This is a genomic window from Micromonospora sp. LOL_021, assembly GCF_048060215.1.
Classification (GTDB): domain Bacteria; phylum Actinomycetota; class Actinomycetes; order Mycobacteriales; family Micromonosporaceae; genus Micromonospora_E.
On record NZ_JBHMIN010000010.1, the window covers coordinates 56635 to 112980 of the forward strand.

56 protein-coding genes, 1 pseudogene and 1 riboswitch (2 of these 58 cut by a window edge) are annotated in these 56346 nt (G+C 72.0%); of the genes and pseudogenes, 30 read left to right on the forward strand and 27 right to left on the reverse strand.

Annotation, left to right across the window (positions count from 1 at the left end):
• Nucleotides 1-512: the start of an N-acetylglutaminylglutamine amidotransferase gene (locus ACFHWT_RS09455; RefSeq protein WP_416594226.1), read on the reverse strand. Its footprint begins 1273 nt before the window's first position; 512 of the gene's 1785 nt are visible here — the first part of the coding sequence; it begins with the start codon at nt 510-512; its stop codon lies off the left edge, out of view.
• A 245-nt stretch (nt 513-757) separates the two neighbouring features.
• Between ACFHWT_RS09455 and ACFHWT_RS09460 the strand changes: the two genes are divergently transcribed.
• Nucleotides 758-1384 (forward strand): hypothetical protein, encoded by a 627-nt coding sequence (locus tag ACFHWT_RS09460; protein WP_416594227.1) that lies wholly within the window; start codon nt 758-760, stop codon nt 1382-1384.
• An 8-nt stretch (nt 1385-1392) separates the two neighbouring features.
• Here the strand turns inward: ACFHWT_RS09460 and ACFHWT_RS09465 are convergent, their stop codons facing one another.
• Both ACFHWT_RS09465 and ACFHWT_RS09470 read right to left on the reverse strand, forming a co-directional pair.
• Nucleotides 1393-1743, reverse strand: a complete 351-nt coding sequence (locus ACFHWT_RS09465; protein WP_416594228.1) for an STAS domain-containing protein — start codon at nt 1741-1743, stop codon at nt 1393-1395.
• A 248-nt stretch (nt 1744-1991) separates the two neighbouring features.
• On the reverse strand, nt 1992-2654 hold the full coding sequence (locus tag ACFHWT_RS09470) for a DUF4142 domain-containing protein (RefSeq protein WP_416594229.1): 663 nt from the start codon (nt 2652-2654) through the stop codon (nt 1992-1994).
• Nucleotides 2655-2856: 202 nt separating this feature from the next.
• Here ACFHWT_RS09470 and ACFHWT_RS09475 point away from each other — a divergent pair, with 202 nt between their 5' ends.
• Genes ACFHWT_RS09475 through ACFHWT_RS09485 form a run of 3 tightly spaced genes read left to right on the forward strand, consistent with a single transcriptional unit; the run spans nt 2857 to nt 4509 of the window.
• Nucleotides 2857-3060, forward strand: a complete 204-nt coding sequence (locus ACFHWT_RS09475) for a hypothetical protein (protein WP_416594230.1) — start codon at nt 2857-2859, stop codon at nt 3058-3060.
• A gap of 24 nt (nt 3061-3084) precedes the next feature.
• Nucleotides 3085-3597, forward strand: coding sequence for an MSMEG_6728 family protein (locus ACFHWT_RS09480; RefSeq protein WP_416594231.1), 513 nt, complete (start codon nt 3085-3087; stop codon nt 3595-3597).
• A gap of 54 nt (nt 3598-3651) precedes the next feature.
• Nucleotides 3652-4509, forward strand: a complete 858-nt coding sequence (locus tag ACFHWT_RS09485; RefSeq protein WP_416594232.1) for a DUF1775 domain-containing protein — start codon at nt 3652-3654, stop codon at nt 4507-4509.
• 45 nt (nt 4510-4554) lie between these two features.
• On the opposite strand, the gene ACFHWT_RS09490 is transcribed toward ACFHWT_RS09485, so the two are convergent.
• The 4 genes from ACFHWT_RS09490 to ACFHWT_RS09505 form a co-directional block, all read right to left on the reverse strand.
• On the reverse strand, nt 4555-6144 hold the full coding sequence (locus ACFHWT_RS09490; RefSeq protein ID WP_416594303.1) for a copper resistance CopC/CopD family protein: 1590 nt from the start codon (nt 6142-6144) through the stop codon (nt 4555-4557).
• Nucleotides 6145-6457: 313 nt separating this feature from the next.
• Complete coding sequence (locus ACFHWT_RS09495) at nt 6458-6685, reverse strand: ferredoxin (RefSeq protein WP_416594233.1); 228 nt, start codon at nt 6683-6685, stop codon at nt 6458-6460.
• A 119-nt stretch (nt 6686-6804) separates the two neighbouring features.
• On the reverse strand, nt 6805-8016 hold the full coding sequence (locus ACFHWT_RS09500) for a cytochrome P450 (RefSeq protein WP_416594234.1): 1212 nt from the start codon (nt 8014-8016) through the stop codon (nt 6805-6807).
• Between the two features lie 227 nt (nt 8017-8243).
• A complete protein-coding gene (locus ACFHWT_RS09505) occupies nt 8244-8801 on the reverse strand; it encodes a hypothetical protein (protein WP_416594235.1) in 558 nt (185 codons plus the stop codon).
• A 115-nt stretch (nt 8802-8916) separates the two neighbouring features.
• On the opposite strand from ACFHWT_RS09505, the gene ACFHWT_RS09510 reads away from it, so the two are divergent.
• The 11 genes from ACFHWT_RS09510 (at nt 8917) to gcvP (ending at nt 18501) form a co-directional block, all read left to right on the forward strand.
• A complete protein-coding gene (locus ACFHWT_RS09510) occupies nt 8917-9315 on the forward strand; it encodes a hypothetical protein (protein ID WP_416594236.1) in 399 nt (132 codons plus the stop codon).
• Nucleotides 9316-9433: 118 nt separating this feature from the next.
• Nucleotides 9434-10066 (forward strand): CDP-alcohol phosphatidyltransferase family protein, encoded by a 633-nt coding sequence (locus ACFHWT_RS09515; protein WP_416594304.1) that lies wholly within the window; start codon nt 9434-9436, stop codon nt 10064-10066.
• The gene (locus tag ACFHWT_RS09520; protein WP_416594237.1) at nt 10063-10983 is read left to right on the forward strand and encodes a DUF881 domain-containing protein; all 921 of its coding nucleotides are present in this window, start codon (nt 10063-10065) and stop codon (nt 10981-10983) included. Before ACFHWT_RS09515 ends, ACFHWT_RS09520 begins: the two co-directional genes overlap by 4 nt.
• The gene (locus ACFHWT_RS09525) at nt 10980-11312 is read left to right on the forward strand and encodes a small basic family protein (RefSeq protein ID WP_123601612.1); all 333 of its coding nucleotides are present in this window, start codon (nt 10980-10982) and stop codon (nt 11310-11312) included. The genes ACFHWT_RS09520 and ACFHWT_RS09525 overlap by 4 nt, the downstream gene beginning before the upstream one ends.
• 10 nt (nt 11313-11322) lie before the next feature.
• Nucleotides 11323-12186, forward strand: coding sequence for a DUF881 domain-containing protein (locus ACFHWT_RS09530; RefSeq protein ID WP_416594238.1), 864 nt, complete (start codon nt 11323-11325; stop codon nt 12184-12186).
• Between the two features lie 69 nt (nt 12187-12255).
• The gene (gene gcvH / locus ACFHWT_RS09535; protein WP_278174508.1) at nt 12256-12636 is read left to right on the forward strand and encodes a glycine cleavage system protein GcvH; all 381 of its coding nucleotides are present in this window, start codon (nt 12256-12258) and stop codon (nt 12634-12636) included.
• Between the two features lie 218 nt (nt 12637-12854).
• Nucleotides 12855-13307 carry an FHA domain-containing protein gene (locus tag ACFHWT_RS09540; protein WP_123601610.1) on the forward strand — a complete coding sequence of 151 codons (453 nt, stop codon included), beginning with the start codon at nt 12855-12857 and terminating at the stop codon, nt 13305-13307.
• A 123-nt stretch (nt 13308-13430) separates the two neighbouring features.
• Nucleotides 13431-14126, forward strand: coding sequence for a MerR family transcriptional regulator (locus ACFHWT_RS09545; RefSeq protein ID WP_416594305.1), 696 nt, complete (start codon nt 13431-13433; stop codon nt 14124-14126).
• A gap of 92 nt (nt 14127-14218) precedes the next feature.
• On the forward strand, nt 14219-14683 hold the full coding sequence (locus tag ACFHWT_RS09550) for a bifunctional nuclease family protein (protein ID WP_416594239.1): 465 nt from the start codon (nt 14219-14221) through the stop codon (nt 14681-14683).
• 158 nt (nt 14684-14841) lie between these two features.
• Nucleotides 14842-15411 (forward strand): MerR family transcriptional regulator, encoded by a 570-nt coding sequence (locus ACFHWT_RS09555; RefSeq protein WP_416594240.1) that lies wholly within the window; start codon nt 14842-14844, stop codon nt 15409-15411.
• A 95-nt stretch (nt 15412-15506) separates the two neighbouring features.
• Nucleotides 15507-15604, forward strand: a riboswitch (glycine riboswitch).
• A 68-nt stretch (nt 15605-15672) separates the two neighbouring features.
• Nucleotides 15673-18501, forward strand: coding sequence for an aminomethyl-transferring glycine dehydrogenase (gene gcvP, locus ACFHWT_RS09560; protein ID WP_416594241.1), 2829 nt, complete (start codon nt 15673-15675; stop codon nt 18499-18501).
• A gap of 50 nt (nt 18502-18551) precedes the next feature.
• Here the strand turns inward: gcvP and ACFHWT_RS09565 are convergent, their stop codons facing one another.
• Nucleotides 18552-18752 carry a DUF5999 family protein gene (locus ACFHWT_RS09565; protein WP_416594242.1) on the reverse strand — a complete coding sequence of 67 codons (201 nt, stop codon included), beginning with the start codon at nt 18750-18752 and terminating at the stop codon, nt 18552-18554.
• A 229-nt stretch (nt 18753-18981) separates the two neighbouring features.
• Here ACFHWT_RS09565 and def point away from each other — a divergent pair, with 229 nt between their 5' ends.
• On the forward strand, nt 18982-19497 hold the full coding sequence (gene def / locus ACFHWT_RS09570; protein ID WP_416594243.1) for a peptide deformylase: 516 nt from the start codon (nt 18982-18984) through the stop codon (nt 19495-19497).
• 37 nt (nt 19498-19534) lie between these two features.
• On the opposite strand, the gene ACFHWT_RS09575 is transcribed toward def, so the two are convergent.
• Genes ACFHWT_RS09575 through ACFHWT_RS09590 form a run of 4 tightly spaced genes read right to left on the reverse strand, consistent with a single transcriptional unit; the run spans nt 19535 to nt 24281 of the window.
• Nucleotides 19535-20716: an alanine racemase gene (locus ACFHWT_RS09575; RefSeq protein ID WP_416594244.1), complete on the reverse strand. Its 1182-nt coding sequence runs from the start codon at nt 20714-20716 to the stop codon at nt 19535-19537.
• Nucleotides 20713-22458 (reverse strand): IucA/IucC family protein, encoded by a 1746-nt coding sequence (locus tag ACFHWT_RS09580; protein WP_416594245.1) that lies wholly within the window; start codon nt 22456-22458, stop codon nt 20713-20715. Before ACFHWT_RS09580 ends, ACFHWT_RS09575 begins: the two co-directional genes overlap by 4 nt.
• Nucleotides 22455-24074 (reverse strand): IucA/IucC family protein, encoded by a 1620-nt coding sequence (locus ACFHWT_RS09585; RefSeq protein ID WP_416594246.1) that lies wholly within the window; start codon nt 24072-24074, stop codon nt 22455-22457. Before ACFHWT_RS09585 ends, ACFHWT_RS09580 begins: the two co-directional genes overlap by 4 nt.
• A gap of 60 nt (nt 24075-24134) precedes the next feature.
• Nucleotides 24135-24281 carry a hypothetical protein gene (locus ACFHWT_RS09590; protein WP_416594306.1) on the reverse strand — a complete coding sequence of 49 codons (147 nt, stop codon included), beginning with the start codon at nt 24279-24281 and terminating at the stop codon, nt 24135-24137.
• On the opposite strand from ACFHWT_RS09590, the gene ACFHWT_RS09595 reads away from it, so the two are divergent.
• Entirely contained in the window at nt 24268-25062 is a 795-nt protein-coding gene (locus tag ACFHWT_RS09595) for an endonuclease/exonuclease/phosphatase family protein (protein ID WP_416594247.1), read from the forward strand. The genes ACFHWT_RS09590 and ACFHWT_RS09595 overlap by 14 nt on opposite strands.
• Nucleotides 25063-25122: 60 nt before the next feature.
• On the opposite strand, the gene ACFHWT_RS09600 is transcribed toward ACFHWT_RS09595, so the two are convergent.
• Both ACFHWT_RS09600 and ACFHWT_RS09605 read right to left on the reverse strand, forming a co-directional pair.
• Nucleotides 25123-26121 carry a tyrosine-type recombinase/integrase gene (locus ACFHWT_RS09600; protein ID WP_416594248.1) on the reverse strand — a complete coding sequence of 333 codons (999 nt, stop codon included), beginning with the start codon at nt 26119-26121 and terminating at the stop codon, nt 25123-25125.
• A gap of 398 nt (nt 26122-26519) precedes the next feature.
• Nucleotides 26520-27248 (reverse strand): SDR family NAD(P)-dependent oxidoreductase, encoded by a 729-nt coding sequence (locus tag ACFHWT_RS09605; protein WP_416594249.1) that lies wholly within the window; start codon nt 27246-27248, stop codon nt 26520-26522.
• A 42-nt stretch (nt 27249-27290) separates the two neighbouring features.
• Here ACFHWT_RS09605 and ACFHWT_RS09610 point away from each other — a divergent pair, with 42 nt between their 5' ends.
• Complete coding sequence (locus tag ACFHWT_RS09610) at nt 27291-28175, forward strand: patatin-like phospholipase family protein (RefSeq protein ID WP_416594250.1); 885 nt, start codon at nt 27291-27293, stop codon at nt 28173-28175.
• A gap of 85 nt (nt 28176-28260) precedes the next feature.
• Entirely contained in the window at nt 28261-28959 is a 699-nt protein-coding gene (locus ACFHWT_RS09615; RefSeq protein WP_282230784.1) for a hypothetical protein, read from the forward strand.
• A gap of 102 nt (nt 28960-29061) precedes the next feature.
• On the opposite strand, the gene cydB is transcribed toward ACFHWT_RS09615, so the two are convergent.
• Together cydB and ACFHWT_RS09625 are read right to left on the reverse strand one after the other, a co-directional pair.
• Complete coding sequence (gene cydB / locus ACFHWT_RS09620) at nt 29062-30060, reverse strand: cytochrome d ubiquinol oxidase subunit II (protein WP_416594251.1); 999 nt, start codon at nt 30058-30060, stop codon at nt 29062-29064.
• Between the two features lie 20 nt (nt 30061-30080).
• Nucleotides 30081-31496 (reverse strand): cytochrome ubiquinol oxidase subunit I, encoded by a 1416-nt coding sequence (locus tag ACFHWT_RS09625; protein WP_416594252.1) that lies wholly within the window; start codon nt 31494-31496, stop codon nt 30081-30083.
• Between the two features lie 169 nt (nt 31497-31665).
• Between ACFHWT_RS09625 and ACFHWT_RS09630 the strand changes: the two are divergent.
• Nucleotides 31666-32439 (forward strand): annotated as a pseudogene (locus ACFHWT_RS09630) (lysophospholipid acyltransferase family protein); the annotation flags it as partial.
• A 127-nt stretch (nt 32440-32566) separates the two neighbouring features.
• Here the strand turns inward: ACFHWT_RS09630 and ACFHWT_RS09635 are convergent.
• Nucleotides 32567-33097: a LuxR family transcriptional regulator gene (locus ACFHWT_RS09635; protein ID WP_416594253.1), complete on the reverse strand. Its 531-nt coding sequence runs from the start codon at nt 33095-33097 to the stop codon at nt 32567-32569.
• Nucleotides 33094-35715: a LuxR C-terminal-related transcriptional regulator gene (locus tag ACFHWT_RS09640; protein ID WP_416594254.1), complete on the reverse strand. Its 2622-nt coding sequence runs from the start codon at nt 35713-35715 to the stop codon at nt 33094-33096. The genes ACFHWT_RS09635 and ACFHWT_RS09640 overlap by 4 nt, the downstream gene beginning before the upstream one ends.
• A 210-nt stretch (nt 35716-35925) precedes the next feature.
• Between ACFHWT_RS09640 and ACFHWT_RS09645 the strand changes: the two genes are divergently transcribed.
• The 3 genes from ACFHWT_RS09645 to ACFHWT_RS09655 are packed head-to-tail and all read left to right on the forward strand — an operon-like array spanning nt 35926 to nt 39946.
• Nucleotides 35926-37479: a dynamin family protein gene (locus ACFHWT_RS09645; RefSeq protein WP_416594255.1), complete on the forward strand. Its 1554-nt coding sequence runs from the start codon at nt 35926-35928 to the stop codon at nt 37477-37479.
• Nucleotides 37476-39329, forward strand: coding sequence for a dynamin family protein (locus ACFHWT_RS09650; RefSeq protein ID WP_416594256.1), 1854 nt, complete (start codon nt 37476-37478; stop codon nt 39327-39329). The genes ACFHWT_RS09645 and ACFHWT_RS09650 overlap by 4 nt, the downstream gene beginning before the upstream one ends.
• On the forward strand, nt 39326-39946 hold the full coding sequence (locus tag ACFHWT_RS09655; protein ID WP_416594257.1) for a hypothetical protein: 621 nt from the start codon (nt 39326-39328) through the stop codon (nt 39944-39946). The genes ACFHWT_RS09650 and ACFHWT_RS09655 overlap by 4 nt, the downstream gene beginning before the upstream one ends.
• A gap of 55 nt (nt 39947-40001) precedes the next feature.
• Here the strand turns inward: ACFHWT_RS09655 and ACFHWT_RS09660 are convergent, their stop codons facing one another.
• On the reverse strand, nt 40002-40400 hold the full coding sequence (locus ACFHWT_RS09660) for a thiol-disulfide oxidoreductase DCC family protein (protein WP_416594258.1): 399 nt from the start codon (nt 40398-40400) through the stop codon (nt 40002-40004).
• Between the two features lie 1015 nt (nt 40401-41415).
• Between ACFHWT_RS09660 and ACFHWT_RS09665 the strand changes: the two genes are divergently transcribed.
• Both ACFHWT_RS09665 and ACFHWT_RS09670 read left to right on the forward strand, forming a co-directional pair.
• Nucleotides 41416-42021, forward strand: coding sequence for a hypothetical protein (locus ACFHWT_RS09665; RefSeq protein WP_416594259.1), 606 nt, complete (start codon nt 41416-41418; stop codon nt 42019-42021).
• 598 nt (nt 42022-42619) lie between these two features.
• Nucleotides 42620-43843, forward strand: a complete 1224-nt coding sequence (locus tag ACFHWT_RS09670; RefSeq protein ID WP_416594260.1) for a glycosyltransferase 87 family protein — start codon at nt 42620-42622, stop codon at nt 43841-43843.
• A 28-nt stretch (nt 43844-43871) separates the two neighbouring features.
• Here the strand turns inward: ACFHWT_RS09670 and ACFHWT_RS09675 are convergent, their stop codons facing one another.
• The gene (locus ACFHWT_RS09675) at nt 43872-45149 is read right to left on the reverse strand and encodes an Hsp70 family protein (RefSeq protein WP_416594261.1); all 1278 of its coding nucleotides are present in this window, start codon (nt 45147-45149) and stop codon (nt 43872-43874) included.
• Nucleotides 45150-45256: 107 nt separating this feature from the next.
• On the opposite strand from ACFHWT_RS09675, the gene ACFHWT_RS09680 reads away from it, so the two are divergent.
• A complete protein-coding gene (locus tag ACFHWT_RS09680) occupies nt 45257-46057 on the forward strand; it encodes a glycerophosphodiester phosphodiesterase family protein (RefSeq protein ID WP_416594262.1) in 801 nt (266 codons plus the stop codon).
• 18 nt (nt 46058-46075) lie between these two features.
• Nucleotides 46076-47506, forward strand: a complete 1431-nt coding sequence (locus ACFHWT_RS09685; RefSeq protein ID WP_416594263.1) for an MFS transporter — start codon at nt 46076-46078, stop codon at nt 47504-47506.
• A 31-nt stretch (nt 47507-47537) separates the two neighbouring features.
• Here ACFHWT_RS09685 and ACFHWT_RS09690 read toward each other — a convergent pair whose 3' ends face one another.
• Together ACFHWT_RS09690 and ACFHWT_RS09695 are read right to left on the reverse strand one after the other, a co-directional pair.
• Nucleotides 47538-48362, reverse strand: a complete 825-nt coding sequence (locus ACFHWT_RS09690) for a poly-gamma-glutamate hydrolase family protein (protein WP_416594264.1) — start codon at nt 48360-48362, stop codon at nt 47538-47540.
• 278 nt (nt 48363-48640) lie between these two features.
• Nucleotides 48641-49030 (reverse strand): DUF1304 domain-containing protein, encoded by a 390-nt coding sequence (locus ACFHWT_RS09695; protein ID WP_416594265.1) that lies wholly within the window; start codon nt 49028-49030, stop codon nt 48641-48643.
• A 75-nt stretch (nt 49031-49105) separates the two neighbouring features.
• On the opposite strand from ACFHWT_RS09695, the gene ACFHWT_RS09700 reads away from it, so the two are divergent.
• Nucleotides 49106-50320 (forward strand): PP2C family protein-serine/threonine phosphatase, encoded by a 1215-nt coding sequence (locus ACFHWT_RS09700; protein WP_416594266.1) that lies wholly within the window; start codon nt 49106-49108, stop codon nt 50318-50320.
• A gap of 12 nt (nt 50321-50332) precedes the next feature.
• On the opposite strand, the gene ACFHWT_RS09705 is transcribed toward ACFHWT_RS09700, so the two are convergent.
• From ACFHWT_RS09705 to ACFHWT_RS09725, 5 genes are all read right to left on the reverse strand, one after another.
• The gene (locus ACFHWT_RS09705; RefSeq protein ID WP_416594267.1) at nt 50333-51208 is read right to left on the reverse strand and encodes a JmjC domain-containing protein; all 876 of its coding nucleotides are present in this window, start codon (nt 51206-51208) and stop codon (nt 50333-50335) included.
• Entirely contained in the window at nt 51198-51635 is a 438-nt protein-coding gene (locus tag ACFHWT_RS09710) for a DUF6187 family protein (RefSeq protein WP_416594268.1), read from the reverse strand. Before ACFHWT_RS09710 ends, ACFHWT_RS09705 begins: the two co-directional genes overlap by 11 nt.
• Nucleotides 51628-52968: an FAD/NAD(P)-binding protein gene (locus tag ACFHWT_RS09715; RefSeq protein ID WP_416594269.1), complete on the reverse strand. Its 1341-nt coding sequence runs from the start codon at nt 52966-52968 to the stop codon at nt 51628-51630. The genes ACFHWT_RS09710 and ACFHWT_RS09715 overlap by 8 nt, the downstream gene beginning before the upstream one ends.
• Nucleotides 52965-54215, reverse strand: coding sequence for an MFS transporter (locus tag ACFHWT_RS09720; RefSeq protein WP_416594270.1), 1251 nt, complete (start codon nt 54213-54215; stop codon nt 52965-52967). The genes ACFHWT_RS09715 and ACFHWT_RS09720 overlap by 4 nt, the downstream gene beginning before the upstream one ends.
• 69 nt (nt 54216-54284) lie before the next feature.
• Nucleotides 54285-54830 carry a DUF6423 family protein gene (locus ACFHWT_RS09725; RefSeq protein ID WP_416594271.1) on the reverse strand — a complete coding sequence of 182 codons (546 nt, stop codon included), beginning with the start codon at nt 54828-54830 and terminating at the stop codon, nt 54285-54287.
• 137 nt (nt 54831-54967) lie between these two features.
• Here ACFHWT_RS09725 and ACFHWT_RS09730 point away from each other — a divergent pair, with 137 nt between their 5' ends.
• Nucleotides 54968-56221: a M16 family metallopeptidase gene (locus tag ACFHWT_RS09730; protein WP_416594272.1), complete on the forward strand. Its 1254-nt coding sequence runs from the start codon at nt 54968-54970 to the stop codon at nt 56219-56221.
• Nucleotides 56218-56346 carry the beginning of an insulinase family protein gene (locus ACFHWT_RS09735; RefSeq protein ID WP_416594273.1) on the forward strand. 1110 nt of this gene lie beyond the right edge of the window, so the window shows 129 of its 1239 coding nt (coding positions 1-129); its start codon is at nt 56218-56220; its stop codon lies off the right edge, out of view. Before ACFHWT_RS09730 ends, ACFHWT_RS09735 begins: the two co-directional genes overlap by 4 nt.

A 56346-nucleotide genomic window follows, 5' to 3' on the forward strand; every position in this document is an offset into this window, starting at 1 on the left:
ACCCCGCCGCCGGCCAGTAGGGCCGGCAGGGTGCTGGCGAACCGGACCACGCCGGGGCGTTCGTCGACGTACAGCGGCTTGATGCCCAGCCGGTCGCGAGCCAGGACCAGCCGGCCGCTGTCGCGCTCGGTGATCGCGACGGCGAACATGCCGACCAGATGGTCGACGAAGTCGACGCCCCACTCGGCGTAGGCCTTGACGACGACCTCGCTGTCGCCCGAGGAGAAGAACGTGTGACCCCGTGCCTGCAGTTGCTCGCGCAGCTCACGGTAGTTGTAGATGCAGCCGTTGAAGACGCCGGTGAGGCCGGCGGCGGAGTCCACGATCGGTTGGTTGCTGGCCGCCGACAGGTCGATGATCTTCAGGCGCCGGTGTCCGAAGGCCACACTTCCGTGTGACCAGGAACCCCCGTCGTCGGGCCCCCGGTCACTCATTGTCGCCGCCATCCGCTCCACCGCGCCGATATCGGCGCGGGAACCGTCGCGGCGCAGCTCACCCGCAAGTCCGCACATGCGTACCCATCCTGCCAGACCGTTGCGGCATCGCCCAGTTGACGGCCGGATCCGGTGTCCCGACCAGTGCTGCGCAGCGCGGACGGTCCCGCTCGGTGCCCTGTGCCGGGTCTCGCTACGCTGACCCGGCGACAGGGCGGTTGCGTGACTAATCAATCAAATAGTTGGTGGGTGCCGTGGTGGCCCCGGAGTTCGTCCCCACGGACGGTTCACGGTAACGTTCGGTCGGGTTTGATGGCTGGACGGTGGATAGCTCCATCATCCGGCTGGCGTGGGTGCTCCGTCCCGGTTCGGGACGGATGCCGACCGGGGAGGGCTATTTGCTGACCACGCTTGAGGGACACCACCTGCGGGCCTGCGTCCTCGGCCAGTCCTGGCTCATCCGCCAGTTGGAGCGCCGGGGCGCCGGCCTGGATCCGATCGCCCTGTTCGGGGTGGTCGAGGGGACCTTCGTGACGGTCGTCGACCAGTTGAGTCGTAGTGGGTTCCCACTGACCGAGCTGCGCTGCTTCGCCGACACCGCGGTACGGCTGACCGCCGCCGGCCGCGAACCGGTCTCCGCCGACGAGGTGATCCGCATCGTCGGCTACCAGTTCGGGGAGCACGTCGACGTCGCCGACATCGAGGCCCGCCGTGCCGTGCCGGTGCGCCGGGCGGTGATCGGTACGGCGGTACGGCGGTTGCGGCTCACCCTGCACGATGTGGACAACCTCCTCCGTCGGGGGGAGAGCCTGGCCTCCCAGTGGGGATTCGCCGCCACCACCTACCACCCGGGTCCGTTGACCGCCTGCTACCTGCGGGTCGCGGAGGCCCGGTGGAAGAGCCGGCAGTCGCGGCGCAGCCGGCACACCCAACTGGGCCGGGTGCTGTGACCGTACGGTCAGCGCCCCACCGGCAGGTCGGTCGGCGTCGCGTCGTCGGCGGGGAAGCCGAACAGCCCGAGTAGCCCGGTCGCCCACAGCTGCCGTCGGGTGAAGCTGCTGATGTTCTCCAGCTCGAGCCGGCTGCCGCTGACCCCGGCGGCCTGGTGACAGGCGACCAGGCTGCCGATCCCGGTCGAGTCGATGAAGCTGACGCACGTGAGGTCCAGCACGATCCGCTCGGGTGCGGACCGGGCGAGCAGCGCGGTGACCGCGTCGCGGACCTCGCCGGCTGTGGCGAGGTCGAGTTCACCGTGCAAGGCGAGTCGTACCGTGGTGCCCTGGTAGCTCCTGGTGATGACGAAATCCACGTCGTACCTCCGGTCGGGTGGCGACGGGTGCCGGGGAGGGAGGATTCTGAGGCATTCGCATGAGCCGATATCCGCTGATGCGCGCGGTGTGTGAGCCGTCACGTTACGGTATGTGCGGCCGATGTGCCAGCCCCGTTTCGGACTGTGCACCAACCCGGCCGACCACTGTGAGCGATCATCTCGTCCGGGACCCGCCGGTGCGGTCGGACCGGTCCGACCGCACCGGCGTAGGGGCCACGGTCCGTAGGTCAGCTCTGCGCCGGCAGCGGCGTCTGTGGGCTGACCGTCGGCGACGGCAGGGTCGGGCTCACCGTCGGCTCGGGCGTCGCGGTGCCCGGCGTGGTCGGGTCAACCGTGGGGCTCACCCCGGGACTCGGCGAGGTCGGCAGCCCGAGCTGCGCGGCGAGGCCCTGCAAGGCCGCGTACAGGTCCTCGAGTACCGGTCCGGCCTCCTGTGCCAGGTTCACCACCCGTTCGTCGGAGCCCTGCGCGATCTCGGCGTTGTTCACCTCGATCGCCTGGGCGTAGCCCGCCAACTGGCTCTCCACGAACGCCGTGTCGAACTCGGCACCGGACAACCCGTCCAGCCGGTTGGCCACGTCCTGCTGTTCCTGGGTGGGCGAGTCCGGCAAGGCGACGTCGACCTCACCCGCCACCCGGGTGACCTCCTCGTCCAGCCGGGTGTGGTCGGCCACCATGTCACCACCCAGGTCCTTCACCGCCTGGTCGGCATCCTGCTTGTCCTGCGCCAACTGGCCGATCTGCACAGCGGCCAGATTGACCTGGTGGATCGTACGCAGGTACTCGCTGTCCTGCTCGGACGGTGCCGTCGCGTGTGCGGCCGCCGGGATCAACGCGACGGCGGTCAGCCCCGCCAACAGCCCCAGCCGGGTCACTACGGTCCTTCTCATCGTGGTTCCTCCTCGCTCAGCGCTCGTCGGGGCACCGAGATACCCGGCCCCCCGGCCGCCATGCCCGCCGGCCGGGATGAGCGCCGCCGGCCGGCCGCGGATGACCCGCCACCCTCGGTCGGGCTAGCCCGACCCGCCGCCGGCATGCCGCCGGCCGTACCGGGTAACCGGACGACGACCGACCAGATCACCGGGAGGCATCGTGACCAACGTCCAGCAACCGGAAATGCGTCGCAGCGGGGACAACCCGCTGGTCCAGGAGAGCAAGGGTCCCGACGGAGCCGACCGCCGGCCCGGGCGCCGCGGCGGCGGCAACCGGCCCGTCCCGGCCGGCCAGGTTTCGCCGTACGGTCCCCACCCGCCGGTCGCCGACGACGACAGCGAACCCGACGACCGGCCGGACTGACCACCCCGGCCGGCCCACGGCACCATGCAGACGTTCCTGCCGTACCCGGACTTCGCGGCCAGCGCCGCGGTGCTTGACGCCCGACGACTCGGCAAACAGCGCGTCGAAGCGTTGCAGGTGCTGCGCGGCCTGACCGTGCCCGGGTACGGCTGGCGTCACCACCCGGCGGTCCGGATGTGGCGCGGCCACCTGGAGGCGCTGGTCCGGTACGGACTGACGGTCTGCGCCGAATGGACCCGGCCCGGCCGGGCCGACACCGTCGCCGACACCCTGCGCCGCGAATTCACCGCCGCGACCGGCCGCACCCTGGTCCGCGACCAGGCCGAACTCGGCGCCGCCACCGCACTGCCGGCCTGGCTCGGCCGAGCCGACCTGCACCTGTCGCACCGCGCCGCACTGGTACACAAGGACCCGGACCACTACCGTCCCCGGTTCGGCGACCTCGCCCCCGTACCGTACGTGTGGCCGTGCCCACCGGCGGTACCGCCGCCGATCGCCCCCGCCCCGTCCGGCGAAAAAGGTCCGTGGTCGGATTGAACCGTTCGGCCTCGTCCGCCGAACCCCTTACCGGTGGATCAGGATCCGGCGGCAGTGGCCGCCCACGTACGGGAGGCGAGGCTCATGGTCAACTGTCTGCGCGCGAACGCCGTCCGGATCGGCGCGGTGCTGTCCGGTCCGGTGCTGGCGGTCGCGCTGTCCGGGCCGGCGGTGGCCGCGGCCGACATCGGCCTGGAACCGACGCAGGCGCCTCGTGGGGCCGGCATCCAGCTCACCTTCGAACTTCCGCAGGAACGGCCGGACGCACACACCGCCGAGGTGCGCCTCGACCTGCCGGCGGACCTGCCCATCGCCGAGGTCTACCCGATGTCGGTCGACGACTGGGCCCCCAGGATCACCAACCGGACCCTGCCGGAGCCGCTGCCCGGCCTGCACGGTGGCCTGATGACCGAGGCCACCGAGAGCATCACCTGGCAGTTGGTCGCCCCACCCGCCGACGAACCGGCGCCGGTGCTGCTGACCGTGTCGGTCGGCCCGCTGCCGGACGCGGACCGGATCGACTTTGCGGTGACCCAGACCTACTCCGACGGCACCGTGGTCCGCTGGGGCGGCCCCGACGCGCAGCGACCCGGCCCGGTGCTGACCCTCGGGCCGGCCGACCCGGCGGCGGCCGGTCACGGAGCCCACCACGGCGACCCCGCGGCGGCCGCCGCCCAAGACCCGCCGGCGCCGGCCGCCGCGGGCTCCGACGACGCCGCCGGCACCGAGATGGGACTACTGCTGGCCGGCCTGGCCGGTGGAGCGGCGATCGGCGGGGCCGTCGTCTGGTGGCGCAGCCGCCGCCACCGCGGCAGCGTACCGGCGGACCCGACCAGGGCCGGGCCCGCCGCCGACGAGGGCGAGCTGGTCGGCGCCGGCGGCACGACCCCCTGGCGGCTCACCGAACAGTGACCGCCGCGTCCCGGCCCTGGCGACGGTCGGCGCGACCACGGCCGCTTACCGCACCGGCACTGTCGTGCGGACCGTCGCCTGGTCGATGTCGGACAACCGGATGGTGAAACGCAGCTCCCATTCACCCGGCACCGGAAACGCGACCGCGCCGACCGCGTGGTTGTCGTCCACCCCCAGCAGCAGCGTGGTCACCGGCTCGACGTCCTGCGCCGGCAACGAGGTGGTCATCGTCCACTCCTCCACCCGTACCGGCGCGCCCTCCGGCGTGTACACGTAGGCGTGCACCGTGTTGTGCTCACCGAGCTGCACCGGGTAGATGTCGAACTGGAGGGTGTACAGCGAGCTGGTCAGCGTCTGGGCGAAGGTGTCCTGCCCGAGGGCCTGGGCCTCGACGACGGCGGTACGGGCCGGTGTCGTCTGCACCAGTACCGCGCTGGCCCCGAGCGCGACCACGGCCACCGCGACCTCGACACCGACCAGGCCGGTGAGTCGCCGCACGTGCGGCGCCCGCCACCGCGCGACCAGCCGTCGCGCGTACCCGGCGGTTAGCAGCAGCACCGCCACCAGCGCGACCTTCACCAGCACCAACCGCCCGTACGCGGTGGTGGCCAGCGCGGTCGTGCCGCCGGTCTCCATCAGCGCCTGGACGGCACCGGCCAGCAGCAGCCAGCAGACCGCCACCGTCGCCCACCGGGACCAGACCGGCAGGATCCGGCCCAGGACGCGGGGGTGGGTGCGGCGCAGCAGGACCGCGCCGAGGGTCACCAGCCCGCCGATCCACACCCCGACCGCGGCGATGTGCACGGTGTCGGCGGCGATACTGACCGGCGGCATCGGCGCCGCCACCGCGTGACCGGTCAGCGGCCAGGTGACCAGCCCGGCCAAGCCCAGCCCGACGAGGGCCAGCCCGCGACGGGCGCCGCCGACTCCGGCGAGGACCGGTGACACCAGCGCCGCCACCGCGGCCAGCACCACCAGCCGGCCGAGCAGCGCCAGCCCGTACCCGCTGTCCACGACGGCGGCCAGGTCCCCGGCGGAAACCTCCAGCAGGGCACTGCCGGTCGAATACGGCGCCTGCAGGTACAGTCCGGCCACTGTGGCCAGGCCGATCAGCCCCAGCCCGGAGCCGACCATGAGCTTGCCGGGCCGGCGGCTCAGCCGGGGCGGCCACAGCAGCGCCAGCAGCAGCGCGGGCCCGACGGCGAGCACCACCCCGGCGTAGCCGACGTACTTCGCGGTGGTCACGGCGACCGCGACCGGCCGCCGCTGCCCGCCGTCCTGTGGCTCGGGCACCGTCGCGGACGGCGCTCCCACGGAGTACGTGTAGCCGCTGCCCACCGGGTGGCTGTCCGCTGAGATCACCCGGTAGCTGACCAGGTAGGTGCCGAGCGGGCGGTCGGCGACCCGGACCGGGATGGTGACGGTGGTCCCGTCAGTTCGTGGCGTTCCGTCGTCGATCCGTTTACCGTCCGGCGCCAGCACCTGCAGGCGCCCGGTGACCGGGCGCACCGGTTCGCTGAACGTCAGCACCACTTCCCGTGGTGAGTTGCCCAGCACCGATCCGGGGGCGGGCTCCGCCGTGACCAGCACCGCGTGCGCGGCCGCCGGGCCGGCGGGGGCGACCAATACCAGCATGCCGCCGAGTAGCAGTGCGGCGACACCGGCTGCGGCGTGCCGGGCCCACTGGGCGGCTCGTCGTTGTCTCACCCATGGTAGTTCGGTACGGGCGGGGCAACGGTTCATCGCGATCGACTCCGGGCGGGTCGTGGGCGTACCGACCGCGCGGGGTGACGTCGGTCGTTTCGTGGGCCGAGCGCCAGGAACGGACGCGTGCGTGCCGGGAGGAATCGTGGTCGACCGGCCCGGACGGATGCAAGCCGGCCACCGGTGGCCGTCCGGTCCGCCCCGGCCAGGTCCGGATGGTCGTCGATCGGGCCCGATCCGCCTGTCAGGGCAGCGGTGCCAGCGGGGTACCGTCCGCGGCGCGGACCAGAATCGCCTCGACCGGGCATGATTCAGCGGCGTCGATGACGGTGTCGGCCGGGTCGATGTCGGACGCGGTCGCCCGGGACACCCCGTCGACCAGGCTGAAGTGTCCGGGGGCGGTACCGGCGCAGATGCCGGATCCGACGCACCGTTGCTCGTCGACCCTGATCTGCCAGGACCGCTGGTTCATCGCCACCTCCGGGGGATACCCAACGGCACCGGCCGCGGGGGACTGGGACGGCTCACGTCCGATGGACGGCACGGTCCGGTCCGCACGTCCGGTCCGCACCTCGGCCCGGCGAAGGAGGATCACCCCCAGGTCACCGGCATCGCGCTCAGCCCGCGGACCAGCAGGCCGGTCTTCCACACCAGCTGATCCTCGGGTACGGCCAGCCGCAGCTGCGGCAGCCGCTGCACCACCGCCTCCACCGCCACCTGCAGTTCCATCCTGGCCAGTTGGGCGCCGAGACAGTGGTGTACGCCGTGACCGAAGCCGACATGCGGGTTGACGGTCCGGGTCAGGTCCAGCCGGTCCGGGTCGGTGAAGACCTCGGGGTCGCGGTTGGCCGCCGACAACGACCCGATGACCGGTTCGCCGGCACGGACGAGTACTCCGCCGACCTCGACGTCCACGGTGGCGTACCGGGCGAACGAGGAGGCGGCGCCGAGCGGTACGTACCGGGTCAGCTCCTCGACGGCGCCCGGTACCAGGGTCGGGTCGGCGTGTAGGGCGGCGAACTGGTCCGGCTGGGTGAGCAGGACGTAGACGAAATTGGGGATCTGGGTCACGGTGGTCTCGTGGCCGGCGGCCAGCAGCCCGGCGGCGAGCTGTACGAGTTCGGCCTCGGTGAGCCGGCTCGCGTCGGTGTCCCGGGCGTGGACCATGGCGCCGAGCAGGTCGTCGGTCGGGTGCCGGCGGCGCTGCTCCACGAGTCCGGCGATGTAGCCGTGCAGGTTTTCGAGATAGCCCCGTACCTGGTCAGGGGGGAGCGAGGTGGTGGAGACGATCGCTTCGCTCCAGGTGTGGAAGTGTTCCCGGTCGGCGTAGGGAACGCCGAGTAGTTCGCAGATGACCCGGACCGGCAGCGGGGTGGCGAACCGTTCGACGAGGTCGGCTGGCGGCCCGTCGGCGATCATGCCGGTCAGCAGTTCGTCGGCGAACTGCCGGGTCTGTGGTCGGAGCTGTTCGACCCGCCGGGCGGTGAACGCCTTGGCGACCAGGCGCCGGAGCCGGGTGTGTTCCGGCGGGTCCATCGACAGGATTCCGCCCTCGATCTGTCGGGGGGTGATCCGTGGTTCGTCACGGCCGACGCTGGCGGCGCGGGAGAACCGGGCGTCGCCGAGGACGAACCGGACATCGGCGTGCCGGGTGGCCAGCCAGGCCGGTTCCCCGAACGGCAGCTGGACCCGTACCAGCATCCCGTCCTGTTGCAGCTGCCGGTAGGTGTCGTCGAGGTTGAGACGGTCTGGCGCGGTGAAGGGGTAGCTGCGGGGTTCGGCGGCGGTCCGGAGCTCGGACATGGTTCACCTCCTGGCAGGGGACGGACGCGCACCGGAGGCGACGAGCAGCGACGTGACCGGCACATGACGCTCCGATACTAAAGAAGTCTCTCGATTGATCGCAGCCCGGTGACCCCGGTTCCACTAAACCTAGCGTCCTAGGCTGCACGGGGAATGTGCCGACCCCGTCCACAAACAACAGGGCCCCAGCGGATCGCAGCAGCCGGGTAGTACCTGAAGGACCTGAGTCAGCTCCGCCCGGTGGCATCGTCGGGCTGAGCATGGGAGAACAGCACCGGGGTCACCGGCCGGGTCCGGGAAGGCTCGGGTGCCGGCGGCGGAGGGTTGCCCGCCCCGGACTCCGCCGGCTGGTGCTCGCCGGTGAGCACCAGCAGCTCGTAGGCCCGTTCGGCGGGCAGTCGGCCGGTGACGATCGCGATCCGTAGCGGCACCGGTGGGGTTCCGGCGACGACGGCGACGGGCAGATCGAGCACCCTCGGGTCGACCTGCCGGCCAGCGAAATGCCCGGCGGCCGCCGGGGGCAGGTCCCGCCAGGGGCGGACGGTCTGCTCGGTGAATCCGTGGCTGGCCCATTGGTCAGCCTCCGCGTTGACCCGGTCGGCGACGTGCTGTGGGACCACGTCGCGACCGCCGAGGTCGTCGCTGAGCAGTGCTCGGGCGAGCGGGCTGAGCTGGTCGACCGGGTACCACCGGGTCCGCTGCGTACGACGGCGGGAGATGTCGCCGGGTGAGGCGTCGGCCGTGGACCGGTCACGCCGGGCGTCTGGTTCAAGGTGAGCCGGCATGCCCACCATCCAAGCATGATCGACTGCCGTCCCATGGCAAGGGGTCGCAGGTAGCGGGGATGTCGGACCGGGTGGGCCGGGGTTTGCCGACGACCCGTGCGGGTAGCCGGGCCGGGTGGCCGAGGAGCGGCAGGCGGTGGCACCGACGGCGGGCGTCGGGTCGCCGCTCGACGAACGGTGGGAGTACGGATACCTGTACTTCGTGCAGACGGTGGCACCTGCCGAAGGGGGTAAACAGCCGGCCGCCGGGCCGACGGTCACCGTGGTCGCTGACGGCGCGGGGCACCGGTGTCGGGTGTTGACCGGTCGACGGCTGGAGGTGCTCAACGAACTGGGTGGACAGGGTTGGATCGTCAGCGACGGCCTGTGGAGTCCGGAGCAGGCCCGGTGGCTGGCTGAACTGGTGGCGGGGGTGGACGGGGTGGAGCGGATGGTCGGCTATTGGCAGTCGTTCATGCGCCGCCGGGTGACCGTCGGCGGCGACGGCCACGGTGAGTCGGCAGGTGGTGGGTGAGGGGCGCGTTATAGTGGCGCTCGCCAGGTGACAGTGCCCCTTGGGGGACCGTCGGGCTCGTTCGCCGCCGCTCGTTTCCGGTCCGGTGGGACAGGCCGGTCGGAGCGGGGGAGAGGAAGTGTCGGTGTCGCGTCCGTCCGCGCAGTCCGCGTCGACGCGGACCGATGTGGCGAGTCAGGTCTTCACCATTCCTAATCTGATCAGTTTTGTCCGTTTGCTGGGTGTACCTCTGTTTTTGTATCTGTTCCTGGTGCACCGTGCTGACGTCGCAGCGCTGCTGGTGCTGGCCGTCGGCGGGACCAGTGACTGGGTGGACGGGTTCGTCGCGCGCCGGATCCGTCAGGTGTCCCGGCTCGGCGAACTGCTGGATCCACTCGCCGACCGGCTGTACATCCTGGCCACCTTGCTGGCGTTCACGGCCCGCGAGGTGATGCCGTGGGAGTTCACGGTGGCGTTGCTCAGTCGTGAAGTGCTGCTGGCCGGCTGCCTTGTCGTGTTACGCCGATTTGGCTATGGACCACCGCAGGTGCACTATGTAGGAAAGACTGCGACTTTCGTACTTTTGGCGGCGTTTCCCATTCTGTTGCTGTCCGCAGTGCTGGGATCCACCACGGCGGCGACGGTGGCGGCCGCGGTCGGATGGGGTCTGGCCTGGTGGGGTCTGGTGCTCTACTGGATCGCCGGCCTGTTGTACGTACGGCAGACCGCAGCGTTGGTCCGGGCCGCCGGAGCAGAAACGGAGCGGGCATGAGCGAGGCGGACCGCAGCGGTTCCGGCCCGCACCGTGGATACGCGCCGGACTTTCTGACCGAGCTGTTCCGGGCACCGCTGGACCCCGGCTACACGGACGCGGCGGCCCGCCGGTCGGTGACCGGACCACCGCAGGGTTGGCGTCGGGTGACGGCACGGGCCGCGATGGCCTTGTCGATGGCCGCGGTCGGCTTCCTGGTGGTGCTCGCCTACCAGAAGACGGTGGCGGAGGAACCGAGCCGGTCGCAGGCACGGGCCGGCCTGGTGGAGCAGGTGACCCAGCGCCAGACGGAGACCGACGAGTTGCAGAACCGGGTGGACGCGTTGCGGGACGAGGTGGCCCGGGAGCGCGACACGGTGCTGGACGGGGCCCGGGCGGCGGACCTGCGCGACCTGGAAGCCGCCGCAGGGCTGGCCCGGGTCACCGGCGACGGGGTGGTCGTCGAGTTGGCGGACGCGCCGGAAGTGGTGGATCCGGTGACCGGTGAGGGCTCGGTCAGCGAGTTGGGTCGGGTGTTGGACCGGGATCTGCAGGACGTGGCCAACGCCTTGTGGAGCGTCGGTGCCGAGGCGGTCGCGGTCAACGGCAGACGGCTGACCGCGACCTCGACGATCCGGGCGGCGGGCAGCGCCATCCTGGTCGATTTCCGGCCGGTGACCGGCCCGTACGAGGTGTCGGCGATCGGCCCGCCGTCGATGGTCGACGCGTTCGGGACGAGCCAGGCGGCTGCGGTGCTGCGGGCGGTCTCGGCTGATCACGGGTTGTCGTTCGGGGTCCGTTCGACTGATGATCTGATGTTGCCGGCGGCGAGTGAACCGCAGCTGCGGTACGCCCGCGCGCCGTCGGCGTCGTCCAGCCCGTCCGGGACGGGGGGCACCGACCCGTCCGTGACCGCCTCGGGAGGAGGCCCTCGATGATCGCCGTGTTGGCGCTGCTCGCCGGAATGCTGCTGGGGATCTACTTCGACCCGGTGGTGCCGGCGGTGCTGCAGCCGTACCTTCCGATCGCGGTGGTGGCGGCGTTGGACGCGGTGTTCGGCGGGGTCCGGGCCAAGTTGGACGGGATCTTCGACGACAAGCAGTTCGTGATCTCGTTCATCTCGAACGTTCTGGTGGCGGGTCTGATCGTGTATCTGGGCGATCAGTTGGGGGTCGGCGGGCAGTTGTCCACCGGTGTGGTGGTGGTGCTCGGGGTGCGGATCTTCGGCAACGTGGCGGCGATTCGACGGCATCTTTTCCGGGCGTGAGGCGTGGCTGATGGTGGAACGTAGGAATACCGGTACGGGCTGGCCGGACGCGGTGCCGGCGCGGTCGCCGGGTGCGGGTGCGCGGGTTCCGGCAGGGACCACGGAGCCGGTGGACGGTCCCGGCGCTGCGGTCGGCGGCGGCGCGGACGGGCCGTCGGGTGCCGGCTCGGGTCGGGGTTCCCGGCGGGTGTCCACGGCCGGGCTGATGATCGTGGGTTTGCTGGTGTTGCTCGGGTTCACCCTTGCCGTTCAGGTTCGCAGCACGTCGACGGACCCGACGTTGGCGGCGGCCCGCCAGGAGGATCTGGTGCGGATCCTGTCGGATCTGGAGGCCCGGGAGGAGCGACTGCGGCAGGACATCGCGGAGTTGGAGGCGAGTCAGCGGCAGTTGACCTCGGGTGCCGAGGGCCGGGCGGCGGCGTTGGAGGAGGCGTCGCGTCGGGCGGACGAGCTCGGGGTGCTGGGTGGCAGTCTGCCGGCGCAGGGGCCGGGCCTGCGGGTGCGGTTCGTCGCAGGTCGGGAGCCGATCCGGGCGTCGGAGCTGCTGGACGCGGTGCAGGAGCTGCGGGGTGCGGGTGCCGAGGTGATGCAGATCAGTGGCGGGGACGGTCGGTCGGTGCGGATCGTGGCGAGCAGCTACCTGCTGGACGTCGACGGCGGTGTGGAGGTGGACGGTGTGCGGTTGACCGGCCCGTACGAGGTGCTGGTGATCGGGGAGCCGTCGACGATGCGGACGGCGTTGAACATTCCGGGTGGGGTGGTGGCTTCGGTGTCCGGTGACGGCGGTACGGTGATCGTCGAGGAGCGCGAGGTGGTCGAGGTGTCGGCCTTGAGCGATCCGAGCCAGCTGCGGTACGCCCGCCCGGTCTCCTGATCGGACGGGGTGTCGTCGGTGGGCGGGTTGTCAGTGGTGGTGAGTGGTGCACAGACCGAAGGACCGGCCGTGATTCCAGAGGATCTGCGGTATACCGCGGAGCATGAGTGGGTGGCGGGTGACGCCGCCGGTCCTGTGCGGGTGGGGGTGACCCATTTCGCGCAGGAGGCGTTGGGCGACATCGTGTTCGTCGAGCTGCCTGCGGTCGGCGCCGAGGTGACGGCGGGCGAGCCGTGCGGTGAGATCGAGTCGACGAAGAGCGTGTCGGAGATCTACGCGCCGTTGACCGGCACGGTGGTGGCCCGTAACGAGGCGCTGGTGGACGCACCGGAGACGGTCAACGCCGACCCGTACGGTGCCGGTTGGTTGGTGCAGTTGTCGCCGGTTGATCCGCAGGCGGTGAGCGGGTTGCTCGACGCTGCGGCGTACCGGGAGCTCACCGAGCGCTGACCCGGCGGGGGCGGCGAGGTATCGTGTGCCCGCGAGTCTTGTTGACCCTTGTTTTCGGCGCTGGCTAGGCTCGCCCAGTCGACCGAGAAGCCAACAACAGTTGAGCGTTGCGGAAATTGCCGTCCTGGCACGGGGGAGCTTGCGCCTTGCGATCGTTCAAGGTCTGGTGGCCGACCCGACACACCCGACGCCGACCGAACAGATCCGTGAGGTGGTCCATGACGCGCCCAGACGACGAGTTCCCCCCGCTCGACGTCACGTCGACGTTGAACCTCGGTTCGCTCGACGAAGTGCTGGAGGGGCCGGACGCCGACGTGGTGCCGAGCCGGATGTCGGGTTCGTTGCCGCCGGGGATGGCGTTGCTGGTGGTGCGGCGGGGCCCGAACGCGGGGGCCCGGTTCCTGCTGGACCATGATGTGACGACGAGCGGCCGGCATCCGGACAGTGACATTTTCCTGGACGACGTGACGGTGTCGCGGCGGCACGCGGAGTTCCACCGTGACGGCGGTACCTTCACGGTGCGCGATGTGGGTAGCCTGAACGGCACCTATGTCAATCGTGAGCGGGTGGAGGCGGCGACCCTGAGCAACGGTGACGAGGTCCAGATCGGTAAGTTCCGGCTGGTCTTCATCGCCGGTCCGCGGCCGGACGAGGAGGCCGGCCGCGGTTGAGGTCCGGGGCGCGGACGGAGGTGGCTTCGTGCGCGGTGTGTGGCTGACGCCGGTCGGTGAGCCGGGGGTGTCGTGGTGAGTGAGCAGGCGGCGGCCCGGGAGGACGTGGCCGGTTCGTCGTTGATGAGCATCGGCGAGGTGCTGGCCCAGCTTCGCCCGGAGTTTCCGGACACGACGATTTCGAAGTTGCGGTTCCTGGAGGCTGAGGGCCTGGTGGAGCCGCAGCGGACGCCGTCGGGTTACCGCAAGTACAGCTGGGACGATCTGGACCGGTTGCGTTTCGTCCTGACGGCGCAGCGGGACCAGTACCTTCCGCTGCGGGTGATCCGTGAGCAGTTGGCGGCGCGGGACGCCGAGTCGGCGGCGGGCCGGTCGCGTCCGACGTTGGTGGCGGTCGGTCCGTCCGGTGAGGTGCCGGGCCGGTCGCCGGCGCAGGGGCAGCCGGCGCAGTCCCGGCTGAGTCGTACGGATCTGCTGTCTCGCAGTGGTCTCGAGTCGGCGACGTTGACCGAGGTGGAGCGGCTGGGTCTGGTGGTCGCGGTGGCACCGGGCTGGTACGACGCGGATGCGTTGGTGATCGCCACGGCGGTGGCGGGGCTGCTGCGGCACGGTCTGGAGGTGCGTCATCTGCGGGCGGTGCGGGCGGCTGCGGACCGCGAGTCGGGTTTGTTCGCCCAGTTGGTGGCGCCGTTGGCGCGGCAGAGTGATCCGGCGGCCCGGGCTCGGGCGGCGGAGACGGCGCGGGAGCTGATCGGGTTGTCGCAGCAGCTGCACGCGGCGCTGGTGCGGGCGGGTCTGCGGGGGGCGCTCGGCCGGTGAGGTGACTGGCGGGACCGGACGGTGGCGCTGTGGTCCGTGTACCGTGCAGGGAGGGCCGGAGCGGGTTAGGTGACGACGACACGGAGGCGGCGGTGCGTGAGCTGAGCGTGGTCGGGGTGCGGGTGGAGTTGCCCACCAACCAGCCGATCGTGCTGCTGCGTGAGGTGGACGGGGACCGTTACCTGCCGATCTGGATCGGTGCGGTGGAGGCCACGGCGATCGCGTACGAGCAGCAGGGCGTGAAGCCGGCGCGGCCGTTGACGCATGATCTGTTGCGGGACGTGTTGGCCGCGGTGCGGGCGCCGCTGCAGGCGGTGGAGATCACCGAGTTGAAGGACAACGTCTTCTACGCGGACCTGATCATCGGTGACAGTGTGCGGGTGTCGGCGCGGCCGAGTGATTCGATCGCGTTGGCGTTGCGGGTCGGTGCTCCGATTCGTTGTGCTGAGCAGGTGCTGTCCGAGGCGGGCATCCTGATTCCGGATGAGCAGGAGGACGAGGTCGAGAAGTTCCGGGAGTTCCTGGACCAGGTGCGTCCGGAGGATTTCGCGGGCTGACCGCTGCCGGCGGGTGTCATGCCCGTGGCGTGGTCGCCCGCACGCGGCGTGTCGCGGCCCGGGTTGCCTGGTACGGCCCGCTGCCGGCGTTAGGCTGGTCCTGTCGATCGGCTCATGTTCCGTCCTGGTGTGGGCCGCCCTGACGGGGAGGTTTCCGTATGCCCGCACAGCGAGAGCCGGAGCCGGGGTCGTCTGATGATGTTGACGGTGCCGGTTCGGACGCCGACGCCGTCGGCTATCGCGGAGTGACCGCCTGCCACGCGGTGGGGATCAGCTACCGGCAGTTGGACTACTGGGCGCGGACGGCGCTGGTGGTGCCGAGTGTGCGTGACGCGACAGGTTCGGGTTCGCAGCGGCTGTACTCGTTCCGCGACCTGGTGGTGCTGAAGGTGGTCAAGCGGCTGCTGGACGCGGGTGTGTCGCTGCAGAACATCCGTAGGGCGATCGAGACGTTGCGGTCCCGCGGTGTCGGGGACCTGGCGGGGATCACCCTGATTTCGGACGGGACGACGGTGTACGAGTGCCGTTCCCCTGAGGAGGTCGTTGACCTGTTGCAGGGCGGCCAGGGCGTGTTCGGGATCGCGATCGGCGGGGCGTTCAAGGAGATCCAGGGGTCGTTGTCGCAGCTTCCGGCGGAGCCGGCGGTGACTTCCGAGCCGGAGGTGGTGGCGCCGGTGGCCGGGGGCGACGAGTTGGCGGCTCGGCGGGCCCGCCGCCGCGCCGGCTGAACGGCGGCACCCGGATCGACCCGGCCGGGGCAGGCTTCGTGATCGACGTCACCGCCCCGCAGGGCGGGTGCTGCCGGTAGCGTGGAGGCCGCCGTAGATCCCGTGTGGGAGAGACCGTCCGCTACCCGGTGGGCGGCGCCGAAGGGGCAAATCCTCCCCGGAACCTCTCAGGCAGAAGGACCACACGGGTTGGCGACTCTGGAGGCGGCGGCGCCGACAGAGGGGGAGGTTGCCTGCCGACCTCGTCCCGGGAGCCGCCTGGTGAGTGCCTCGTCCCTGTTCGTCGACCGTCACGTCGGCGTTGATCCGGTCGCCCAGCAGCGGATGCTGGATGTCGTCGGCTACGAAAGCGTCGCTGAGCTGATGGACGCCGCCATTCCCGAGGTGATCCGCTGGCGGGGCCGGCTGGATCTGCCGGAGCCGGTCAGCGAGCCGGAGGTGACGGCCGCGTTGCGGCGGCTGGCCGACGCGAACACGGCGGCGGTGTCGATGATCGGGGCCGGCTACCACGGCACCCACACGCCGGCGGTGATCCGCCGCAACGTGCTGGAAAATCCCGCCTGGTACACCGCTTACACCCCGTACCAGCCGGAGATCAGCCAGGGCCGGTTGGAGGCGCTGCTGACGTTCCAGACGATGGTGTCGGATCTGACCGGGCTGGCCACGGCGAACGCGTCGATGCTGGACGAGGCGACCGCTGCGGCGGAGGCGATGACGTTGGCGCGGCGGGCGTCGAAGTCACACAGCGACGTGTACGTGGTGGACGCCGACACGTTGCCGCAGACGGTGGCGGTGTTGCGGACCCGGGCGGAGCCGCTGGGTGTGCGGGTCCGGGTGTGTGATGTGCGGGACGGCCTGCCGGACGAGTTCTTCGGGCTGCATCTGCAGTTCCCGGGCGTGTCGGGGCGGCTGCGTGACGACGCCCCGGTGGTGGCGGCGGCGCACGCGGTCGGGGCGCTGGTGACGGTGGCGGCGGACCTGTTGGCGTTGACGTTGCTGCGCCCGCCGGGGGCGTACGGTGCGGACGTGGCGGTCGGCACCACGCAACGGTTCGGGGTGCCGATGGGGTTCGGCGGTCCGCACGCCGGCTATCTGGCGGTGCGTTCCGGCCTGGAACGGATGCTGCCGGGCCGGCTGGTCGGGGTGTCCCGGGACGCGGCCGGTGACCGGGCGTACCGGCTGGCGTTGCAGACCCGGGAGCAGCACATCCGCCGGGAGCGGGCGACCAGCAACATCTGCACGGCGCAGGTGCTGCTGGCGGTGATGGCCGCCATGTACGCGGTGTACCACGGTCCGCAGGGGTTGACGGCGATCGCGCAGCGTACCCATGCGATGGCTGCCCGGTTGCGGGCCGGTCTGGCCGCCGGCGGGGTCGCGGTGGCGGACGGGCCGCTGTTCGACACGGTGACCGCGACGGTGCCGGGTGGGGCCGCCGCGGTGGTGGCGCGGGCGGCGGAGCGGGGGGTGAACCTGCGGCTGGTGAACGCTGACACGGTGTCGGTGGCGTGCGACGAGACCACCACCGAGGAGCATCTGGCGGTGGTGTGGGCGGCGTTCGGGGCGGCCGCGTACGTAGGGGAGACGCCGCTGGTGATCCCGGCCGGGTGGCGGCGCACCGGTGGGTTCCTCACCCACGAGGTGTTCCACGCGTACCGCAGCGAGACGGCGATGCTGCGGTATCTGCGGCGGCTCGCCGACGCCGACTACGCCCTGGACCGGGGGATGATCCCGTTGGGGTCGTGCACGATGAAATTGAACGCGGCGGTGCAGATTGAGCCGGTCAGCTGGCCGGGGTTCGCCGACGTGCACCCGCTGGCGCCGGCCGGGCAGACGGCCGGGTACCGGCAGCTGATCGGCGAGTTGGAGGGTTGGCTGGCGGAGGTGACCGGCTACGACGCGGTCAGTGTGCAGCCCAACGCCGGGTCGCAGGGGGAGCTGGCCGGGCTGTTGGCGATCCGCGGCTTCCACCGGTCGCGGGGGCAGGCGCGGCGGGACGTGTGTCTGATTCCGTCGTCGGCGCACGGCACGAACGCGGCGAGCGCGGTGATGGCGGGCATGCGGGTGGTGGTGGTCGGCTGCGACGCCGACGGCAACGTCGACGTCGACGACGCGGCGCGGCTGATCGCCGTCCACGGTGACGACCTGGCGGCGATGATGGTGACGTATCCGTCGACGCACGGCGTGTACGAGGACGGTATCGCCGAGTTGTGTGCCCGGGTGCACGACGCCGGCGGGCAGGTGTACGTCGACGGGGCGAACCTGAACGCGTTGCTGGGGTTCGCCCGGCCGGGCCGGTTCGGGGCGGACGTGTCGCACCTGAACCTGCACAAGACGTTCTGCATTCCGCACGGCGGTGGCGGGCCGGGGGTGGGGCCGGTCGCGGTGCGGGCGCATCTGGCGGCGTTCCTGCCGGGTGATCCGGTCGGCGTCGACGACGCCGACCGGCCGGTGGTGTCGGGAGCCCGGTACGGTTCGGCCGGGATTCTGCCGATCCCGTGGGCGTATCTGCGGCTGATGGGGGCCGACGGGCTGGTGCGGGCGACCGGGGCGGCGGTGCTGGCGGCCAACTATGTGGCGGCGCGGCTGCGGCCGCGTTTTCCGGTGCTGTACGCCGGCAACAAGGGTCTGGTGGCGCACGAGTGTGTGCTGGATCTGCGGGCGTTGACCCGGGCGACCGGGGTGACCGTCGAGGATGTGGCGAAACGGTTGATCGACTACGGGTTCCACGCGCCGACGATGTCGTTCCCGGTGGCCGGCACGCTGATGGTGGAGCCGACCGAGAGTGAGGACCTGGCGGAACTGGACCGGTTCTGCGACGCGATGATCGCGATCAGGTCGGAGATCGACGACGTCGCGGCCGGCCGGTGGCCGGTGGCGGACAGCCCGCTGCGGCAGGCACCACACCCGGCGGCGCTGGTCACCGCCGACGAGTGGGCGCTGCCGTACCCGCGGTCGGTGGCGGCGTACCCGGCGGGGCCGGGGCAGCGGGCCGGGAAGTACTGGCCGCCGGTGCGGCGGGTCGACAGCGCCTACGGTGACCGGAATCTTGTGTGCGCGTGTCCTCCCCCGGAGGCGTTCGCCGCCGGCTGAGGACGGGTTCGGGTCGGCTCGACGGTGAGCCTGCGATGGGTCGCGGCCGGTCAGGCGGCGAGGGCGTGCCGGGCGGGGCCGCGGTGCGGGGCGATGCTGCTGCCGTCGGGAAGCAGCTCACCGGTGTCCTCGAAAACGATGACACCGTTGCAGAGCAGGCTCCAGCCCTGTTCGTGGAAGCAGGCGACGACGCGGGCCGCTTCCCGGTCGACGGCGTCAGCCGAGGGACAGATCGGTTGGTGCTGGCACATCGGGATCTCCGGGAGCTGTGGGGGGTGCTGTGTCATGGTTCACATGACCAGTGATGAACGTTACCAAGCCGAACGACACCATTCCGGGCAGGTGACGGCCTGCGGGACCAAGAATCCCCCCTTCGGCCGATGCATGTCGGACCGGTCGGCGTGGAAACGCTCCCACACATCCTAGGCCCCGGCCGCCACCCGCACCGGCCACCGGCCCGCCCCGGGTAACCTGACCGCCATGACCATGCGCCCGATCCGGATCATCGGCGACGCCGTACTGCGCACCCCCGCCGAACCGGTCACCGACTTCGACCGCACCCTGCGCGCACTGGTCACCGACCTGATGGACACCCTGCTCGGCGCCCCCGGCCGCGCCGGCGTCGCCGCCCCGCAGATCGGCGTCAGCGCCCGCGTGTTCGTCTACGACGCCGACGGCCACCGCGGCCACGTCGTCAACCCCCGACTGGAACCACCCGCCGGCAACCTGTCACCCGACGACACCGACACCGACGACGAAGGCTGCCTGTCCATCCCCGGCCTGTACTTCCCGACCACCCGCGCCCGCCGCGCCACCGTCCACGGCGTCGACCAGCACGGCCGACCCGTCACCGTCACCGGCAGCGGATTCCTCGCCCGCGCCCTGCAACACGAGACCGACCACCTCGACGGCCGCCTCTACGTCGACACCCTGCGCGGCGACACCCGCCGCCGGGCGCTGCGCGAAATCCGCGCCGCCCGCTGGGCCCGCAACTGACCCTCGCCCCGACCCCGACGCGACCGGCCGGGCCTTCTCACACCACCACCATCCGCGGGTACGGATGCCGCAGAAAATCATGATGCGAGATGTCCCACCCGTACGCGCCGGCCCGGCCGAACACCACCACATCACCCACCCGTAGCCGCCCCACCACCTGCCCCCGGCACAGCACGTCGCGCGGCGTACACAACTCACCCGCCACATCCACCTCCGCTGCCGCCACCTGCGGCCGGGCGAACGGATACGGCCACCGGTCCACCGGCACCACCCCGAACGGATGGTCGTACCCCCACGCCGCCGGCAACCGAAAATGGTGCGTACCACCCCGCACCACCGCGAACCACCGGCCCTGCGTCCGCTTCAGATCCACCACCTGCGTCACATACCAGCCGGCGTCCGCCACCAGCAGCCGGCCCGGCTCGAACACCAGCCGCACCCCCGAGGGCACCGCCAACCCCGCCAACCCGGCCCGCAACGCCACCAGATCGAACCGCCGCCCACCCCGGTAGTCCACCCCGAAGCCACCGCCCACGTTCACGTACTCCAACCCCACCCCCCACCGCCGCGCCGCCGCCACCGCCCAGCCCACCGCATCCACCACGAACCCCGCATGCGCCACCGCGTCCACGTTGTTCGACACCGCGTGCAGGCTGAACCCCACCAGCCGCACGCCCGGCAACCCCGCCGCCACCTGCACCACCGCACCCAGATCGGCCTCGTCCACCCCGAACTGCGTCGCCGCCCCCGCCATCCGGTGACTACCCGCCAACCCGCCACCCGGCCGGTTCACCCGCAGCGCCGCCACCGCCGGCACCCCCGCCGCCCGCGCCACCAGATCCAGCCGGCGCAACTCGAACCCACTCTCCACGTTCACCACCGCACCCGCCGCCACCGCCGCCGCCAACTGCCCGTCCGTCTTCGCCGGCCCACCGAACACCACCTGCCCGGCACCCGCCGCCACCGCCGCCGCCAACTCACCACCCGACGCCACCTCCACCCCGTCCACCGCCGCCGCCAACTCCGCCACCACCGCCGGATGCCCGTTCGCCTTCATCGCGTACAGCAACACCGCACCCGCCGGCAACGCCGCCCGCACCCGCGCCGCCACCGACCGCAACACCGCCCGGTCGTACACGTACGCACACACCGGCTCGTCACCGGCGGCCAACTCCGCCACCACCGCCGCCACCCGCGGCGGCACCACCACACCCGTCACCGCGCCCCCTCCGGCGGACCACCATCGAACCCGGCCGCACCCAACGGATTACGCACCGGCACATACACGTCCCCGGCACCGGTCAACCGCATCCGCACCAACGCCTTGTGCGCCACCATCGGCGCCGTCCACGCCCGATGATCATCAGCCGCCCACCCAGCGGCGACCCCACCCGCCGACCGCAACCCGTCATACACCTCGTCCACCACCTCCCGCACCACCCGCCACGCCGCCGCCTCGTCGACCCCCCACCCGGACACCAACCCCAGCACCACCTCACCCAGATGCGCCTGCAACGCCGTGTACCCCAACTTCGCCCGCATCACCGCCGCGTCGTCGGTACCCACCACCGAACCCGCCGCCAACCCCACCTCGACCCCCGCCGCCGCCAACCGCGGCAACAACAACCGCAGACCCGCGAAATCCCGCACCACCAACCGGAACGGCACCCCGCCCCGGAACGTCGGCAGACAGTTCTGCAGATGCGCCTCCAACGCCACCCCGAACCGACTAGCCAACCGCAGCAACGGCGGCAACACCACCCGCGCGTACGCCCCCAGGAACCCCAACCCGGCCGCCGCCCCCACCAGCCCCCGCACCCCACCGAAATCCGCCACCCGCCGCCCCAACTGCGCCGCCGTCACCAACGCCACCCCCGGCACCGCCACCTCACCCGGCGCCAACCGCCCCGCCAACCCGTCCCGCACGATCACCGACATGTCCCGCCCCGACCCCACCCGCACCGCCGACCCCGCCACCTCCGGCAGCAACACCAGCCGCCGCGCCGCCACCTCGTCGGCCGCCACCAACGACGCCAACACCGTCGACAACGCCGGACCGTTACGCACACTCGCCACCGAGATCGTCCGCCGCGTCGACGTCACCTGAATATCCACCGACACCTTCAGATACCGCCGCGAACCGTCCCGCCCCGCCGGCAGCAGCACCGTACGCACCGCCGCCGTCGGCACCGCCGGCACCACCCCCGGCAACAACCGCACCACCCCCCGATCCAGCAGATCCGCGTACCGCGACGACACCACCGACCGTTGCCACACATGCACCGGCTGCACCACCCAGCCCGGCGGCGCCACCGGCACCTGCGGATACCAACGCGCCAACTCCGCCGCCACATCCGCACCCACATGCAGATCCCGGCGCACCGCCACGAACCCGACCCCCGTCGCCGGCGACTCCACATCGTGCGCCACCACATCCGCCACCGACCACCCCAACCGGGTCCGCCCACACGGATGCAGGTTGTGCCCCGCCACCGCCAGCCGCTCAGCCCACACCCCCCACCCGTCCGGATCATCCGGACCCCACGCCGGATGAGGCCGCGCCGCCGCCACGGCCAGATTCACCACCGCGTCGGTCAACTCCACCGCCAACGCCCACCCCCGCCGCCGCGCCAACACCGACACCGGCAACACCGCCAACGGATCCGGCACCGACCCCGCGTCGGCCACGAACCGGTCGAACCCGTGCCACCGACCCGCACCCCGCCACGACCGGCGCACCCCACCCACATCCTCCCGGCACAACGCGTCCACCAACCGCCCACCGACCACCCCCGCCGCCCACGGCACCGCCTCCCGGAACCCCGCCACCAGCTCCGGCGCCACCCGCCCCAACCCGGCCACGGCCGACGCCACCGCCGCGTCCACCCCGACCACACCCAACCCGCAACCACACGACCGGCCCCCGGACAGCACCCCCACCGCCGACCCGGCCCCGCTCACCACGCACCCGCCAACGGACTCGTCACCCACGCCCACCGCGGCGTCAACGGATCCGACGCCAACCGCATCGACAACGTCGCCTTCACCGGCCACCGCCCACCCAGCACCGCCGCCGCCACCGACCCCCGCACCGCCGACGGCAACCCCGCCACCACATCCCGCGCCACCACCGCCACCGCCCGCCACAACACCTGCGGCTCCACCCCGAACTCCCGGGCCAGCACCGCCACCGGCTCACCCAACGCAGTCCCCACCGCCGCCACCGCCGTCACCGCCACCTCCGCCGGATCCTCGGCCACCACATCGCCGTACACCACCGGCACCGGCACACCCGCCCCAGCCAGCCGCCGCACATCCAACCGCACCCCACCCACGTCCCGGTACCACACCCGCACCAGCCTCCCACCGCGCCACACCAGCAGGACGTTCTGCCCGTGCGCCTCCAGCCCTACCCCCCGACCCAGCAACTCCACCACCGGCCCCAGCACCACCCGCGCCAACCGCGACACGAACGCCACCGGATCACCGCCGTACCCCGCCCGCACCAGACCCGCCACCACCGACGGACCACCCGGCACCCCCACCGGCGCAGCCAACGCCGCCACCGGCATCACCTGCACCCCCGGTCCCACCCGCGGCACCCGCCGCCGCACCACCGCCAACGACCGACACAACCCCCCGTCGACCACCACCGCCCCCGCAGCCACCTCCGGCAACACCCACAACCCCGGCACCCGCCGCGCCAACCGCGCCACCAACGCCGTCACCACCGGACCGTTACGCACCGCCGCCTCCGACACCGTCCGCACCGCACTGGTCATCTGCACATCCACCGCCGTCTTCCACTGCCAACCCCCGCCCGACGCCACCGTCCGCAACGACAACAACGGCCGCACCCGCACCACCCGGCCGGTACGCCGCAACCACCCGTACCCGCCCAGCACATGATCCCGCTGCCACGGATGCACCGGCAGCAGCGGCGGCAACCCCGCACCCGAACTCACCCACCGGTCACCCGGCACCGCCACCAACTCCAACTCCACCACCGGCCGATGCTCCGGCGCGTACGCCAGCACCTCCTCCGTCGACATCCCCACCCGGGTCCGGCAGCCCGGATGCACCGGATGCCCGTCCACCACCACCTGCTCCCACCCGAGCGCCGACCGGACCAGACCCCCGCCACCACCCGCCACCGCCCGCGCACCCCGCGCCAACGCCAGATTCGCCACGCTGTTCGCCAGCTCACCGGCGACCGCCCCGCAACCGGGCAACCCCAGCACCGACAACAACTCCGCCGGGTCCGCCACCGCCCGGTCACCCGCCGGGTCCGCCACCGACACCCGCAGCCCCGGGCCCGCCGCCGCGAACAACTCCGCCGCCGACGCCGGCCCCACCACCCGCCGCCCGTCGACCAACCCCAGCACCAGGCGGCCGTCGACCACCCGACGGTCCGTCACCTGCGGCACCGGTTCACGCCCCAACGCACCCCACAACCGCGCCAGCACCGCCGCCCGCGCCCCCGGCACCGCCGCTGCCACCGCGTCCACCAGCTCCGGCCGGCACCGCCGCACCGCCGTCACCGTCGCTGCCACGTCCGGACACTCCACCGACGACACCGCACCTCCCACGGACCTCGGCCTCCGCCCACCAGCCAACCGACCCACCACCGGCAGGCCTCATCGGCCCCGACGCCGCCGCAGCCACACCCCGCACCAGCCCACCGCCAGGAACACCAGAGCGCTACAGCACAACGCCTTCACCACCATCCCGCCACCCTGCCACACCACCCACACCCCGTAAGGTGCCCATGTGCGGATGGCCACCTACAACCTGCTGCACGGACGGTCACCCCACGACGGGCACGTCGACCCCGACCGGATCACCGCCACCATCGCCGGCCTCGACGCCGACATCTGCGCCCTGCAGGAAGTCGACCACGCCCAACCCCGCAGCGGTCACCTCGACCTGACCGCGCTGGCCGCCGCCGCGCTCACCGCCGGCACCCACCGGTTCGCCGCCGCCCTCGTCGGCACCCCCGGCACCACCTACCGGGTGCCCCGTCACGACCACGACGGACACGACGAACCCCGCTACGGCGTCAGCCTGATCAGCCGGTACCCGGCCCGGCACTGGCGAGCCGTCCGCCTCGCCCCGGCCCCCGTACCCGCACCGGTCGCCGTCGGCGGCCCCGGCCCCCGGCTGCTGCTCCTGCGCGACGAACCACGGGTGCTGCTCGCCGCCGTCCTCGACACCCCGCACGGCCCCGTCACCGTCGCCGCCACCCACCTGTCGTTCGTCCCCGGCTGGAACCTGCGCCAGCTGCGGATCGTCACCCGCGCCCTGCGGGCCATGCCGCCGCCGCGGCTCCTCCTCGGAGACCTCAACATGCCGGCCGGTGTGGCGGCGGCGGCCACCGGATGGCGGCCGCTGGGCCGGCTGCCCACCTACCCGGCCGCCCGACCCCGGATCCAACTCGACCACATCCTGCTCGACCCGCGTGACGCGCCGCCCGCGCTGACCGACGTGACCGCCGTCACCGCCCCGGACGTCGCCGTTTCCGACCACCGCCCGCTGACCGTCACCGTCTCGACCGCCACCCGGTAGCCGCGCTGGCCCCGAACCGGTCGGGGGGCCAGCGCGGCTACCGGCCCGACCAGCCCCGGTTCAGGCAGGCCCGACGACTTGGCGCAGCGACCGGTTCGACCGGTTGGCCCGCACCGCCGCCCGCTGCTGGTCGGCCGTCACCTCGATGTAGTTCTGGCTGGCCGTGAGGCTCGCATGCCCCAGCAGCCGCATGATCTCGGCGGCGTTCGCCCCGTCCTCGGCCAACCGGGTGGCGAACGTGTGTCGCAGCGCGTGCAGCTGCGCACCCCGCGGCACCCGCTCGGTGATCCCGGCCCGCCGGAAACACGACCGCACCAGGTACTGCAGGCCGCCGCGCCGCAGGGCGGCACCGTGCCGGTCGACCAGCAGCGGACCTCCGGGGCGTACCGACCGGGGGCCGAACCGTCGTCGCCGGCTGGCCAGGTAGCCGTCGACGACGACGTCGACGGCCGACTCCACCGGGACGGTCCGCAGCCGGCCGCCCTTGCCGGCCACCTCGATCCGGCGTTCACCGGGACGTCCCGCGACCGAGCCGACCCGCAGACCGAGCAGCTCGCCGAGCCGCAGACCGGCGCACAGCGCCAAGGCGACCACCAGCAGGTCGCGCTCTGGCCACGGGTCGCGTTGGCGGGGGTCGGTCCGCGCGGCGGCGGCCAGCAGTGTCTCGGGTGTCTCCTCGCCCCGCAGCGGCTTCGGTAGTGGCACCGGGGCCCGGGGGCGGCCCACGGCGGGCATCGGGTTCCCGGCGGCGATGCCGTCGGCGACCAGGAAGTTGAACCACGAGTTCCACGTCGACCAGGCCCGGTGTACCGATGCGGGGGAGCGGGGGGCCGCGAACCGGGCGAAGGCGGCGCGGAGCCGTCGTTGGTCCAGTGCGTCCAGCGGTACGTCGGTCCAGGGCAGGGGAGTCGGCTCGGTGGAGTCGCCGATGAGGCGGAGGACGGCGACGAGGTCCCGGCGGTAGGCGTCCAGGGTGTGCGGGGAGGGTTTGCGGGAGGCGCGGTCAGCGAGGAAGTCCTCGACGAGCCGTACCGCCACCAGATCCACAAATTGGTGCATAAGGGATATTATGCATGTTTCTCGGATAGCCGCCAGAGCCGACCAGAGTGGATCCGAACCGGCAGGGGAGGTCGACCGGGGCGGGGATCGCGTTCCGGCCGCCGTCGATGCCCGCCGCCGCTGCGACGCTGGAAGCGGACAGGTCACCGACGGCTCGTGGCCGCGCTGGGAAGTGAACGCCGCCCGGTGATCGGGGCGCGGGGAAGTACGCGGCGTCCGACCCGGTGAGCTCACGTCAGGCCAGCCGAGCCGGCCAGTCGCCTCCATCAAACCTCTAATTGACATAATGTGAATTATCGACCCGGCTACGAAGAGGTTCTGTGGTCCGTGTCCTGCGACGCAGGCCCAGGTTTCGTCCCGCACGCCTGCCCGGTGCCGGCGCTCGACGGTGCGTCGACTCACAGTCCGCCGGCGACGCGGATCACCGTCCCGGTGGTGTACGACGCCTCGTCGCTGAGCAGCCAGGCGACGGCGCCGGCAATCTCCGCTGGCCGCCCCGCCCGGCGCAACGGCACCGTCGGCGCGATCCGGGCCGGTCGGTTCGGTTCGCCGGACAGGGCGTGGATGTCAGTCCAGACCGTGCCCGGCGCGACGCCGTTGACCCGGATGCCGCGGGGTCCGAGTTCCTTGGCCAGGCCGACGGTCAACGTGTCGGTGGCGGCCTTGACGGCGGCGTAGTGCACGTACTCGCCGGGACTGCCGAGGGTGGCGGCGGCCGACGACACGTTGACGATGGCGCTGCCGGCGGACATCCGCCGGGCGGCCTGCTGGGCGCAGAGGACGTAGCCGACGAGGTTGACGTCGACGACCCGGCGCAGGTCGTCGACGGTGAGGTCGACGAAGGGTCCGATCCGGCTGGTGACGCCGGCGTTGTTGACCAGTCCGGTGACCGGTCCGAGTTCGGCGGCGTCGTCGAACAGGGCGGTGACGGCGTCGGGATCGGTGGTGTCGACGGCGACGGTGACGGCACGGCGGCCGAGCGCGTGGACGTGGTGGCGTACCGCCTCGGCGGCATCGGCGTCGGACCGGTAGCCGATGACGAGGTCGTGTCCGGCGGCGGCGAGTCGGCGTACGGTCGCGGCGCCGATCCCCCGACTGCCGCCGGTGACCACGGTGACCGGTGTCATCCGGCGCTCCTCTCCCCTGCTGCGTCGTGTCCGGGCCCGCCGATGACGTTACCGGCGGCGGTGGCGGGCAATAGACACGGTGTGGCGGGTTCGCGGGCGTTGGTGCTGGGCAGCGGCGGGGTGACCGGGGTGGCCTGGCAGATCGGGGTGTTGTCCGGGCTGGCGCGGGCCGGGGTCGAGCTGGGCGGGGCCGATCTGGTGATCGGGACGTCGGCCGGTGCGGTGGTGGGCGCGCAGTTGTGTTCCGGCGCGGACCCGGCGCGACTGTACGCGGGGCAGCTGGTTCCGGGTGAGTCGTCGTCGGACCGGATGGGGCCGGGCGCGGTGTCGTGTCTGTTGTGGTCGGCGGTGGCTGCCCGGGACGGCCGGCGGGCGCGGGCGAGGATCGGCCGGTACGCGGTGTCGGCGGCCGGGTCGGGAGTGTCGCGGCGGCCGGTGTTCGAGGAGGCGTTGCCGTCGTGGTCGTGGCCGCGGCGGCGGTTGTGGGTGACGGCGGTGGACGCGGACTCGGGGGATTTCGTGGTGTTCGGCGGCCCGGGACGCGGGGCGGATCTGGTGGACGCGGTGTCGGCGAGTTGCGCGGTGCCGGGGGTGTGGCCGCCGGTGCGTATCGGTGGTCGGCGGTTCGTCGACGGTGGGATGCGGTCGGCGACGAACGCGGACCTGGCGGCCGGGTTCGCGTCGGTGGTGGTGCTGGCGCCGATCAGTTGGGGGCTGGGTCATCTGCGGCCGGTGTCACGGCAGGTGGCGGCGTTGTCGGCGGATGTGGTGGTGGTGTCGCCGGACCGGTGGGCGCGGCGGGCAATCGGGCGGCGGCTGCTGGATCCGGCGCGACGGCCGGGGGCGGCGCGGGCCGGGTACCGGCAGGGTCTGCTGGTGGCTGACCGGGTGCGTGGCGTGTGGGGTGGTGTCGCCGGGTCGGGGTGATCGTGGGTGGTGGGGTCGCGGTCGACGGTGTCGGCGGTGGCTGGTAGGAAGGTCAGCACTCAAACAGGTGTACGGAAAGGGTGTCATGGCTGCCGCGGGTGCTGTTGCGGGTGGGTTGTCGGAAGAGGAGCTGGGGGTGATCCGGGAGGCGGTGTCCGCCGGCCGTAAGCCGAAGGTGATGTTCACCGAGTCGGCGGGGCAGATCGCCGGTCAGGTCGGTCAGGTGGTGGGTCTGGGTGACCCGGCGGTGTCCGACGAGTGGGTGGTGGTGCGGTTCGGTCGTGACGAGTTGCCGTTCTCCCCCGCTGATCTGGTGGTGGCGCCGCGGGGCGCGTCGGGTCGGCGGGCGGAGCCGAAACCGGAACCGGTGGAGCCGGTGGCGGAGCCGGAGTTCAAGTTGGGTGAGCCGCCGGTGGTGCCGGTGGCGCGTCGGGAGGACACGGAGGGGTCCACGGTGGATGCTGGTGCGGAGAAGCCGGTGCGGCGGGCGGCGAAGGCCGCCAAGCCGAAGGCGCCGGCCGGGTTGACGGTGACGTTGGCGTACACCGACGGCGAGTGGACGGTTGCGGCGACGCAGGGGGCGAAGGCGTTGGCGAAGCCGTACGTGGTCCGGCCGGCCGAGGCGTTGAAGATGGTGGCGTTGGTGGACGTGCCGGGTGTCCATGAGGCGGTGGAGCAGATCCTGGCGGCGGAGCGGGCCGAGGCGCAGCGGCAGGCGGAGAAGTTGCGGGCGGAGCTGGCTGAGGTGGAGGCACGGTTGGCGGAGTTGCCGGAGGTCGGTTGACGCCCGCCGCGTACCGTCGGTGCCCGCTCGACACAGCGGATGGTCCAGCAGGCATCGACGGTGCGCGGCGGCTTCGCCGGCGACGGGGCGACGTGGCGCGGGTCAGTGGCTGGGTTGGTCGGTGACGCTGACGCGGCGGCGAAAGATCCAGTAGGTCCAGCCCTGGTAGAGCAGGACGACGGGGGTGAGCGCGGCGGCGACCCAGGTCATGATGGTCAGGGTGTAGGGGGTGGATGCGGCGTTGGTGGTGGTGAGGGTGCCGGCGGGGTCGGTGGTGGACGGTAGGACGGTCGGGAACAGGGTGGCGAACAGGGCGGCGACGGCGAGGCCGATGGCGGTGGCGGTGCCGGTGAAGGCCCAGCCTTCGCGGCGTACCTGATTGGCGGCCAGTCCGGCGACGAGGGCGAGCGCCGCGGTGACGGCGAGGGCGACGGCGGTGGGGTTGGCGCGGATGGTGAGGGTCCAGGCGAGGAAGGTGCCGGCGAGGGCGACGGCGGCCAGGCCGGTCCAGCCGGCGACGCGGCGGGCGCGGTGGCGCAGTTCGTCGGTGGTCTTGAGGGCGAGGAAGACGGCGCCGTGGGTGATGAACAGTGCGGTGGTGGTGGCGCCGCCGAGCAGGGCGTACGGGGTGAGCAGGGTGAGCAGGGTGCCGGTGTATTCGTGGTCGGCGTCCAGTGGCACGCCGGCGACGATGTTGGCGAAGGCGACGCCCCAGAGTGCGGCGGGGATGACGGAGCCGGCGAGGATGGCGTTGTCCCAGCGGGTACGCCACTGGGTTTCGGGGCGTTTGTCGCGGTATTCGAGGGCGACGCCGCGCAGGATGAGGGCGATGAGGATGAGCAGCAGCGGTAGGTAGAAGCCGGAGAAGAGGGTGGCGTACCACTCGGGGAAGGCGGCGAACATGGCGCCGCCTGCGGTGATGAGCCAGACCTCGTTGCCGTCCCAGACGGGTCCGATGGTGCTCAGCGCGGCGCGTCGTTCGGGTTCGGTGCGGCCGATGAGGCGGGCGAGGACGCCGACGCCGAAGTCGAATCCTTCGAGGATGAAGTAGCCGGTGAACAGGACGGCGATGAGCCCGAACCAGACGGTGGTGAGTTCCACGAGGGGTCTCCGGTTGGTGGTCAGTGGGTGGCGGCGAGGGGCCGGTCGGTGGTGGTGTCGTCGGTGTCGTCCGGTGGTGGGTCGGTGAGGTCGGGTAGGCCGTTGCGGGCGTAGCGGATGAGGAGTTTGACTTCGATGACGGCCAGGGCGGCGTAGATGAGGGTGAAGGCGGTGAAGGAGGTGACGACTTCGGTGAGGGAGACGCTGCGGCTGACGCCGTCGCGGGTGAGCATTTCGCCGAAGACGATCCAGGGCTGGCGGCCCGTTTCGGTGAAGATCCAGCCGAAGGTGTTGGCCAGTAGGGGTAGGACGGGCAGGGTGAGGCTGGCGCGCAGCAGCCAGCGGCCGGTGGGGGTGCGGCCGCGGCGGGTGGCCCAGAGGGCCCAGAGGGCGATGGCGGCGGTGGCGAGGCCGAAGCCGATCATGAAGCGGAAGCTCCAGTAGGTGACGGGGATGATCGGGGTGTAGCTGCCGGGGCCGTACTGGGCGGCGTACTGGGCCTGCAGGTCGTTGATGCCGTGGACTTCGCCGGTGGGGTCGCCGGTGGACAGCCAGGACAGCAGGTACGGGATCTTGAGAGTCCAGATTTCGCGGCTGCCGTCGAGGGTGCCGACGGTGACGACGGAGAAGGCCGCGGGGCTTTCGGTGGTGTAGAGGGCTTCGGCGGCGGCCATCTTCATGGGCTGGACCTGGGTCATGATCTTGCCTTGGATGTCGCCGGTGCCGATGACGGCGGCGGTGGCGAGCAGGGTGGTCCAGGCGCCGAGTTTGCTGGCGGTGCGGAAGGCGGGGGTGTCGGGGCCGTCGGGGTGGCGGACGAGGTGCCAGATGGCGACGGCGAGGACGAGGGCGCCGGCGACCATGAAGCAGCCGGCGAGGGTGTGCGGGAAGGTGATGAGGGTGACCTTGTTGGTGAGTACGGCGATGAAGTCGGTGAGTTCGGCGCGGCCGGTGTCAGGGTTGATGCGGTAGCCGACGGGGTTCTGCATCCAGGAGTTGGCGGCGAGGATGAACCAGGCGCTGATGATGCTGCCGAACGAGGCGAGCCAGATGGTGGCGAGGTGCAGTGCCTTGGGGAGTCTCCCCCAGCCGAATATCCAGAGTCCGAGGAAGGTGGATTCGAGGAAGAAGGCGAGGAGGGCTTCGATGGCGAGTGGTACGCCGAAGATGTCGCCGACGAAGCGGGAGTAGTCGCTCCAGTTCATGCCGAATTGAAATTCCTGCACGATGCCGGTGACGATGCCCATGGCGAAGTTGATGAGGAAGAGTTTTCCGTAGAACTTGGTGAGTTTGAGGTAGCGGTCGTCGCCGGTGCGGTGCCAGGCGGTCTGCAGGATGGCGACGAGGAGGCTGAGGCCGATGGTGAGTGGGACGAACAGGAAGTGGTAGACGGTGGTGACACCGAACTGCCAGCGGGCTATGTCGAGCGCGTCCACGGCTCCCCCATCTAGCTACTACGAAGCGTAGTACATACTACAACCTGTCGTTTTGGCGGCCAGGGTCGGAGGTCCCCTCTCCCCCGGGACGTCCGTCCCCCCGCCCGCGCCGGTGTCCCCGAACAGCGGGACCCACCGGCGCGCCCCGCTGTGCGACGATCGACGGTCGATGGACGACACCGCTGCCTCACCGCCCCGCTGGCGGGCCCCGCTGCTGTGGCGGGTGCTGCAGGTCACCGCCCGGCTGGTCGTCGCGCTGGTCGCCCGGCTACGGGTCAGCGGCGACGTTCCCGACGAGGTACGCGACGGCCCGCTGATCCTGGCCGCGAACCACATCAGCCCGTTCGATCCGGTCGTGCTGGCCGCCGCCTGCCAGGCGCGGCGGGTCGCGCCCCGGGTGCTGGCCACCGGCGGGTTGTTCCGGGCGCCACTGGTCGGCGCGGTGATGCGCCGGGCCGGGCACATCCGGGTGGACCGGCGGACCAGCACGGTCGCCGAGGCGTTGGGGTCGGCCGCGCGTGCGGTGGCCGACGGTTCGGTGGTCCTGGTGTACCCGGAGGGGCGGATCGGGCTGGACCCGCAGATGTGGCCGGAGCGCGGCAAGACCGGCACCGCCCGGCTCGCGTTGGCCAGCGGCGCGGTGGTGGTGCCGGTGGCGCAGTGGGGGGCGCACGCGGTGCTGCCGTGGGCGGCACCCCGTGGCCTGGGCCGGGCGGTGCTGCGGTCGATGCTGCGCCGTCCGGTGGTCACGGTCCGGTTCGGACCGCCGGTGGACCTGTCCGGGATCGACCCGGCCCGCCCGGGTGCCGCGCAGCGGGCGACGGTGCGGATCGTGGACGCGATCACCGACACCCTGGCCGGGTTGCGGCCCGACGAGCCGGCGATGCCCCGGCATGTCGACCCCACCCGGCCGGTGGACCTGAGCCGGCGGCACCGGCGCGGCCGGGGCGCCGTGGTACCGGACGCGGCGACCGCCGACGTGCTGGCCGACGACGATGCCGACCAGGCCGACCCGGCTCCGGACGCGACCTGACCGCGGATGTGACCGGGCGTGAACGCCCCGCGCCGGCTCAGGGTGCCGGTCGTTGCCGCAGGTAGGCGAGGACGGCCTCGCGGGTGGTGCGGACCCCGAGGGCGGCGCGGGCCTGGGCGATGCGCCGGTTCGCGGTACGCAGCGACAGGAACTCGGCCGCTGCGGCGGCGGCGATGGTCTCGCCGTTGGCGAGCCGTTCCAGCAGGGCCCGCTGCTCGGGTACGAGGGTGACGGTGTCGGTGGCTGCCGCATCCGGCGGGTCGGCCTCGGCGTGGCGCAGCACCGGGCCGAGGCGGGACAGGTCGTCGACCAGGGCGCGGCCGAGGTCACCGGCCGGGTCGCAAATGGCGACGACGGCGGCGCCCCGGGCGGCGGCGAGGACCACCAGGGCGACGGTGTCGGTGTCCGGGACCCGCCCGTACAGGGCGAGCCGGGCGGTGGTGAGGTCCCAGGTCGGGTCGGTGACGGCGAACCCTTCCCGGGTGGTCCAGCCGTCGCGGGTCAGTCGGCGCAGCACCGTGGTGGCGTCGGCGGCGCTGTCGAGGACGTAGCGCGGCGGGTCGCTCATCGGTCGGGCTCCATGGCCAGGGCCGCGGCCTCGGTGCGGGTGCGGGCACCGAGTTTACGCATTCCGGCGCGGACGTGGGTTTCCACGGTTTCGGTGGAGATGCCGAGTTGGTTGGCGATCCGGCGGGTGGGTTCGCCTTGGGCGACCAGCCGCAGCACGTCGCGTTCCCGCACGGTGAGCAGGTCGCCGCTGCGGGGGCCGCGTTCGTCGCGGCGGACCGCGTGCCGGCGCAGGGCGCGACGGACCCGGCCGAGCAGGACGACCAGTCCGGCGTGGTCGGCGAGGGACTCGGCGGCCAGCAGGGCGGGCACCGCCTGAGCGGGGTCGGGTTCGTGCAGGCCATGGGCGAGCAGGCAGCGGACCTGCTCGCGGACGGCGACGTCGCGCCAGGTGTCGGCGGCGTGGGCGAACTGCCGTGGGTCGCCGGCGGTCCACGCGGTGACGGTGGCCGCGGCCGGCGGCGGCAACGCCGCCGCCGGAGTGCCGTCCGGCAGGGTGGCGGGTCCGGCGCCGTCGTGCGCGGCCCAGTGGGCGGTGATCCGCCGCAGCCCGTCGACCAGCGGCGGTACGGGGGCGTGGGGTGCCCCGGTGGTGGCCTGGTCCGGTTGGCCGTCGAGCCAGGCGGCTTCCCGGGCCACCCAGTCCAGCACGGCGGTGGTGGTGCTGGGGATGCCGGGGGCACCGGTGAGCCGGGCGCGGGCCGGGGCGAGCAGGCCGCCGTCGGCTTCGAGCAGGCCGGCGGCGGCGACGGCGTAGTCGCGGGCGGCGGCCGGCAGGGTGCGGTCGGTCAGGTCGACGGCGGCGCGCAGCAGGTCGTCGCCGACCGCCGGTGGCAGCCCGGCATCGTCTCCGGGCTGCGGGGCGACGGCTGGACCGGTGCCGTCGGCGGTCGGGCTCGGGGGCGGTCCGGTCGGGTCGCCGCGCAGGGCGAGGCACCACAGCCGGGCGGCGGTGAACCGGACCTGCCAGCTGTAGGCGAGGTCGGCGGCGCAGGCGGCAGCCGCCGCCTGCGCCGTCTGCGCGGCCTCGGTGAGTCGCCCGTCACCGGCGAGGGTCTGCACCAGATGCCAGGCGGTCCACCGGGCGGTGAGCAGGTCACCGGCGGCGCCGGCGGCCGCTGCGGTGCCGGCGAGGGCGTACTCCCAGCCGGGTCGGCGTCCGGCGGCGGCGGTGGCGGCGAGTGCGGCACGTAGCCCCAGGTGGGCCGGTTCGGGTCCGTGCCGGCGGGTGATCGTGGTGGCGCGGGCGGCGGCGGAGGTGGGGTCGGTGGCCAGGTCGGCGAGCAGCAGGACCCGGTCGCGGGCGGCGACCACCGGTGGTGGGGCGTCGTCGGGCACCGGCGCGGCGGGGGCGCGGGCGGCGGTCGGGTCGCCGGCCTGCAGTAGTGCCTCGGCGCGCAGCACGGCGGTGTCGGGGGTGGGCAGGGCGCCACCGGTGAGCAGGTCGGCGGCGCGGCGGGGCCGCCCGGCGGGCAGCGCGGCCGAAGCGGCGGCGCGGCGGACCGGTTCGGTGGCGTCGGGTTGCGCGCTGGCGAACAGCAGCAGCTCGGCGCGGGCGCCGCCGGTAGCGGCGGTGTCGGCGGCGGTGACCGCCCGCCGGTAGGCGGTGGTGGTGTCACCGGCGGCGGCGAGGTGCCGGGCGGCGGCCAGCGGGTCGGTGACGAGGTCGGCGAGGCGGCGGTGCAGGGCGCGGCGGGCCGGGTCGTCGAGCAGACCGGCGGCGACAGCGGCCTGGTACGGCGAGGTCGGGGTGACCAGTCCGTCGTCGGCGGTGTGGACCAGGGCGGCGGCGGCGAGTTCGGTGACGCCGTCGCCGAGCAGGGCCGCCGGGGCGCCGTGGCCGAGCAGGCCGAGGGCGGCCAGTGCGGTGCGGGCGGGGCGGGTGAGGGCGGCCAGTGCGGCGGCGACGGCGTAGCCGACCTGGTCGAGGTCGCCGCCGCCGGGGACGCCGGCGGTGGGTGGGGTGCCGGTACGGGCGGCGTGGCGGGCCAGGGCGGTGGCGGCGAGCGGGTTGCCGCCGGCGTGGCGGGCCACTGCGGCGACGGTGGTCGGGTCGAGTGCGGGTGCGGTGCGGCGGATCAGGTCGGCGAGGGTGTCCGGGTCGGGTGCCGGCACGGTCAGCCACAGGCCGGTGTCGCCGCGCAGCGGGTCGAGCGCGGCGTCGGGCAGCTGGTGCGGGGTGCGCAGGGCGGCGACGACCCGGCAGTGCCGGGCGACGCCGGGCAGGGCGGCGACGGTCGCCGGGTCGGCCCACTGCAGGTCGTCGAGGACGAGCAGGCCGTGGCGGACCCGGGAACGGACGGCTTCGGCGAGCAGCGCGGTGTCGTGGCCGGGCAGCCGTACCCGCAGGGCGTGGCTGAGGGGGAACGCCGGGACGTGGCCGAGGGCGGCGAGGCCGCCGCCGGTGTGGACGGGCCCGGTGGCTGCGGCGGCGACCCGGCGCAGCAGGGTGCTGCGTCCGCTGCCGGGTGGCCCGGTCAGGATGACGATCCCGGGGCGGGTCAGCCGTTGCGTGGCGGCTGCCACGGCGTCGGCGACGGTCCCGGTGGGGACGCTGCCGCCGGCGGTGGTGCCGTCGGGTCGGGTGCGGGCGGGGTGTCCGCCGGCTGGGTGCCGCACTTGTCCTCCTCCCCCGCTACGGCTCGTGGCCCCGCCGGGCGAGGTTGGCACGAACATGGGATCCTGCGCCGGTGAGGATATTCGTACGGTGGATGCCGGTGGTGGGCGCACCACCGGGTGCCGTGCTGTCGGGAGGACGACCAGCGAGATGAGTGTGTGCCGCCGTCGGATGCCCGTCGTCGCCGTTGACCGGGCGGCGGGGGGTCGGCCGTGAACGCCGGTCCGTTGAGTGGCCGGGTCGCCGCGTTGTGTGACGAAGTGGGTCCCCGGGTGAGCGCGGCCGCCGGCGGTGAGGTGCTGCGGGTGCGGCGGCGGCTGGACGAGCCGCTGCGGGTGGCGATCGCCGGCCGGTTGAAGGCCGGCAAGTCGACGCTGGTCAACGCGTTGATCGGGCGGCGGGTGGCGCCGACGGAGGTGGGTGAGTGCACCCGGGTGGTGACCCAGTTCCGGTACGGCACGGCCGACCGGGTCGACGTGGTACGCCGGGACGGCGCCCGGGTGAGTCTGCCGCTGGACGCGACTGGGGTGATTCCGCAGCGGCTGGGGGTGCCGCGGGCGCAGGTCGCGTTCGTCGACGTCACGTTGACCAGTGACCGGCTGCGGGAAATGACGGTGATCGACACGCCGGGGTTGTCGTCGACCAGCGCCGGGGTGAGCGAGTCGGCGCGGCGGTTCCTGTTCGCCGGGCAGGCCGGCGCGCCGGGCGGTGACGGCGGCCCGGTGGTGGACGACACGGCGCCGTTCGACGCCGGCATCGACGGTGACTCGGTCGGGGCGGTGTCCGGGGCCGAGGCGATCGTGTACGTGTTCACCCAGGCGGTCCGCGACGACGACGTGCGGGCGTTGGAGGCGTTCCGGTCGGTGTCGGCGCGGCTGTCGAGCAGTCCGATCAACTCGGTGGGCCTGTTCAACAAGGTCGACAAGTTGGTGGCCGGTGGGGCGGATCCGTGGCCGGTAGCGGCGCCGTTGTCGGCCGACCAGACCCGGGTGCTGCGGCGGGTGGTGTCCGATGTGGTGCCGACGGTGGGGCTGTTGGCGGAGACGACCGAGGCGGGCCGGTTGACGGCGGCCGACTGTGAGGCGCTGCGGACGTTGGCCGGGTTGCCGGCGGCGCAGCGGGCGGTTCTGCTGGCGTCGGTGGACCTGTTCGTGTCGCGGGAGGCTCCGGTGCCGCGTCAGCAGCGTGAGCGGCTGCTGGCGTTGCTGGACCTGTACGGGGTGGGGTTCGCGGTGGCGCAGCTGCAGGCGTCGCCGCAGTTGGCGTCGGGGGATCTGGTGCGGGCGTTGTACGCGGCGTCGGGGTTCGCGCGGCTGCGGCACACGTTGGACGAGGCGTTCCGGTGGCGTACCGATGCGATCAAGGCCGGGTGGGCGTTGTCGTGCCTGGAGAAGGTGGCCAGCCACACGGCGCATCCGGGTGACCGGGAGTTGCTGCGGGACGCGGTGGAGCGGCTGCTGCACCAGCCGGAGTACCACCGGCTGCGGCTGTTGGAGGTGGCGCAGCAGGTGACGACGGGCGCGGTGGAGTTGCCGGAGCCGATGGAGCGGGAGTTGACCCGGTTGGCGTTGTCGGCGGATCCGCGTTGGGTGCTGGAGCTGCCGGGCTCGGCGGCGCAGGAGTTGTCGGCGGCGGCGGTGGAGGCGGCGACCCGGTGGCGGGTGTTCGCGGTCGCCGGGGCGTCGCCGGCGCAGTCGCGGGTGGCGTTGGTCGCCCACCGTGGGTTTCATCTGCTGTCGCAGCAGGTGCGGGCGGTGTCGCGGTGAGCGGCGGCCCGGCGGCGTTGGGTGCGCTGCTGTCCGGGGCGGTCGACACGTGTCTCGGGTTCGTCCGCACCCTGGACTCGGAGGCGGCGGCGGAGATCGACGCGCAGCGGCGTCGGGAGGTGACCCGGCCGTCGGTGGTGGTCGTCGGTGAGACGAAGCGGGGCAAGAGTTCGCTGGTGAACGCGTTGATCGGGGTGACGGGTCTGTCGCCGGTGGACGCGGCGGTGGCGACGTCGGCGTACCTGGAGTTCGGTCACGGGGCGGCGACGTCGGCGCAGGCGTTCGTGCCGGGCCACGACGAGCCGGTGCCGGTGCCGGTGGACCGGCTGGCGGACTGGGCGACGGTGGCGGCGGCGCTGCCGGACGGGATGCGCCCGCCCCGGCGGATCGCGGTGACCTGCCCGGCGCCGCTGCTGCAGTATCTGACGTTGGTGGACACCCCGGGTGCCGGCGGGCTGGATCCGGCGCACACCGAGATCGCGTTGGACGCGGTGTCACGGGCGGCAGCCCTGCTGTTCGTGGTCGACGCGTCGACGCCGTTGACCCGGCCGGAGCTGGACTTCCTCATCGAGGCGAGCAAACGGGTCGACGTGGTGGTGTTCGCGTTGACGAAGGTCGACGCCTATCCGGGGTGGCGGACGATCCTGGCCGACAACCGGGCGCAGTTGCAGGCGCACGCGCCGAGGTTCGCGTCCGCCGCCTGGTTCCCGGTGTCGGCGCGGCTGGCCGAGTTGGCGTTGACGCTGCCGGCGGAGGCCGCCGGTGAGCTGGTCGACGAGTCGCGGGTGGCGCCGCTGCAGCACGCGTTGGTGGGGTTGGCCGGCAACGGGCATCTGCTGGCCCAGGCGAACGTGCTGCGGACGGTGCGCAGCGAACTGGTCCGGCTGGATCTGGCCGCCGGGGAGCGGGTCGCCGCCTGTGACCCGGATCCGGCGGAGGTGGAGCGGGCGAAGCGGGACCGGGCCGGGTTGGCGGCGCGGAAACGGACCGAGGCGCGGCAGTGGTCGCTGGCGTTGAACACGGAGACGCAGCGGGCCCGGGTGGAGGCGACGGGCCGGCTGCGGACTGCGGTCGGCGGGTTGCAGGAGCAGTTCCTGACCCGGATCGACGCGGCCCGCGGGGAGGCGTTGAAGGCTCTGCCGGCCGAGGTGGACCGGGCGTTGCACGCGTTGTCGCTGCAGTTGTCCTACGATCTGCGGTTCCGGTTCCACAAGGTCGCCGAGCGGACGTTGGCGCAGGTGTTCGCGCCGGCTGAGCTGCAGTTCGTCCTGCAGCGGATCAACGGCACGTTGCGGCACGCGTTGGCGACCCGGCCGCGCCGTGACGGCGGCGGCGGCGACAACGTGATGGTGGCGTTGTCGGCCGGTGGGATGGCGTTCATGGCCGGCCGGGGGGTCGCGGCGGGCGCGTCGGCGTTGGGCGCCGGGGCGTTGGTCGGCGGTGGGCTGCTGATCCCGGTCGCCGGTCTCGGTCTGGGGTTGGCCGCCGGCGCGTTCATCCTGTTCCGGCGGCGGGTCGCCAGCGACCGGCAGCAGGCCCGGGTGTGGCTGCGGGAGGTGCTCGGGGAGGCGCGGGCGGCGTTGACCGACGAGCTGGCGCAGCGGTTCACCGACCTGCAGTACGCGTTGACGGTGGCGTTGGACGACGCCGTGGAGCGGCGGTTGGCTCAGTTGGACGCGCACATCGCCGACATCGACGCGGCGTTGGCGCGGGACAAGGCGGACCGGGCGCGGCGACGGTCGGCCGCGCAGGCCCGCCGCGACGCCGTCCGGGCGCGGGTGAAGCAGGTCGACGAGGTGCTGGCCCGGGCCCGGGTGTTGACCCCGACAGCGGAGGCGGTGCCGCGATGACCAGCGAGTTCGGTGACTGGACCGGGGACGACCCGACCGGTGACGACGCCGACACCGCCGACCTGGGTGGTCCGGCCGACGACGGGTCGGGCGGCCCGGCCGTGGAAGGGTTCGGCGCCGCCGACCCGGTGGAAGGGTTTGGGGCGGCCGATCCGCCGGACGGCGACGACCTGACCGGAGACGGCGGGTACGGCGGGGGTGACGCGGTGCCGGCGTTGGGCTACGGCGACGACCTGTCCGGTGTGGAGCCGGTGGACGCCGGGTTCGGTGCGGCGCCGACGGAGGATCAGGGTTTCGGGGTAGCGGACCCGCTGCCCGGGGTCGACCCGGACGTGCCGGCGGGGGCCGACGGGTGGCCGGAGGCGCAGTTCCCGCCGCAACTGGACCCGGCGGGGGTGCCGACACCGGTCGACGGCTGGCCGTGGGCGGACCCACAGCTGCTCGGTGGCGGCGGCCCGGTGGGCGGGCCGGTGCCGCACGTCGACCCGGTCGACCCGGTCGACCTGGCCGGCTACGCGGGGGTGGACGCCGCCGGCGGCGGTGACCTGTGGGCGGCGTTGCTGGCCAGCGACGACCCGGCGACCGGCGCGCTGGCCCGGTTCTGGTCCGGAACCTGACCGGGCGGGATCAGGACACGGCCCGGTCCCGGAGCCGACCGACCGGGCGGCAGAGTCAGCGTGCCGCGGCCGGCGGTACGGCGCAGGCGGCGGTGCCACCGGGCAGCCGGTGCCGGTTGTCGGCGACCCACCGGTACACCGGCCAGGCCAGGGCGGTAACCGGCCGCAGCCCGAGGACGGCGCCGGCGGCCCGCCACAGCGGGTTGCTGGTACGCAGCAGCGCGGCGATCGCCGCCGGCCCGGCGGCCGAGCCGGCCGCGCCGGCCGGCACCCACTGCACGGCGGTCATCGCCTGGTCGCGGGTCAGCCCCAGCGCGGCCAGGTCGGTCCACTGCCACGGCACGACGGTGGCGTCGGTGGGCACCCGGCGTTCGATGAACCGGACGCACATGGTGCAGAACGCGCAGTCGCCGTCGTAGACGAAGGTGCCCGAGGGTGCGCTGGCGTCACTCATACGGTCATTGTCCCGCGTCGGCGCCAGCCGGTGCCACCGGATGTGTCCGATCCGGCGCCACTGGCGGCGGCCACGTCGACGCCAGCGCGGTGGGGCATCTGTCCTATGTGGGGTCGGTGGCCAGCTCGGCGAGCAGGTGGTTACGGGATCACCGGCGGTCCTAACGAGTCGTTGACCGACAAGATGAGCTTGCGGACCGGATGAGCAGGTGCCTGTCCGACGCAGCCTCGACCACCACAGCCACCGATCATCGGGTACGACGGCCCACTACCACCTACGTCGGGTCCGATCGCAGGTCGACGTCTGCGGCGAACGCCCCAACCGGCGGGGTAGCGCGAGATCAATTTATCGGCCCTGTCGATCAAAATTCAAAATCTCAGTTTAATGGTTTTTACGCTGCCATGAAATTGCCTGGAAAATTTTGACGCAGCGGCTCATCGACTCAGCTCAAGAGGCACCACTCGCAGGAAATCCCCACCTTGAGGTCAATGATCATAATGCGAAGCAGGTCATCTCAATGACATTGACTTTCCTTGTTCAGATCAATTTCATCGCCCACCGGTTGGCTGTGTGCGAGAACGGCTGTTACGGTTCAACTAGCTGCAGCTATCCCAAGTAGTAAGTGCCCGTGGTTCGGGTGCCGCAAGAAATGATCTCGAGGAACGAAAGGATGAGCCCGTGGGGAAGTCAATGGGACGCTCCATGTCGTTGGCGGCGATAGCTGCCGCCGTCGCAGTCGTCGGTGCCATGCTGCCGGCGGCCCCCGCTCAAGCGATTGGGAACAACAGAGAAGTAAGTCGTAGCTGCGGAACGAACTGGGTGGCGAGCGGGCGCTACAGCAGCACCTTCGCCTGGGCGGAAACGTCAAAGGTGAGTGGGAGTTGCTCGGGGCGCCTCAGCGCTGGGTTGCGCGCATCGGACGGCTACACTTGGCCGCGCGTGTACGGTACGTCATCATATGCCTACACCTCGCGCACGGACTCCGCAGGCTTCGGCAGTGGCATGCACTGGGGTTGTGACAACTGCAACGTTACCTACAGCTGACAGTGCCATGTTTCATAAGCGCACACTGACAATCGTACTGGGTGTCGCGCTTGTGGCCGGTTGCGCTCGAGGGGCTGAGGAAAGCCCCTCGAGCGAGCCGGTCTCAGGTGAGAACTATCCCGAAAGTCAAGATTGGGCACTGGCCGACGGCGTTGTCTCAGCTGACGAATACGTTCAGGCAATTGACAAATACGTCTCCTGTGTTCGAAATTCCGGCTACCGCGTTACCGATCCGGTCCAGAGTCCAATCGACGGCCTGACGTTGCTATTCGACATCACACCTGAAGGGGATCCCGGTTTATGGAGCGCGACGGTTGAGGACTGCAATGTTGACCATCTATCGCACATTGAGCCGGCATATGTGGAGGCGCATGACCAAAGTATGACGATTGAGCTTCGCGACGTGACTGCGGAATGTCTGGAGTCGAACGGGGTAGCTGTTTCCAAGTTGGAGCAAAACGTCGTCGATTTCGTGAGTTCAGCAAAAGGGAACACGAAGCTTGTGATGAGTTGCATTTCAACGTCAATGAAGACGCTCTATCCTGATATGCCCGGTTTTCTAAAGGTGCGTTTCTGACTCTTGCAGGGTGTCATCATCCAAGATCTTGACGGAGGTGACCTCGGCGGCTCCGGTGAATTGGACAGTAGGCGCGTCGCAGGCTGGGCGCACAAGGTGGGCGAACGGGTTGGCGGCGCAGTTTGGTAGCGATCATGACAGCGATGGCCACCGGGTTCCAGCCGCAGCCGCCCGCCCCCACCAGCACCCTCGGCCTGGCGGCGGTGTGATCATGCCGCACCGGCAGCCCACGCGCACTGGTCGTACTGGGCGACCTGCACCGCGACGGGGCCTTTCGTGCTGCCGGCAACGGTCGACCACTCCCATCCCAAGATCCCGGGCTGCGGCCAGGGTCCTCCGCGAATCAGCCCAGACGGTCGACACAAACACTCGAGCGGGCCTCGCGTTCCAGCCTCGGCGCGCGACCCCTGACTGATCCTTTACGTTCGCTTGGAGGGACCACCTCAAAGTGGCCCCGATGGATCGCGCACAACATGACCAGGCTATTCGCAATCCTCGGGTTCACCCATGCAGCAAGGGTGGCGCCGCGCGGCGATATCACATCGCAGGTAGTCTAGTATCGACTCGAAGGTCGAGGTCGCTACGTTCGGGGGTCACAGTGCGGATCCAGCTGGCGCGTCAGGGCACCACCAAGCGACGCAACGTCGCGGTGATCGCGGCTTGGACGTTCGTGATTGCCGCCGCCGCCGGCCAGGTGGCGGGCGCGTTTCTCCGACCACCAGGCGAGCGTCTTACTGACCTCAATGTCTACTGGGGCGCCGTTCGTCTCATGTTGCACGGCGGAGATCTGTACGGGTTCTCCGGCCATGACGGGGCTCCGTTCACATATCCGCCGTTTGCGGGACTGCTGTTCGTCACAATTGCCATCTTCCCGGAAGCCGTCATCCAGGTCCTGTGGACGGCCGCCACGCTGACCGCTGTCGTCTTCGCGGGGTGTCTGCTTCGTAATGCAATTGCCGGCCGCCTCGCCGTGCTGCCAGCCTTGCCGATCGTCTGTCTCCTGCTATTTCTGTCCGCACCGGTGTCCAGCAATATCCGTTTCGGTCAGATCAGCTTCTTCCTGGGCGTTCTGGTTCTGATTGACTGCCTGGACATCGTCCCGGTAAGATACCGAGGAGTCGCGACCGGTGTCGCCTCGGCCATCAAGCTCACACCCGCGATTTTCATCGCCTACTGGTGCGTTTCTGGCCAATGGCGGAAGGCGGTCACCGCATGTGCCGCCTTTCTGACGTCGACCGCCTTGGCCTGGTTGATCCTGCCCGCCGAGTCGATTCGTTTCTGGTTCACCGAGATCTGGAGTGTCGACCGGATTGGGAACATCGTTTCCATCGGAAATCAGTCGCTCAACGCGGTGTTGTTGAGATTCGACGTAGCTGACGATGCTCGTACCCTGGTGGTTGGCGGACTCGGCCTCCTGGTAGTCGGAATAGCCTTCTACCGTGCGGTACGCGCATCCCGACGGGGATGGAACCTGACGGCTGCGGTGATTGTCGGCGCGGCGGGTCTCGTTGTTTCCCCGGTGTCGTGGACGCATCATCAGATCTGGTTGGTGTTTGCGGCGCTGTGCGCGGTGTCGGTCAATCGGAAATACAACGCCGCATGGTCGATGTCTGTAGCCTTCATGATGATTGCCCCGGTCACCTCGGTCGGCGGTGATCTGTTCGGCGACGCCGTTGTCGGCAACCTTCGTTTCGGGTTGGCTGTCGCTGTCGCCTGTTTCGTTCCGCTGCAGGATGCGCGACGCACCACAGGCACCGGGGAGCGGACCGCACCGCGGCAGCCGGGCGCGGTCACCGCCGTGCTGGACCGGACCACACCGTGACCTCATGTGGTCCCGGGCCCTGCCCTGGTCAGCTGAGCAGCAGCACCACGACGACCACGACGGCGATGCCGACCATGGTGGCCAGCGCGGCCACCAGGACCGGGCCGTGTTCGTCGTACCAGGGGCGGTCCGGCGCGGACGGTGCCGACACCGGGTGCGGCGACATCGGCATCAGGTGCGGCGAAACCGGCGTCGGCGCCGGTGACATCGGGGCCGGTGGACGCGGGCCGGGCAGGCCGGTGCAGGCGGTGGCGCCGAGGCGCAGCGCGCCGTCGGCGACGACGGTCTCCGGCTGCTCCAGGGTGGTCGGTGTCACCCCCAGTTCGGTGTGGATCAGCTGCGCGGCGAGCGGGATCCGGCTGGAACCGCCGACCAGGAACACGCCGACCAGGTCGGCCGGGGCCAGCCCGGCGGCGGCGACCGTCTGCGCCAGACACGTCACGGTGCGGGCCAGGTGGTCGCGGATCAGCGACTCCAGTTCGTCGCGGGTGACGTGGGCGGCGATGTCCAGCGCCGGCAGGTGCACGTCGGCGCTGACCGTGCGGGACAGCGTCTCCTTCGCGCCGCGGACGTCGTCGTAGAGCAGGGCGCGGGCCCGCCGCGACCCGGTGTCGGCCGGGGCGACCAGACCGTTCCACACGGTCGTGCGGCTGGGTGAGTAGACGCCGCCGAGATGTTCGACCAGCGCCTGGTCGAAGTCGAGGCCGCCGAGTTCGGCCAGGCCCTGTTCGGCGAGCACGTCGAACCCGGTGGCGGTACGCCGGACCACGGCGGCGTCGAAGGTGCCGCCGCCCAGGTCGTAGACGGCCAACGCCCGTCCGGGCGGTAGCGCCGCGCCCAGCGCCGACGTGTAGTAGGAGGCGGCGGCGACCGGTTCGGCGATCAGCGTCGGGCGGGGCAGCCCGGCGGCGTGCGCGGCCTGGACGAGGACCATCCGGCGCCGCTCCCCCCACCGCACCGGATGGGTCAGCCGGACCTCGTCGACGCCGCCGAGCTGGCGGCGGGCCTCGGCGGCGACGTGCCGCAGCAGGGCGGCGACCAGCTGCGGCACCGGAACATCGGCGTCGCCGAGCAGCACCGTGCCGTCGTCGACGCGGCGTTTCGGGTTGGGTTCGAACCCGGACGGGTCGATGCGGGCGCGGCGGTGCGCGTCCGCGCCGACGAGCAGCCGCCCGTCGGCGTCGCGGTACACCGCCGACGGCAGCAGCGGGGTGCCGTCGAACAGCAGCGGCCGCACCCGGCCGTCGCCGCCGCGTACCACCGCCACCGTGTTCGAGGTGCCGAAGTCGATGCCGAGAGCCCGCATGGGGGCACCCTACTGCCGGCGCCGCGGCGGCCCGCACCGGTCACCGGTCGGCGTCGCGCAACCTGCCGTACGCCCGCAGGTTGCCGGCGGCGGGCATACTGCGCTGCGTGTCGCACCGGTTCGCGTACCTGGACTCGCCGGCTCCGATCGCGTTCGCGCACCGGGGCGGCGCGGCCCGCGGTGACGAGAACACCGCCGAGGCGTTCGGCCGTGCCGTCGGGCTCGGCTACCGGTACGTGGAGACCGACGTGCACGGCACCGCCGACGGGGTGGCGGTGGTGTTCCACGATCCGACGCTGGACCGGGTGACCGGCGAGCGGGGCAGCATCGCGCGGCTGCGCTGGGCGGACCTGGCCACGGTGCGGGTCGGCGGCGCGTCGGTGGTGCCGAGGCTCGACGACGTGCTCGACAGCTGGCCGCGGGTGCGGTTCAACATCGACGTGAAGGCCGACGGCGGGGTGGCGCCGACGCTGGCGGCGGTCGACCGGTGCGCCGCCGCCGACCGGGTGCTGCTGGCGTCGTTCTCCGACCGGCGGCTGCACCGGCTGCGGACATCGACCGGTGGTCGGGTGGCGACGTCGCTGGGCATGCAGGCGGTGACCCGGCTGCGGGTCGGGTCGCTGACCGGCCGGCGGCTGCGGCTGCCGTCGTCGGTGGTGGCCGCGCAGGTGCCGGTGCGGTTCAACCGGGTACGGGTGGTCGACGCCCGGTTCGTGGCGTACTGCCACCGGCTGGGGTTGCAGGTGCATGTCTGGACGATCGACGAACCCGCCCAGATGCACGAGTTACTGGACCTCGGGGTGGATGGCATCATGACCGATCACGTCGAGGTGTTGCGTGACGTGTACCTCGCCCGTGGCCACTGGCCGCCCGACCGGCGGGTCGACGCGGACCGTACCGCCCGCTGACCGACTGTGAAGGATCCGATGGCCGACCCCACCGAGCCACCCAGCGGCCCACCCACCGGGCCCGCGCCCGTGCCGCCCGGTGCGGCGCCGCCCGGTGCGGCGCCCTCGAGCACCCGGCGGGAACGCACCGGCTGGTACTTCTACGACTGGGCGATGTCGGCGTTCTCCACCACCGTCATCACCGTGTTCCTGGGGCCGTTCCTGACCACGGTCACCAAACAGGCGGCCGGCTGCGCGGCCGACGCCGACGAGTGCACCGGGTCGGTGTACCCGCTGGGTATCGAGGTGGCGCCGGGGGCGTACTTCCCGTACCTGGTGTCGCTGTCGGTGGCGTTGACGGTGCTGGTGCTGCCGGTGATGGGCGCGCTGGCCGACCGGTCGATGCACAAGAAGCGGCTGCTGGCGGTGTCGGCGTTCGTCGGTGCCGGGGCGACCGTAGCGATGGTGTTCGTCACCGGGGACCGCTACCTGCTCGGCGGCGGGCTGTTCGTCCTGGCCAACATCGCGTTCGGCGCCAGCGTGGTGGTGTACAACTCGTTCCTGCCGCAGCTGGGCGGCCCCGACGACCGGGACCGGATCTCCAGCCGGGGCTGGGCGCTCGGCTACCTCGGTGGTGGGCTGCTGCTGGCCGTCAACCTGGTGGTGGTGCAGTCGTTCAGCGTCGACGGCGACACGCAGCGCACCCTGGACCTGGCCCGCTGGTCGATCGTGTCGGCCGGCGTGTGGTGGGCGGTGTTCACCCTGGTGCCCCTCGCGTGGCTGCGGGAGCATCCGGCGGTCGACGCCCGGCCCGGCGGCAACGTACTCACCGACGGGTTCAAACAGTTGGGCCGTACGGTGCGCGGGCTGAAGGCGTACCCGTTGACGTTGTTCTTCCTGCTGGCGTTCCTTGTCTACAACGACGGCATCCAGACGGTGATCGCGTTGGCCAGCCAGTACGGCACCGAGGAGCTGCGGCTGGGCCAGTCGACGCTGATCGTGACGATCCTGCTGGTGCAGTTCCTGGCGTTCGGTGGGGCGCTGCTGCTCGGGGCGGTCGCGCAGCGCATCGGCGCGTGGAAGACGGTGCTCGGCAGCCTGGTGCTGTGGACCGGGGTGATCGTGGCGGCGTTCCGGCTGCCGGCTGAGGCGCCGGCGCAGTTCATGGCGCTCGGCGCGGCGATCGGGCTGGTGCTCGGCGGCTCCCAGGCGTTGAGCCGGTCACTGTTCAGCCAGCTGATCCCGGCCGGTAAGGAAGGCGAGTACTACGGCTTCTACGAGATCAGCGACAAGGGCACCAGCTGGCTGGGGCCGTTGGCGTTCGGGCTGGTGTTCCAGCTGACGAACTCGTACCGGGTCGGTCTGGTCTCGTTGTTGATCTTCTTTGTGGTCGGGTTCGTGCTGCTGCTGGCGGTGCCGATGCGCCGGGCGATCGTCGCCGCCGGCAACACCCCGCCCCGGGTGCTGTGACCCGGGAGCGGGGCGGGGTGTCGCGGTGGCGTCACAGGATCGGCTGCGTCGCTTCGATCTGCGCGATGGCGGTGCGGGTGGCCGCCACGAAGTCCCAGAACAGCGTGTTGGTGGTGTGCTTGCGCTGGGAGCGGGTGTTGGTGCCGAACATCGCCGCCCGCAGCGGCGTGGTCAGCTCCAGCTGGGCGCCCATGCCGAGCAGCGTCCGGTTGACGATGTTGTCGGTCGACGTGCCGGCGATCGCCGGGATGCCGGTGGCGTCGAACGCGCTGATCCCGGCCGCGGTGTAGGCGGTGATCAGCGCGGCCCGCAACGCCGCGTTGCGTCCGCCGACGGCGACGGCCTGCGCGCCCGACGGCAGCCCGGCGGTGCCCGGGGTGCAGCCGTGCAGGGTGACGACGTTCAGCGCGCCGGCCGCCACCGACAACGCCGGGACGTCGTCGCAGTGGCTGGCGGTGACGTGCAGTTCGGCGTTGCCGGACGAGCGGATGCCTTCGAACATCCAGTAGTCGTACGTCGGGCCGGCCGGTGGGGTCGCCGCCAGGTTCGCCGGGTGGTAGCCGGCGATCGCCAGGCACAGCTCCGAGGTGCCGCCTTCGATGCCGCCGCCGTGCGGGGCGATGATCGCGGTACGCGGAAACGGCGTCGCGGTGGCGTCGGAGTTGTCGAGCAGCGGATGCCGGCGGTAGCGGCGGGCGTAGTCGACCCCTTCGGCCAGGTTCGGATCCGAGTACAGGTCGGTGTTCGAGGTGTAGATGTCGGCGGCGGCCGCCGGGGTGGCCGGCAGCGTCGCCAGGGGTCCGGCGACCGCCGCGGTGGCGAGCAGGCCGAGGACCGTCCGTCTGCTGGTGTTCACGAGGTGTCTCCTCAGGTGTGGTTGCGGTTCGCCCCTCCGGTGTCGGGCGAGGCACACCGTGTCACGGCCGCCGGCAGCGCCGCGAACCATTTGCCGACCAGGTTTCCGTCCGCGCAGGCCCTGTCTGGCTGAAAAATGTAGCGGTACGGTGCTATTTGCGCCGAAGAATCGTCGGATCAGTGACACTTCTGGTGTTCGTGACCCGACATCGGTTCGCAGACCACCGGTCAGCGACTGGCCTGCCGTACGGAGTGGGTCAGACGGTGAGCCGGGTCCGGTCAGCCGGTGAGCCCGACCGCCAGGGCGACCACGCCCAGCAGCGGCGGCAGCCCCTGGATGAGCGCGGCGCGCAGCATCGCCGGCCGGGAGACCACCAGGACCAGGCTGGCGGCGAGCATCGTGCCGGCGCCGGTGAACACCAGGGTCGCGCCGATGGCGGTGGCCCCGGTCGCGACCGCGACGATGCCGGCGACGACCGCGACCGCCAGGAACAGGTTGTAGAAACCCTGGTTGAACGCAAGGGCCTGGGTGGTGAGCGCGTCCTGCTCGCTGCGAACTCCGAACACCGCGCGGGTACGCGGCGCGGTCCACACCACCGATTCGAGGTAGAAGATGTAGCCGTGGATCAGCGCCGCCGCACCGGCGAGGACCAGACCTGCGACAACCACGGTGTCCCCGCTCCCACGAGACGTGTACCGACCGGACGCAATCTATCGGACATGCCACGTCGTAGGGTGGCGGCCGTGGAACGCACGCCGGAACGACAGTGGCTCGACGCGCTCAGCGACGTGCTGCTGCGCTCCCACCTGTTCCAGCCCGACGAGCTGGGCGGCGCGTTCGCCGACGTGATGGCCACTCTCGGCGTGCACGCCACCATCTACCTGGCCGACGAGGAGCAGCACACGCTGCGGCCCGTACCGGTGCCGGGCCGGGCCGACCCGCAGCCGCAACCGGTCGAAGGGTCCGTCGCCGGACGGGCCTTCACCCTTGTCGAGTCGATCCCCGCGCTGAACGCCCCGGCGTGGTGGATTCCGATGGTCGACGGCACCGACCGGCTCGGCGTCATCGAGTACGTCTTCGACGACCCGGCCGACGCCGCCGGCCGGCACACCCGCCGCCGCTGCGAAACCGTCGCCGGGCTGATCGGGCACTTGATCACCGCTACCCGGCCGAAAGGCGACCATCTGCGGCTGGTCGGCCGGTCCCGGTCGGCGACCGTCGCCGGGGAACTGCTGTCGCAGGTGCTGCCGCCGCTGACCGCCGCCACGGGACGGATCACCGTCAGCGCCGTCCTCGAACCCTGCTACGACGTCGGCGGCGACGGCTTCGACTACGCCATCGACGGCGACCACGCCTTCCTGGCGATCTTCGACGCGGTCGGGCACAGCCTGAAAGCCGGCCTGGCCTGCACGACGGTGATCGCCGCCGTCCGGTCGGCCCGCCGCTGCGGCCACGATCTGGTCACCCAGGGCCGCACCGCCGACGCGTCGCTGACCGACCAGTTCACCGACGCCCGGTTCGTCACCGCGTTCCTCGCCGACCTGGACCTGGAGACCGGTCTGCTGCGGTATGTCAACGCCGGGCACCCGAGGCCGCTGCTGCTGCGCGGCGGGAAAATGGTCCGGGAGCTGCGCGCCGGCCGGCGACTGCCGCTGGGCATCCCCGACACCGCCGCCCGCGTCGGCGAGGAGATCCTCGAACCCGGCGACCAGCTGCTGCTGTTCACCGACGGGGTGCCGGAGGCCGGGGTGCGCACCGGTGAGCCGTTCGGTCTGCCCCGCCTGGTCGACTTCGCCGAACGGCAGGCCGCCACCGGGCTGCCGGCACCCGAGGCGGTACGCCGACTCGCGCGCGCCGTCGCCGAGCACCGGGGCGGCGCACCCGACGACGACGCCACCCTGCTGCTGGCCGAATGGTCCCGCACCGCCGCCGTCCGCGTCCTGCCCACCCCGCTGTGACACCGTCGGACGTCAGCGATACGGCCCGTCCGGGCGGCTGTCATGGTCCGCACCGGCCTGGCCGCGCAAGCCCGCCGAGATGGCATCCACCAGGCCGGCCACCACCCCGTCGGGCAGCGGCGAGCCGCCCGGGGCAGGCAGCAGAGCGTCCGCCAACACCGGTTCGAGTGCCGCTGCGAGTTGGTCGAGCACCGCGTCCAGCACCGGCACCGGCACCACCTGGTAGGTGATGTGGGTGGAGCCACCATCGGTGGCGACCGCAGCGTGGGCCCAACCGACCGGAATGTAGAGGGTGTCTCCGGCCGTCAACGTGACGGTCACCGTCGGTGGACCGAGCGTGTCCGGGTTCAGGTGGACCGGCTGCTGGCTGTCGGTGCGCCACAGCGACCAGGCCTTGGCTCCGTCTATCTGCAGCAGGAAGTTGTCCTCACCGTCGATGTGCGGCGTGAGACCGGCGTGCCCGGCGGCGGTTCGGAACACGTGCGCCTGCACCTCGCAGCCGAAATCGGCCGCCAGCGTCGCGGCCAGCTCCGTCACCTGGGGCATCCAGTGCTCCAGGTTGGCCAGCACGGTCGTGGCGCCAGCGTCGACCAGCGCCGTGAGCCGCGCCGGGTCAACGACGCCGCTGACCGTCCGACCGGCCAGTACCAGCTCGTGCGTGTACTCCGACGGGTGATGCAGCCGGCCACCGGTGGAGACGGCGACCCGGTCCGCCGACAGCGCCTGCCCGGACAGCGCCTGGATGTCGGCTGCCGTCGGTCGGCCGGGCACCACCTGCGCGGCGCGTCCCGCGACCGGCGCACGACGCCAGTACCGTTCGGTGAAGTCCTCGGGCATCCCCCAGGCCCGCAGGACGGCGACGGTCGACGCGCTCAACTCACCGGTCATCGCAAAACCCGTCGATCTCTTCCCTGCGGAACCAGCACACGGCCAAGGCGGCGCTGGTCGTGTCGGCGGTGGCGGTGCCCAGCGCGTCGAGCGCGGTCGCGTGCGTCCGCGCCCAGGCCTCGCGGGGAGCGCCCGACCGGGGCACGCCGTCGTCGGCCGCTGCCAGCGCCCGCCGGTACCGCCGCCACTGGGCGACGCCGGCGGCCACCACAGTGGGGAATGGCAACCGGACGTCGCCCTGGTGCCAGGCCGTGTCCACGGCCAGCAGGCTCGCGCCCGGATGGGCGGTGATCGCCGCCGTGCCGAGCACGGCCAGCAGCCGCTGAGCGTCGAGACCCATCAACACCAGACCGGCTTCGGCCACCAGGTCGGCGTCGGTGTCCGGCAGGTCGAAGGTGTTCGGATCGGCGTACGTGGGTTCAGGCATGGGCGTGCTCCACGGCGTCGAACGACGAACCGGCGGCAGCCGGGGCGGCGAGGTGGGCGAGGATGCTGGTGACCACTCGGGAAGCACCGACCCGGTGGCCGTCGATGTTGCGCGCGGCCGGGCCGAGCACCATGCAGGCGGCGGCGCCGAGCGCGTGCACCCGCGGCGCGGCCGAGTAGGCCAGGGTCGTCTCGTCCAGGTCCGGCCAACCGTCCCGAACGGCGACGACCTCGGCCGGCAGCAATCCTTCACCGGTCATCGCGCGGGTACCCAGTGCCAGGACCGCCCGGTCGCCGGTGACGGTGGTGCCGTCGGCGAGTTCGACCGCCGTGTCACCAGCGGGCAGGGCGCGGACCCTGACGACGTCCACTCCTCGGTGCACTGTCAGCCGGCCCTGCGCCTCGGCAGTGGTGAACCCTGGCCGGAACTCGAACATGACCGAGGCCCGGCGCTGCTGGCGCATCAGGTCGAGGCGGTCCTGCCAGGATGTGCCGTGGAAGCGGGCTCGTCCTTCGGCCCGGAAGAACGACGCGTTGACGTCCGCGCACTGGTAGTGCTCGGCGGCGGCCCGCAGGATCCAGCGCACCCGCCCACCGCCGGCGAGCGCGTTGGCGACCAGGTGGGCCGCGCTCAGACCGGCGCCGACGACGATCGTGGTGCCGGCCGTGTCGGTCACCGGCTCGTACCAGTAGTGCACACCCGAGGGTCGGTCCTGCTCCGGCCACCAGGTCGGCGGGGCCTCGACCGGTTCCTCACCCGTGCAGAGCACCGCCGTGTCGGCGATGATGTCACCCAGCGAGGTCTCGACCAGCACCTCGTCCGGGCCGGGCGACACGTGCCGCACCTCGGCACGCCAGGTCCGCCGGGCAAGACCGTGTGCCGTCACCACGTGGTCGCAGTACGCCTCGAAGACGTCCAGTGGCACCACCGACCGGTGCCCCGCCTGGGCCATGCGTACCTGGCGACGCTCGACATCGGTCAGGGCGTCCCAGTGCAGTCGGGCGAAGTCCAGTAGCTCGCAGTCGCGGTAGCCCTCCACACCCGGATGGTGGTCGTACGGTGAACGCAGAACCCGCTGACCGAGCAGGTCGGCACGGGCGAGGAACCGGCCGCCCAGCCGCCCCTGCCGGTCGACGATGACCACATCGGTTACCCCTGCGTGCCACAGGGTGCCGGCCAGGGCGATGGCGGCGAGCCCGCCACCGACCACGGCGACGGACGCCCGATCCGGCAGGGTGTCGGTGCGTCCGGGAGCCCGGGACCGGGCGGGCCGGAGCAGGTCGCGCCCGCGAGGAGAGTCCAGGAAGTCGGGCGGTGGCAGAAACACGGTCACGACGACTCCAATCGGCCGGACGGGTCGGTGTCGGCGGGCGCTGCCGGTGGGCGCCGCACCGAGGCTGGATCGACGTCGGCGGGACCGGCCGACAGCAGCACGGCGAGGAAGGGAATCCCGATGCCGGCGAGCCCCAGCAGTACGGGGTCGGGGCCGAACAGATCGGTCAACGCGCCGATACCGGCGATGGCGAGCATCCGTACCGTGGCGGTGACCGCCGTGGCGGCGGTGATCACCCGGCCGCGCAGACCGTCCGGTGTGATCTGCTGACGGACGGTGGCCACCATGATGAAGGCCAACGCGGAGGCCGCGTCCAGCGCCAGCACGGCCACGGCCAGCCAGACCGGTCCGGCCAGCAGCGCCAACACCCCCACTGCCGCGCCGTTGACCGCGAGGATGGCGGCGAGCGTCACCGGCCACCGTCCGGTGGGGGTCCACCGGGCCAGCAGCAGGCTGCTGAGTAGCCCGCCGACACCGGCGGCGGAGATCACCAGACCCACGGTCGCCGGGCTGAGGTGCAGGGTCTCGCGCATCCGGACGAGCAGCGGCAGAAACGCCGCGGCGGCCAGCAGGTGCATGTAGCAGGCACCGATGAGCAGGACGCGTTGCCGCCGGTCGCGGAGCACCAACCGCACCCCGGCGGTCACCGAGCGCTCGTCGTCGGCCTTGTCGCTCTGGACAGGGCGACCGGCCGGCAGCCGCCACAGCAGCACCGCCGAGATCAGGAAGGTGGCGGCGTTGATGAGGAAGGCGACCAGCGGACCGAACCGCTGCATCAGCCAGCCACCGATCGCCGGACCGGTCAGGGTGGCCGCCGCGTCGGAACCCTCTATGAGCCCGTTGGCCCGCATCAGGTCTCGGTCGTCCACGATGCTGGGTAGATAGCTCCCGGCGGCGGCGTTGAACATCGCGTCACCGACCCCGCCGACCAACGCCAACAGCAGCAGCGGCAGCAGGCGTGAGCCACCGACGGCGATCTCCAGCCCGATCGCCACATAGACGGCGGCGCGGAGCACGTCCGCAGTGATCATTACCGAGCGTCGGTCGCGTCGGTCGACCAGCACGCCGACATGCAGCGCCGCGAGCACTTGGGGAAACTGCGCGGCGGCTCCCATCAGCCCGGCCGTCGCGGCCGAGCCGGTCACCGCCAGCACCGCCAGCGGCAGCACCACGTCGGCCACCCGATCACCGACGATGCTGATCGCCCGCGCGGCGGCGAACCGTCCAAAGGTTTTGTTTGTGCTCATTGTCGCAAGCCGAGCGCCGGGTCGGGCAATGCATGCCCGACCCGGCGAATCAGCAGGTCAGCGGACCGGTCAGCCGATCAGCGTCACCGGAATGACGACCTCGATCACCGGCTTCGGTGGCATTCCGTTGGCGACGTACTCCTCGATCAGGTTCTTGACCTTTTTCGGGCTTTCCGTGGGTGCCGGCGAGAATCGCGAGTGGGAAACGCTTCCTCGCCGCTTCGCGCATTCGATGGTGAACATCTTCAGCACTGCCTCGCCCGGACGGACCTCGCCGTCGTAGAACATGATCCGCCGCTGGTCCGGCGTCATGAACGTCTTGGCGAACTGCCGGGAGACCACCATCGCGTCGGCGTCGTCGACGAAACGGGTGCCTTCGCCAGCGGTCATCTGCCAGGTGAGCCAGGGCGCGTCGGTGAGGTTGCTCTCCGACTTGATCACCTGCCAGCGACCCGGCTCGGGCAACTCGAAGGAGACCGCGATGTCGTGGTCCTTGGTGTCGATGGCCCCGGAGATCATCACCACTCGACGCTGCAGGTCGGCACTGGCGGCCATCTGGATGTCACGGGCACGCACCCGCGTCTGCACGTCGAATCCAGGTACGGACAGAGTCACCGGACTTCCCCCATTCAGTCTCAACGATGGAGACGTACGTGGTCGAGACTAGACGCTGCCGCCAGCACCGGCAACCTCCTAAGATCGACACACGTGATCTGTGGCATCAGCTGGAATTGATCGCCTAACGTAGACGCGTGGCGGTTGCTGAACTCTCGACCGGGCCGTCCGGGTCCCCGCTACGTCGCACCGGCTCCGGTGACCTGCGGATCGTCGCCGCGCGCACACCCGACAGCGAGGTGGTCAGCGCCGCACTCGCCGTACCGGTCGGTTCCCGCAACGAAACGGCGGCCTGGTCCGGGCTTGCGCACCTGGCCGAACACGTCGCCTGCGGCGCCGACTCCGCCGCCGCCCGGCGGCTGGCCGCAGTCGGCGGCGTCTGCAACGCCGTCACCCAACCCGACCTCACCCTCTACCACGGCACGGTGCTCGCCGAACACGGCGAACTACTGCTGGACCGGCTGCTGGAGATTTTGGACACCGACGGTGCCGACACCGACCGGATCGCCGCCGAGGTGCAGATCGTCACCGGTGAGATCACCGCCGCCATGGACGGTGCGGTCATGGGCGGATTTCCCTGGCTGTGGCTACCAGGCGTGCTGTACGACGATCCGGTGCTGGCCCACAACGGCTACGGTGACCTGCGGTCGCTGCGACGGGTCACACCGACGGTGCTGTCGGAGTTCTTCGCCCGACACTACCGAAGCGATCAGGCTGTGTTCGCGGTCGCCGCCGCCGACCTGGTCGGGCCGCTGACACGGCTGGCCGCCACCGATCACACGCCAGCCGACACCGGCCGGGTCGCGTCCACACCGGTGACCACCCCGGCACCGGTCCGCCGGTTGTCCGCGCCCGAACAACCACACCAGGCCACCGCGCTCGCCTGGTCGATGCCCTACCAGCCGTTGAGTCCCGGGCACTTCGCCGCGACCGTGCTCGCCGACGTTCTCGTCGGCCCCTACGACGGGCTGCTCGACGACGCCATGGCCGACGCCTTCGACGTCGCCGCGTACGTCGGCCCGTTCGCCGACCCGTGGGGCGTGTCGGCGCCGCTGCCGTTCGTGGTGGAGGTCCACCACGACGCCGAGTCGGATTCGTCGCGCGAAGTGGCCGAGGTGTGCCGGGTCGTCCGGGAGGCGGTCGACGGCACCGGCCCGGACGTCGTGACCCCCGCCGCGCGCCGGCTCGCCACCCAGTGGCGTGAGCGCTGGGCCGACCCGGTCGAATGGCCGCATCTCGCCGCGACGGCCGAGTTGGTGTACGGCAACGCGGACCGGGCCGGTGGCATTCCGGACGGGCTCGCCGCCGTGACCACGTCGGCGGTTCGGGCTGTGACCACGACCCTGGGGGAACACCCGTATCGGGTGCTGAGCCGAGGGCCTCGGCGATGAGGCCGCCGTACCCGTCCGCGCCGCCCGTCACGCTACCGGTCGCGCTGGCCGGCCCCCGCGCGGTCATCAGTCTGGCCCGGCCCACCGCCGACCTGACCTGGCTCCGACTGCGGATCCCCACCCCG

What these genes read in the sequence shown, in the direction of transcription:
- ACFHWT_RS09495 (WP_416594233.1), bottom strand. Translation starts at nt 6,685, where the DNA reads ATGAACCAGCGGTCCTGGCAGATCAGGGTCGACGAGCAACGGTGCGTC.
- ACFHWT_RS09635 (WP_416594253.1), bottom strand. Translation starts at nt 33,097, where the DNA reads ATGAGCGACCCGCCGCGCTACGTCCTCGACAGCGCCGCCGACGCCACC.
- ACFHWT_RS09615 (WP_282230784.1), top strand. Translation starts at nt 28,261, where the DNA reads ATGGCTGCCGCGGGTGCTGTTGCGGGTGGGTTGTCGGAAGAGGAGCTG.
- ACFHWT_RS09525 (WP_123601612.1), top strand. Translation starts at nt 10,980, where the DNA reads ATGATCGCCGTGTTGGCGCTGCTCGCCGGAATGCTGCTGGGGATCTAC.
- ACFHWT_RS09545 (WP_416594305.1), top strand. Translation starts at nt 13,431, where the DNA reads ATGAGCATCGGCGAGGTGCTGGCCCAGCTTCGCCCGGAGTTTCCGGAC.
- ACFHWT_RS09555 (WP_416594240.1), top strand. Translation starts at nt 14,842, where the DNA reads ATGCCCGCACAGCGAGAGCCGGAGCCGGGGTCGTCTGATGATGTTGAC.
- ACFHWT_RS09480 (WP_416594231.1), top strand. Translation starts at nt 3,085, where the DNA reads ATGCAGACGTTCCTGCCGTACCCGGACTTCGCGGCCAGCGCCGCGGTG.
- ACFHWT_RS09505 (WP_416594235.1), bottom strand. Translation starts at nt 8,801, where the DNA reads ATGCCGGCTCACCTTGAACCAGACGCCCGGCGTGACCGGTCCACGGCC.
- ACFHWT_RS09605 (WP_416594249.1), bottom strand. Translation starts at nt 27,248, where the DNA reads ATGACACCGGTCACCGTGGTCACCGGCGGCAGTCGGGGGATCGGCGCC.
- ACFHWT_RS09655 (WP_416594257.1), top strand. Translation starts at nt 39,326, where the DNA reads ATGACCAGCGAGTTCGGTGACTGGACCGGGGACGACCCGACCGGTGAC.
- ACFHWT_RS09705 (WP_416594267.1), bottom strand. Translation starts at nt 51,208, where the DNA reads ATGACCGGTGAGTTGAGCGCGTCGACCGTCGCCGTCCTGCGGGCCTGG.
- ACFHWT_RS09500 (WP_416594234.1), bottom strand. Translation starts at nt 8,016, where the DNA reads ATGTCCGAGCTCCGGACCGCCGCCGAACCCCGCAGCTACCCCTTCACC.
- ACFHWT_RS09540 (WP_123601610.1), top strand. Translation starts at nt 12,855, where the DNA reads ATGACGCGCCCAGACGACGAGTTCCCCCCGCTCGACGTCACGTCGACG.
- ACFHWT_RS09600 (WP_416594248.1), bottom strand. Translation starts at nt 26,121, where the DNA reads ATGCACCAATTTGTGGATCTGGTGGCGGTACGGCTCGTCGAGGACTTC.
- ACFHWT_RS09610 (WP_416594250.1), top strand. Translation starts at nt 27,291, where the DNA reads ATGACGTTACCGGCGGCGGTGGCGGGCAATAGACACGGTGTGGCGGGT.
- ACFHWT_RS09565 (WP_416594242.1), bottom strand. Translation starts at nt 18,752, where the DNA reads ATGTGCCAGCACCAACCGATCTGTCCCTCGGCTGACGCCGTCGACCGG.
- ACFHWT_RS09470 (WP_416594229.1), bottom strand. Translation starts at nt 2,654, where the DNA reads ATGAGAAGGACCGTAGTGACCCGGCTGGGGCTGTTGGCGGGGCTGACC.
- ACFHWT_RS09675 (WP_416594261.1), bottom strand. Translation starts at nt 45,149, where the DNA reads ATGCGGGCTCTCGGCATCGACTTCGGCACCTCGAACACGGTGGCGGTG.
- ACFHWT_RS09520 (WP_416594237.1), top strand. Translation starts at nt 10,063, where the DNA reads ATGAGCGAGGCGGACCGCAGCGGTTCCGGCCCGCACCGTGGATACGCG.
- ACFHWT_RS09530 (WP_416594238.1), top strand. Translation starts at nt 11,323, where the DNA reads ATGGTGGAACGTAGGAATACCGGTACGGGCTGGCCGGACGCGGTGCCG.
- ACFHWT_RS09490 (WP_416594303.1), bottom strand. Translation starts at nt 6,144, where the DNA reads ATGCTGGTATTGGTCGCCCCCGCCGGCCCGGCGGCCGCGCACGCGGTG.
- ACFHWT_RS09660 (WP_416594258.1), bottom strand. Translation starts at nt 40,400, where the DNA reads ATGAGTGACGCCAGCGCACCCTCGGGCACCTTCGTCTACGACGGCGAC.
- def (WP_416594243.1), top strand. Translation starts at nt 18,982, where the DNA reads ATGACCATGCGCCCGATCCGGATCATCGGCGACGCCGTACTGCGCACC.
- ACFHWT_RS09710 (WP_416594268.1), bottom strand. Translation starts at nt 51,635, where the DNA reads ATGCCTGAACCCACGTACGCCGATCCGAACACCTTCGACCTGCCGGAC.
- ACFHWT_RS09720 (WP_416594270.1), bottom strand. Translation starts at nt 54,215, where the DNA reads ATGAGCACAAACAAAACCTTTGGACGGTTCGCCGCCGCGCGGGCGATC.
- ACFHWT_RS09685 (WP_416594263.1), top strand. Translation starts at nt 46,076, where the DNA reads ATGGCCGACCCCACCGAGCCACCCAGCGGCCCACCCACCGGGCCCGCG.